The 45,931-nt window shown below is 41.2% G+C and carries 44 protein-coding genes, 2 tRNA genes and 1 pseudogene; 16 read left to right on the top strand and 31 right to left on the bottom strand.

The window, feature by feature from the left end; translation table 11 throughout:
* Positions 1-317: 317 nt before the first annotated feature.
* On the top strand, positions 318-527 hold the full coding sequence (locus GNF10_RS10445) for a molybdopterin-binding protein (protein ID WP_012407186.1): 210 nt from the start codon (positions 318-320) through the stop codon (positions 525-527).
* Between the two features lie 205 nt (positions 528-732).
* On the opposite strand, the gene GNF10_RS10450 is transcribed toward GNF10_RS10445, so the two are convergent.
* The 13 genes from GNF10_RS10450 to GNF10_RS10510 form a co-directional block, all read right to left on the bottom strand.
* Positions 733-984, bottom strand: a complete 252-nt coding sequence (locus tag GNF10_RS10450) for a FeoA family protein (RefSeq protein ID WP_185592748.1) — start codon at positions 982-984, stop codon at positions 733-735.
* A gap of 104 nt (positions 985-1,088) precedes the next feature.
* On the bottom strand, positions 1,089-1,388 hold the full coding sequence (locus GNF10_RS10455; RefSeq protein WP_185580871.1) for a 2Fe-2S iron-sulfur cluster-binding protein: 300 nt from the start codon (positions 1,386-1,388) through the stop codon (positions 1,089-1,091).
* Between the two features lie 224 nt (positions 1,389-1,612).
* Positions 1,613-1,984 (bottom strand): iron-sulfur cluster assembly accessory protein, encoded by a 372-nt coding sequence (locus tag GNF10_RS10460; protein ID WP_179071798.1) that lies wholly within the window; start codon positions 1,982-1,984, stop codon positions 1,613-1,615.
* Positions 1,985-2,092: 108 nt separating this feature from the next.
* On the bottom strand, positions 2,093-2,890 hold the full coding sequence (locus GNF10_RS10465) for a HesA/MoeB/ThiF family protein (protein WP_185580870.1): 798 nt from the start codon (positions 2,888-2,890) through the stop codon (positions 2,093-2,095).
* Between the two features lie 10 nt (positions 2,891-2,900).
* Positions 2,901-3,218, bottom strand: coding sequence for a nitrogenase-stabilizing/protective protein NifW (nifW, locus tag GNF10_RS10470; protein ID WP_185580869.1), 318 nt, complete (start codon positions 3,216-3,218; stop codon positions 2,901-2,903).
* A complete protein-coding gene (locus GNF10_RS10475; RefSeq protein WP_185580868.1) occupies positions 3,215-3,415 on the bottom strand; it encodes a CCE_0567 family metalloprotein in 201 nt (66 codons plus the stop codon). Before GNF10_RS10475 ends, nifW begins: the two co-directional genes overlap by 4 nt.
* A gap of 107 nt (positions 3,416-3,522) precedes the next feature.
* Positions 3,523-3,999 (bottom strand): NifX-associated nitrogen fixation protein, encoded by a 477-nt coding sequence (locus tag GNF10_RS10480; RefSeq protein WP_185580867.1) that lies wholly within the window; start codon positions 3,997-3,999, stop codon positions 3,523-3,525.
* Entirely contained in the window at positions 3,996-4,409 is a 414-nt protein-coding gene (gene nifX / locus GNF10_RS10485; RefSeq protein WP_185580866.1) for a nitrogen fixation protein NifX, read from the bottom strand. The genes GNF10_RS10480 and nifX overlap by 4 nt, the downstream gene beginning before the upstream one ends.
* 235 nt (positions 4,410-4,644) lie before the next feature.
* On the bottom strand, positions 4,645-5,982 hold the full coding sequence (gene nifN / locus GNF10_RS10490) for a nitrogenase iron-molybdenum cofactor biosynthesis protein NifN (protein ID WP_185580865.1): 1,338 nt from the start codon (positions 5,980-5,982) through the stop codon (positions 4,645-4,647).
* Positions 5,982-7,364, bottom strand: coding sequence for a nitrogenase iron-molybdenum cofactor biosynthesis protein NifE (nifE, locus tag GNF10_RS10495; protein WP_114083659.1), 1,383 nt, complete (start codon positions 7,362-7,364; stop codon positions 5,982-5,984). Before nifE ends, nifN begins: the two co-directional genes overlap by 1 nt.
* A gap of 99 nt (positions 7,365-7,463) precedes the next feature.
* A complete protein-coding gene (locus tag GNF10_RS10500; RefSeq protein WP_185580864.1) occupies positions 7,464-7,811 on the bottom strand; it encodes a Mo-dependent nitrogenase C-terminal domain-containing protein in 348 nt (115 codons plus the stop codon).
* Positions 7,812-8,006: 195 nt separating this feature from the next.
* Complete coding sequence (gene nifK / locus GNF10_RS10505; RefSeq protein ID WP_185580863.1) at positions 8,007-9,542, bottom strand: nitrogenase molybdenum-iron protein subunit beta; 1,536 nt, start codon at positions 9,540-9,542, stop codon at positions 8,007-8,009.
* 208 nt (positions 9,543-9,750) lie between these two features.
* Positions 9,751-9,855: a nitrogenase molybdenum-iron protein subunit alpha gene (locus tag GNF10_RS10510; RefSeq protein WP_084227069.1), complete on the bottom strand. Its 105-nt coding sequence runs from the start codon at positions 9,853-9,855 to the stop codon at positions 9,751-9,753.
* 393 nt (positions 9,856-10,248) lie between these two features.
* On the opposite strand from GNF10_RS10510, the gene GNF10_RS10515 reads away from it, so the two are divergent.
* The 3 genes from GNF10_RS10515 to GNF10_RS10525 all read left to right on the top strand — a co-directional run bounded on the left by GNF10_RS10515 (position 10,249) and on the right by GNF10_RS10525 (position 13,340).
* Positions 10,249-11,550 carry a site-specific integrase gene (locus GNF10_RS10515; protein ID WP_185580862.1) on the top strand — a complete coding sequence of 434 codons (1,302 nt, stop codon included), beginning with the start codon at positions 10,249-10,251 and terminating at the stop codon, positions 11,548-11,550.
* Positions 11,551-11,708: 158 nt separating this feature from the next.
* Positions 11,709-12,365, top strand: coding sequence for a hypothetical protein (locus tag GNF10_RS10520; RefSeq protein WP_260446042.1), 657 nt, complete (start codon positions 11,709-11,711; stop codon positions 12,363-12,365).
* 138 nt (positions 12,366-12,503) lie between these two features.
* The gene (locus tag GNF10_RS10525; protein WP_185584868.1) at positions 12,504-13,340 is read left to right on the top strand and encodes a hypothetical protein; all 837 of its coding nucleotides are present in this window, start codon (positions 12,504-12,506) and stop codon (positions 13,338-13,340) included.
* A 240-nt stretch (positions 13,341-13,580) separates the two neighbouring features.
* Here GNF10_RS10525 and GNF10_RS10530 read toward each other — a convergent pair whose 3' ends face one another.
* The gene (locus GNF10_RS10530; protein ID WP_185584867.1) at positions 13,581-14,183 is read right to left on the bottom strand and encodes a hypothetical protein; all 603 of its coding nucleotides are present in this window, start codon (positions 14,181-14,183) and stop codon (positions 13,581-13,583) included.
* A gap of 49 nt (positions 14,184-14,232) precedes the next feature.
* On the opposite strand from GNF10_RS10530, the pseudogene GNF10_RS10535 reads away from it, so the two are divergent.
* Positions 14,233-14,334, top strand: a pseudogene (locus GNF10_RS10535) (element excision factor XisI family protein); the annotation flags it as partial.
* 65 nt (positions 14,335-14,399) lie between these two features.
* Here GNF10_RS10535 and GNF10_RS10540 read toward each other — a convergent pair.
* The gene (locus GNF10_RS10540) at positions 14,400-14,939 is read right to left on the bottom strand and encodes a DUF2267 domain-containing protein (protein ID WP_185584866.1); all 540 of its coding nucleotides are present in this window, start codon (positions 14,937-14,939) and stop codon (positions 14,400-14,402) included.
* 296 nt (positions 14,940-15,235) lie between these two features.
* On the opposite strand from GNF10_RS10540, the gene GNF10_RS10545 reads away from it, so the two are divergent.
* Complete coding sequence (locus tag GNF10_RS10545) at positions 15,236-16,033, top strand: dienelactone hydrolase family protein (protein ID WP_185584865.1); 798 nt, start codon at positions 15,236-15,238, stop codon at positions 16,031-16,033.
* A gap of 279 nt (positions 16,034-16,312) precedes the next feature.
* Here GNF10_RS10545 and GNF10_RS10550 read toward each other — a convergent pair whose 3' ends face one another.
* Both GNF10_RS10550 and GNF10_RS10555 read right to left on the bottom strand, forming a co-directional pair.
* On the bottom strand, positions 16,313-16,960 hold the full coding sequence (locus tag GNF10_RS10550) for a class I SAM-dependent methyltransferase (RefSeq protein ID WP_185584864.1): 648 nt from the start codon (positions 16,958-16,960) through the stop codon (positions 16,313-16,315).
* A gap of 119 nt (positions 16,961-17,079) precedes the next feature.
* The gene (locus tag GNF10_RS10555) at positions 17,080-19,275 is read right to left on the bottom strand and encodes an ATP-binding protein (RefSeq protein ID WP_185584863.1); all 2,196 of its coding nucleotides are present in this window, start codon (positions 19,273-19,275) and stop codon (positions 17,080-17,082) included.
* 418 nt (positions 19,276-19,693) lie between these two features.
* Here GNF10_RS10555 and GNF10_RS10560 point away from each other — a divergent pair, with 418 nt between their 5' ends.
* Positions 19,694-20,881: a calcium-binding protein gene (locus GNF10_RS10560; RefSeq protein WP_185582299.1), complete on the top strand. Its 1,188-nt coding sequence runs from the start codon at positions 19,694-19,696 to the stop codon at positions 20,879-20,881.
* Between the two features lie 450 nt (positions 20,882-21,331).
* Positions 21,332-22,216, top strand: coding sequence for a glycoside hydrolase family 75 protein (locus tag GNF10_RS10565; protein WP_185582300.1), 885 nt, complete (start codon positions 21,332-21,334; stop codon positions 22,214-22,216).
* Here the strand turns inward: GNF10_RS10565 and GNF10_RS10570 are convergent.
* From GNF10_RS10570 to GNF10_RS10585, 4 genes are all read right to left on the bottom strand, one after another.
* Positions 22,211-22,513: a pentapeptide repeat-containing protein gene (locus GNF10_RS10570; RefSeq protein ID WP_185582301.1), complete on the bottom strand. Its 303-nt coding sequence runs from the start codon at positions 22,511-22,513 to the stop codon at positions 22,211-22,213. The genes GNF10_RS10565 and GNF10_RS10570 overlap by 6 nt on opposite strands.
* A 140-nt stretch (positions 22,514-22,653) precedes the next feature.
* Positions 22,654-23,076 (bottom strand): hypothetical protein, encoded by a 423-nt coding sequence (locus GNF10_RS10575; RefSeq protein ID WP_185582302.1) that lies wholly within the window; start codon positions 23,074-23,076, stop codon positions 22,654-22,656.
* A gap of 519 nt (positions 23,077-23,595) precedes the next feature.
* A complete protein-coding gene (locus tag GNF10_RS10580; RefSeq protein WP_185582303.1) occupies positions 23,596-24,552 on the bottom strand; it encodes an orange carotenoid protein N-terminal domain-containing protein in 957 nt (318 codons plus the stop codon).
* Positions 24,553-25,149: 597 nt separating this feature from the next.
* Entirely contained in the window at positions 25,150-25,815 is a 666-nt protein-coding gene (locus GNF10_RS10585) for a TraX family protein (protein ID WP_185586219.1), read from the bottom strand.
* 166 nt (positions 25,816-25,981) lie between these two features.
* Here GNF10_RS10585 and GNF10_RS10590 point away from each other — a divergent pair, with 166 nt between their 5' ends.
* From GNF10_RS10590 to ppk2, 7 genes are all read left to right on the top strand, one after another.
* Complete coding sequence (locus GNF10_RS10590) at positions 25,982-26,560, top strand: hypothetical protein (RefSeq protein ID WP_185586218.1); 579 nt, start codon at positions 25,982-25,984, stop codon at positions 26,558-26,560.
* Positions 26,561-26,747: 187 nt separating this feature from the next.
* Positions 26,748-26,823: transfer RNA gene (locus GNF10_RS10595), tRNA-Met, on the top strand.
* Positions 26,823-26,899, top strand: a tRNA-Ile gene (locus tag GNF10_RS10600). Before GNF10_RS10595 ends, GNF10_RS10600 begins: the two co-directional genes overlap by 1 nt.
* 602 nt (positions 26,900-27,501) lie before the next feature.
* The gene (locus GNF10_RS10605; protein ID WP_185586217.1) at positions 27,502-29,028 is read left to right on the top strand and encodes a slipin family protein; all 1,527 of its coding nucleotides are present in this window, start codon (positions 27,502-27,504) and stop codon (positions 29,026-29,028) included.
* Positions 29,029-29,242: 214 nt separating this feature from the next.
* Complete coding sequence (locus GNF10_RS10610) at positions 29,243-30,190, top strand: DNA adenine methylase (RefSeq protein WP_185586216.1); 948 nt, start codon at positions 29,243-29,245, stop codon at positions 30,188-30,190.
* A 46-nt stretch (positions 30,191-30,236) separates the two neighbouring features.
* Positions 30,237-30,896, top strand: coding sequence for an HNH endonuclease (locus GNF10_RS10615; RefSeq protein WP_311774147.1), 660 nt, complete (start codon positions 30,237-30,239; stop codon positions 30,894-30,896).
* A 107-nt stretch (positions 30,897-31,003) separates the two neighbouring features.
* The gene (gene ppk2, locus GNF10_RS10620) at positions 31,004-31,963 is read left to right on the top strand and encodes a polyphosphate kinase 2 (protein ID WP_260445893.1); all 960 of its coding nucleotides are present in this window, start codon (positions 31,004-31,006) and stop codon (positions 31,961-31,963) included.
* 325 nt (positions 31,964-32,288) lie between these two features.
* Here the strand turns inward: ppk2 and GNF10_RS10625 are convergent, their stop codons facing one another.
* The 10 genes from GNF10_RS10625 to GNF10_RS10665 form a co-directional block, all read right to left on the bottom strand.
* A complete protein-coding gene (locus tag GNF10_RS10625) occupies positions 32,289-32,546 on the bottom strand; it encodes a hypothetical protein (protein ID WP_185586214.1) in 258 nt (85 codons plus the stop codon).
* Positions 32,547-33,829: 1,283 nt separating this feature from the next.
* The gene (nifD, locus tag GNF10_RS10630; RefSeq protein WP_260445892.1) at positions 33,830-35,290 is read right to left on the bottom strand and encodes a nitrogenase molybdenum-iron protein alpha chain; all 1,461 of its coding nucleotides are present in this window, start codon (positions 35,288-35,290) and stop codon (positions 33,830-33,832) included.
* Between the two features lie 155 nt (positions 35,291-35,445).
* A complete protein-coding gene (gene nifH, locus GNF10_RS10635; RefSeq protein ID WP_185586213.1) occupies positions 35,446-36,324 on the bottom strand; it encodes a nitrogenase iron protein in 879 nt (292 codons plus the stop codon).
* Positions 36,325-36,671: 347 nt separating this feature from the next.
* Positions 36,672-37,028 carry a group 1 truncated hemoglobin gene (locus GNF10_RS10640; RefSeq protein WP_185586212.1) on the bottom strand — a complete coding sequence of 119 codons (357 nt, stop codon included), beginning with the start codon at positions 37,026-37,028 and terminating at the stop codon, positions 36,672-36,674.
* Positions 37,029-37,251: 223 nt separating this feature from the next.
* Positions 37,252-38,151, bottom strand: a complete 900-nt coding sequence (nifU, locus tag GNF10_RS10645; RefSeq protein ID WP_185586211.1) for a Fe-S cluster assembly protein NifU — start codon at positions 38,149-38,151, stop codon at positions 37,252-37,254.
* Between the two features lie 104 nt (positions 38,152-38,255).
* A complete protein-coding gene (gene nifS / locus GNF10_RS10650) occupies positions 38,256-39,464 on the bottom strand; it encodes a cysteine desulfurase NifS (protein ID WP_185586210.1) in 1,209 nt (402 codons plus the stop codon).
* A gap of 34 nt (positions 39,465-39,498) precedes the next feature.
* Positions 39,499-39,855 carry a 4Fe-4S binding protein gene (locus GNF10_RS10655; RefSeq protein ID WP_185586209.1) on the bottom strand — a complete coding sequence of 119 codons (357 nt, stop codon included), beginning with the start codon at positions 39,853-39,855 and terminating at the stop codon, positions 39,499-39,501.
* Between the two features lie 103 nt (positions 39,856-39,958).
* Entirely contained in the window at positions 39,959-41,410 is a 1,452-nt protein-coding gene (gene nifB, locus GNF10_RS10660) for a nitrogenase cofactor biosynthesis protein NifB (protein WP_185586208.1), read from the bottom strand.
* Positions 41,340-41,588 carry a hypothetical protein gene (locus GNF10_RS37835; protein WP_221644640.1) on the bottom strand — a complete coding sequence of 83 codons (249 nt, stop codon included), beginning with the start codon at positions 41,586-41,588 and terminating at the stop codon, positions 41,340-41,342. The genes nifB and GNF10_RS37835 overlap by 71 nt, the downstream gene beginning before the upstream one ends.
* Before the next feature lie 882 nt (positions 41,589-42,470).
* Positions 42,471-44,081, bottom strand: coding sequence for a sorbosone dehydrogenase family protein (locus tag GNF10_RS10665; RefSeq protein ID WP_260446293.1), 1,611 nt, complete (start codon positions 44,079-44,081; stop codon positions 42,471-42,473).
* An 899-nt stretch (positions 44,082-44,980) separates the two neighbouring features.
* On the opposite strand from GNF10_RS10665, the gene GNF10_RS10670 reads away from it, so the two are divergent.
* Positions 44,981-45,892, top strand: coding sequence for a hypothetical protein (locus tag GNF10_RS10670; RefSeq protein WP_260445888.1), 912 nt, complete (start codon positions 44,981-44,983; stop codon positions 45,890-45,892).
* Positions 45,893-45,931: the final 39 nt, after the last annotated feature.

The raw sequence follows: 45,931 nt of genomic DNA on the forward strand, positions 1-45,931 counted from the left end.
GGATATATCTAAAAAAAATATTTAAAAACAATTAAAGTACAGTATTTTTTACAATCTAATTTCATTATCTAGACTAATAGCAAATAGACTTTTGCGTAAGTTCAAGTTCTCCTAGCTTTAACAACGGTCTTAAGCCCATTGTCTTGCTAAAATTTGATACCATTTTTCCATTAAATGCTGTTTTTAATAAAAACGAATTATGATCTTGAGATTTACTTTATATATCTAAGACTTATTAAGAAATTTAAAACATTTTCTTTTTTTAAGCCAAATTTGCTAACTTATTTAAGTCCTGATAAGTAAAACACAGACGAAACATGGAAATTAGCGCTCGTAATTCTCTCAAAGGTACTGTAAAAAAAGTTGTGCCTGGTACAGTTAACACTGAGGTAATTTTAGAAATTGCACCAGGAGTAGAGTTAGTGTCAATAATCACAAAATCATCAGCAGAAAAGCTGGGACTTGCAGAAGGCAAGGAGGCTTATGCCGTGATTAAATCATCAGATGTGATAGTTGCTGTTGAGTAAAAATAGGCAATTTGCCTTTTATTGCAAGCGCCTCTATCACTAATATCGAATTGCATTTATATTTTTCAATTTAATGACCTCACTCCTTGAATTAATTAATACAGGAGTGAGGTCAATTTAATTCGTAATTTGTAATTACTATGTATGGTCTTAATTACGAAACCAAAAATTTCTATTCAAGGGAATATTATATATTTTAATTAGTTTAATTATCAATAATGCGTACATAAATAGCTTGGATCATTTCTGTATCTAGTGCTAAAGATGTGTTTTCTATTTTAATAATAAATGATGGAAACTTTTGTTCTAAAATGATAGCATTTCCTGGTGTTATCCCTGTTGATATTAGTCTGTTTAAGATTGTTTCATCCTGAGTTTTACAGAAGGTGACGATTCCTCGCTCTCCTGTTCTCAATAATTCTAATGAACAGCCAGTTACACTAAAGGGGGTAAACATTTCAATTATAAATTAATAATTTTGAAGGGAAGAAGGAAGTATATTTTCATCCTTCATCCTTCATGCTTTATTTGGTCGCCAAAGACGGCAACCAAAGTAATACTTTATACGAGGTACGCTTCTTGATGAGTCTTAATTGTGCAATTAGAACGAGGATAAGTTACACAAAGTAGAGCGTATCCTTTAGAAACCTGATCGTCATCCAGAAAGTTTTGATCTTCTTGATTAACTTCACCTTCAACAACCTTACCTACACAGCTAGAGCAAGATCCTGCATGACATGAGAAGGGCAATTCAATACCATTTTCTTCTGCTGCTTCTAAGATGGTGGTGTCTTCTTCAACTTCAATTGTGGTGTCGAGGTCTTCTTTTTTGTTGATTAATCTAACTTGATAGGAAGCCATTTTCCGATTCTCCTCAAACGTTATACAGTTGGTTTAATTTCCGAATTTTTTGAGCAACCTATCCTACTTTTGCTCCCCTCTTTCTTACGGAGATACAAAGTTTAGTTGGCTTCTATATAGGGATAAGGAATGCAACACGAACTAGAAGCTATCTCAAGAGCATTGAAATGCGAAGTGCTTCTATGGGAAGCCTCTACAATTGACTTAGCGCTAACGGAATGATGTTAGCTGCAAGGTACACCAGTAGGTGTGCCATCGTCTGTTTTAAAGGACTTTCCACAACCGCAGGTATCAGTTGCATTGGGGTTGATGAATTTAAAACCGCTTTCCATCACTCCCTCAACGAAGTCAACGATAACTCCGTCTAATAACGGCGCACTTTTGGCATCAACGTAAACTACCACTTTGCCTTGGTGACTTACCAAATCATCTGGTTGAGGTTTGCTGGTGATATCGATTGCATATTCATAACCACTGCAACCACCATCTTTTACAGAGATGCGAACACCTTTAGTTGTGCCATCAGCGTCGGGTGCTGAACCTTTGAGGAATGCTCGCAGATGGAATTCTGCTTTTTCTGATAAGATAACGGCCATTAAGTCTCCTGATTTGTAGCGATTAGTTGTTCTGATTTCAGGTGTAGGGTTGTTATTTGTCAGTTGTCATTTGTCCTTTGTTATTCACCAATGACCAATGACTAATGACTAATGACTATTGACTGTGGGTTCCATCGAATTGGATTGCGCGTGTCTCCAAGGCGCACTATTGCCGCATACTGGACAAGAGCGATCGCGGTGAGAACGGCGTTTAGCAAATTCCATCCGATTTAGGTCGATTGTCAGCAATTGCGACAATAGAGGCTGACTAAACCCGGTGATCAGCTTGATCGCTTCCAGTGCTGTTAGACAAGCTAGGGTTCCAGAAACAGCGCCTAGAACTGAAAAGCCGCGCTGATCCCACTCAGGCTTTTCTGGAAACAGACAAGATAAACAAGGAGTCACACCAGGAATAATCGTTGTCAGGTAAGCCTCCATCCCATTCATTGCGGCTTCCACCATTGGCTTGCGCGATCGCACACAGGCTTCATTTAACAAATTGCGCTCTGTAAAATTGTGGGCGCAATCAAGAGCCATATCAGCCGACTGCACTAACGAATCTACATTTTCCGGGGTGATGTAATCATGAACAGCTTCCACTTGGACATCAGGATTAATCGCATCCAAAGTTTCTTTAGCTTTAAATACCCTTGGCTTACCTACCCAATCATCAGTCATGAGAACCTGACGATTCATATCATCTTGCCGCAAGTCACCACCCCGGACTAAGATTAGCCGCCCAACGCCCGCTACTGCTAAGTAAAGCGCCGCCGTACCGCCTAATCCCCCCACACCTGTAACCAAAACTGTCGCTGACTTCAAGCGTTTCTGTGCTGCTTCGCCAAAGTTCGGAAGCATCATTTGGCGACGATAGCGTTCTAATTCGGTAGGCGTTAGGTTAACCAATTTATACCTCCTAATCAGAAGTGATTTCTGTCAGTGTGACTACATTTTTCGGCTTGTCGTTAAACACTTTGAACAGCTTTTGTTCATAAGCTGTCGATTCGGTAAATAACTGATAAGCTTTTTGCAAAGCCAAAGAATATTGATTTAATTTCTCTTCTTGACTCAAGCCAGGAGAATTATCATCAATTTCCTGTATATGTTGAGAAAACTTTTTCAGAATATGTAGACGATGCACATTCACAACTTCTAAGTCGTAGGGCATATTAAAGAATTGAAAAAATTCTTCTGCATCTACGAGCTTCTTGAATTCATCAATTGTTCCAGTCATTTGGCATTCTCCAATTGTTTCAGATGTTGCTTAAGTTCATCTAACTGGCGATAGATTTCATAAGTTGCGGCGGCAACATCCATAAGTTGTGTGTAATCTGTTGGCAGACCTTCAGCTAAATCATGCAGATCCATTTTCATTTGACCTGCTTTGCTGTTGAGCCGTCTGATTTGTCCTTGTAGTTCCTCAATTGTCATTTGTCATTTGTCCTTTGTCCTCGTCTGTTGTCATTAGTCATTTGTCTTTTACTAATGACCAATACTTCGGCTTCGCTCAGTACAAATGACCAATGACCAATGACTAATTAAATTTTGCCAACTTCAGGAAAGCGTTTCGCCAAATCAAGACCTTTTTTGACGTAATTTTCTCCCTCTTCTGCTAATTTCTCTATTGAGTCAAAGCCAAAGCGTTGAGCATCTCGCAAAGTTTTCACAGCTAGCAAGAGACGACCAGAAAAAACTAGCGCCCAGCCAAATCCTTCATGGCTCAAATCAACTACAACCTGAGATATCAAACCTGTTTCTTGTTCAATCCCAGCCGCTACAGCCCGAAAAAATGCCATAATTCGTGCTTGAGTTACCGGATCAACTTCGCCCTCAACGGAAATTTCCCGTTTCTTTTGTTTGGTGACAATAAAGGGTTTAAGAATTAACTCATCCGACCAAGTACGATAAACTCCATAACTGTCTTGACCACGGATTTGTTTGATTAATACCTTAAGGAAAGGTGAGTTCAAGACTTCAGTTGTAGCAGTTCCGTTAACACTATTATTTGTGGTCATACTGTTGCTTCGTCTTCAATTTCATCAGCAAAGTTTGTGGTTTTTGGCTGTAAAGCTTTACGCAACCAAGGTGGAGGATTACCTTTGAGGGTTTTTACTAGCTTGTTTAGCACTTCACTAATTTCTTCTTCTTCCGATCGCGCCTTCACTGGGGTGACACCTTTCTTGATTAACCGAGCGGCGGCGCTACCACCAATTGCTGTTACGTAAATAATCGTACAGTCGCCTATTGACTCAAGCTTTGGGGTGATTTTGTCTTCATTTCCATCTTCTTTGAGTTCGCCTTCAAAGGTGAGGGTTTCTACGAAGTGATATCCCTCGTCGGAAATTTCGTAAACATCAATCATTTTTGCCCATCCGAAGTGGGCATTAATATGAACTCGGTCGCTCGTCGTGAAGGCTATTTTCATTGTAATTCTCCTCTCTAAAGTTTTGAATTTTGAAGCAATACGGTTCAGTTAGTAATATTTAGCCTCGGAAGATCCCCCCAACCCACGCCAGTCGCTCATGGGGGAAACCCCCAAGACCGCGCTGGCTCCCCTTAAAAAGGGGGGCTAATTTAAGGCTTGCTCTATTCCTTCCTTTTTAAGGAGGGTTAGGGAGGATCAATTCTTAACTGAACTGTTGTGAATTTCAAGTGTGAATTCAAAACTCAGCGCTCACAGTTCCGAACTCTTGGAACTGCTTAACTCTCGCTTCTTCTGCTTCTAAAAACAGGTTGCCGATGCCAAATAAAAGCTCCATCGTGCCTCGATAGCCAACTTTAGTAAATTGACCATTACCTAAGCGGTCATAAATGGGCAATCCTAGACGATAAAGAGGAATCGAGAGCCGTTTTGCGATCGCACCCACATTCGAGTTACCAATCAGCAAATCAGAACCACCCGCTAGACTCTCAAAGTCTTCCAAGTCGCCGATAGTGATACTTTTAACCGGGAGTTTTTCTAAGAGGTGCGATCGCGTGGTTGTCACCACAGCATGAATTTGCGCTCCCATCGATTGCAGGAAATGCACTGTTGACCACAACAAATCTGGTTCCAGTGCTAAGGAAACTCGTTTTGCACCGAAGTAAAAGTGGGTGTCTAGCATCGCATCTTGCAACTGACGACGTTGGCGGCGGTATTTTTCAGGTACGCTGTTACCGCTCAGAATCGCCAATGCTTGGATAAATTCATCTACTGGTTCCAATCCCGTCAGTTCGCCAAACACTTCGTAAGGTGTGCCAAAGCGTTCTTCGAGAATCTTTGCAGCCCCCCGCATACTTTCACCTAATGCCAGGGTAAAGGCAGAACTACCTACTTCTCGTAGCTGTTTTAAGGTAGTTCCACTGACTGTAACCGCACTGTAACTATCCTCTAAATGTCCATCTAGAGAAGCGCCAAGGTCAGGTACAAAGATCGGCACTAGTCCAAAGGACGTAATTATCTCTTTGATTTCCTGTACATCCCCAGGCGTGAAGGCAGAACCTGCCAAAATCGTGACTTGTTCGGTTCTGAGTCCACCCGCGCGAGGAATTTCCTTAACGATGCTTTCTACAGCAACAGCAAAACCATCTTGCAACGCACCTTTAAAATCTGGGGTAGGTGCAAAAACGATCGCTAAATCATTCAATTCGGGATGGCGATCGCGGATTTCCTTAAGAAAACCTTCAATGTCATCGCCTCTAGTTTCCGTTAACCCAGTACTACATAAACCAATAATTTCTGGGTTAGCCTTTTCTACCAGAGTCAGAATTGCTTGCTCCACATTCTCTTCACCACCCAAGATAGTAGTGACTTCCGTCATCGCTGTGGTAGCAAGGGGAATCGCTTCCCGGAAATGCCGCACCAGGACAACTTTAGCGAAAGCAGTACAACCTTGAGAACCGTGGAATAAGGGCATTGTCCCTTTCAATCCCAAAAAGGCTAAGGTTGCGCCCAAAGCTTGACTTTGCTTGAGGGGATTAACTGTCAGTGCTTTGTTAGAAGCGGTAACGATCGCCATTAAACTTCCTCCTCTTCTTCCCAAGGAGCGGGTTTGCGTATTTGTTCCCAAATCGGGCTATACAGAGCTTCGTACAGTTCCCGCGCCATCTCAATCATTCCCACATAACCTGCATAAGGATGGTGACGTTCTTGGTTAATGTCAAGGAAAGGAATTCGAGCTTTCAAAGCTGTGTATTGGTTACGTCCACCAGCAATCAGCATATCTGCGCGAGTGTCTTTAACCAGTTGTAGCAATTCTTGAGCGTTGCCTTTCTCCAGCATGATGCCATCGTTGCCAATCAACTTCTTGATTTTGGCTTTATCTTCTTCAGTACTTTTCCGAGTACTGGTAGCAACAACTTCAATGCCTAAGTCTCTAGCAGCCGAAATAATCGACCAACTCTTAACACCACCAGTATACAAAACAACCCGCTTACCTTTGAGTCGAGCGCGATAAGGAGCAAGTGCCAAATCTAAAGCAGCCGTTTCTTCTGCAATTAGCTTTTCTGTCCGCTCTTGTAAATCAGCGTCGCCTAATTTAGCGGCGATATTTCGCAGACAGCGATTCATATCATCGATGCCGTAGAAAGACTCTTCAATGTAAGGGATGTTGTAACGCTCCTCCATCTTTCTCGCCATATTGAGCAACGCTCGTGAGCAGATCATGACGTTGAGCTTGGCGCGGTGGGCATAGCGAATTTCATTGTAGCGAGCATCGCCCGTAATTTTAGACAAAATACGGATGCCTAATTTTTCTAGCAGTGGTGTTACTCCCCACATTTCACCGGCGATGTTATATTCACCGATTAAGTTAATATCATAGGGCGTTGTATGTTCCGGTTCTGCTGTTCCGACAACATATTCTAATAAAGATTCACCACCAAAACGGTTGCCGAGATTTTTACTGCCAATGAATCCGGGTGCAATGACGGGAACAACAGGAGTACCAATTTTCTCAGCCGCAGCTTTGCAGACAGCATCAATATCATCACCAATTAAAGCTGTAACACAAGTGGCGTAGACGAATACTGCTGCTGGTTGGTAGCGCTCGTGAAGTTCCAAAATTGCTTTGTAAAGCTTCTTTTCGCCACCGAAGATGACATCGTTTTCACCCAAGTCAGTAGTAAAGCCCATTTTGTAGAGTTGAGGGCCAGACGACAGACTACCACGACTGCCCCAGGAATTACCAGCACAGGCGATCGGCCCGTGGACTAGATGCGCTGCATCTGCGATCGGCACTAAAGCAATCATTGCACCATCAAAGGCACAGCCCCCTTGAGCCGCGCCAGGTTGTGCCTGTTGAGCGCATGATTTGTTTTTCTTTTCCGCTTGTTTGTGCTGATTATGCTCGCATCCTGTCTCAGTCAGCAGCTCGTTGATTTTGCCTTGGGTGCTTTTCATCTCTCTTCTCTTAATTGTTAATTGTCCTTTGTCATTTGTCATTTGTCCTTTGAATAACTAACAACTAATGACTAATGACCAATGCCCCATGCCCAATAATTAGCAAATGTATTTTGTGACATCTTCTCCACATACATCAGCGAGGTAAGATAGAGCGCGGAAACGCAATCCTACAAATTCGTCATATAAAGGATTGAGTTTACATAGTGGTGGGATATCAATACACTTACCAAATAATTTAATTTGTCGCTCAAAGGGACAACAACAAGGAATTGTTTGGCAAACTAGATGAGCGAAGCGATTATTTTTAACCTGAATTCCATCCACTACACGCCGCAACGGATTAAGAAGATTGTGGAACCATCCTGGTTTTTTCTGATTAGGTGGATGGTAATTAGGATGAGGATGAGTGTGAGTGTGTTCGTGAGTGTGATTGATGGTTTCCATTTATCAATTCCTTGGGTAAATGCTATCAAGAAAAAGGGGAGTTGGGGATTGGGAATTGGGGATTGGGCATGGGGCATTGGGCATTGGACATTGGGTATTTTCCCAGTCCCTATTCCCTATTCCCTATTCCCTATTCCCTACTCCCTACTCCCCTTCTTTACCCTTTAATTAACACGTTGTGTTTCTACGCAATTTCTAACGAATCAAGTCGTAGGAAATATCTGTCTTAGAAGGAATGTTGGTGTTGCGATCGATTTCTTCAAACAGGGTGTTTACAGTCCAGTTGAGGAGGTTGATCACACCTTGATAACCAATGGTGGCATAGCGGTGTAGGTGGTGGCGATCCATGATGGGGTAGCCGATTCTCACGAGGGGAATCTTGGTGTCGCGCCACAGGTACTTACCGTATGTGTTACCAACTAAGAAGTCTACTGGTTCTGTGAACAACAATGAACGCATGTGCCACAAGTCCTTACCAGGCCAAACAGTTGCATGTTGACCGAAGGGGCTAGAAGCAAGCAATTCTTTGATTTCTGCTTCAAATACTTCGTTGCTGTTGTGAACCAAGATATGCACAGGTTCAGCACCCATTTCTAGCATAAAGCCAACTACGCTGTATACTAAATCTGGTTCGCCGTAGATAGCGAAGCGCTTGCCGTGAATCCATGAGTGGGAATCAGTCATGGCATCAACTGCCCGACCGCGTTCGATTTCCAATTCTTGAGGAATGGGGATACCGCTCAATTCGCTGAGTTTCATCAAGAACTCATCAGTACCCTTAATGCCCCAAGGACGGGAAACTGAGGTTGGTTGCTTCCATTCTTTTTCGATGTATTCGCGGGTTTTGGGTGTAGAGTGTGCTTGCAGTGCGATCGTAGCTTTCGCATTGATTGAATCTGCTGCATCTTCTAGCTTTGTTCCACCTGGGTACATATCGAATTCACCTGTGTTTGGTGAATCCAGGTAGTCGCTGTTGTCGGCTAGAATTGTGTAGTCAAAGCCGAACAAAGAAGCAATCCGCTTGATTTCGCGGTTGTTGCCTACATAGGTGTCAAAACCTGGGATGAAGTTGATTTTACCATTGCTGGTTTCTTTCTTATGACCTGCGGTCAAGTTAGAAAGAATTCCCTTCATCATGTTGTCGTAACCAGTGATGTGGGAACCGACAAAGCTAGGGGTGTGAGCGTAAGGTACTGGGAAATCTTGAGGAACTGAACCAGCACTCTTAGCGTTGTTGATGAAAGCTTGTAAGTCATCACCAATTACTTCTGCCATACAGGTGGTGCAGACAGCGATCATCTTAGGCTTGTAGAGAGTGTAAGAGTTCGCCAAGCCGTCAATCATGTTTTGCAGACCACCAAACACGGCTGCATCTTCAGTCATTGAAGAAGATACACCAGAGAATGGCTCTTTGTAGTGACGGGTTAAGTGGGTGCGGAAGTAAGCAACGCAACCTTGAGAACCTTGAACGAAAGGTAGAGTACCTTCAAAACCAACAGCAGCAAAGATTGCTCCTAGTGGTTGGCAGCCTTTAGCAGGGTTAACGGTTAAAGCTTCACGAGCGAAGTTCTTTTCACGATAATCCCAACCCTTTGTCCACTCTGCAACCCGTGTTACTTCTTCGGGGTCGTGACCGTTTTCAAACTGCTTTTTGTTTTCAAATAGCTGTTGGTACTCAGGTTGGTGGAATAACTCGACGTGATCTTGAATTTTTTCTGGATTCTGAGGCATTTCTTCTGGACTCCAAGCTTACTGAATTCTTTTACTGATTGAGAAATAAGGATTTGAGGCGGGGCTGGGAGATGGGAATATGATTCAAAATTCAAAAAGCAAAAATCAAAAGAAATTTTTAATTTTTCAGTTTTGAATTTTGGATTCCCAACTCCCCCCTGGGGTTTTAGCCCCAGGTTATCCTTACTTATCGCTCTCTCCCATTTCTCTAGACGGCAGCCTTAGCTTTAGCTTCAGCCTTCTTAGCCTGAGCTTTTTCATTCCAAGGAGCGCCAATTAATGACCAAGTTGGGCTGTTGAGTGCCAAGTCCATATCACGAGCGAAGATAGCGAAGCCGTCATAACCGTGATAAGGGCCGGAGTAATCCTTTTGGTGGTTTAATTTTTTTCAACTGTCTAATGTTTGCAGTAAGCAATGTCTCTGCTAAACATTGTTTTCTGGGAACACATTTATTTTTAGCCTAAATATAGGCTAAAAACACAGCATAATCAGGTTCAGGACTTACGCATCATCTAAATGTTGTCCTGAGCCGGGGCGTTGCTGAATAAAGGGATGATTCTTGTAGGGTGGGCATCCTGCCCGCCTGGAAATACAAGGGACGGGCAAGATGCCCATCCCACAAAACCAGCGAAATTATCCCGCAAATATGCAACACTGCCCGGTGTTTATGTTTATCTCTGCAATCACAGCAACAAAGAGCGCACGATGAGAACGAAAGTACTATTGGAATTAGAGAAAGTTAATCTGCGTTTGAAGTCTGCAAAGGCAAAGGTGACAATTAGAGAATCGAATGGAAGTCTGCAATTACGAGCGACGTTGCCAATTAAACCGGGAGACAAAGACAGCAACAGTACTGGGAGAAAGCAATACAATCTCAGCTTGAATATTCCCGCTAACTTGGATGGACTCAAGACGGCTGAGGAAGAAGCCTATGAATTAGGAAAATTAATCGCGCGTAAAACGTTTGAATGGAATGATAAATATTTAGGAAATGAGGCAATTAAAAAAGAATTTAAAACTATAGGAGAATTACTCGAACAATTTGAGAATGAGTATTTTAAAACTCATAAACGCACAACGAAAAGCGAACATACTTTTTTTTATTACTTTTCCCGCACAAAGAGATTTACTAATCCCCAAGATTTGGCAACTGCTGAAAATCTGATAAGTTCAATTGAACAAATCGATAAAGAATGGGCTAAATATAATGCAGCTAGAGCGATCGCAGCATTTTGTGTGACATTCAATATCGAAATTGATTTATCGAAATATTCCAAGATGCCTGAGAATAATTCCCGAAATATACCTACAGATGCGGAAATAGCTGAGGGAATTCTCAAGTTTGAAGATTATCTTAATAGTAGAGGTAATCAAGTTAATCAAAACGTTCAAGATAGCTGGCAACTTTGGCGGTGGGCTTATGGAATGTTAGCAGTTTTTGGTTTACGTCCAAGGGAACTTTTTATTAATCCTGATATTGATTGGTGGTTGAGTAAAGAAAATACAGATTTGACATGGAAAGTTGATAAAGATTGTAAAACTGGTGAGAGAGAAGCATTACCATTATATAGGCAATGGATTGAGGATTTTGATCTGAGAAATCCTCAATATTTAGAGATGTTGAGAAGTGCGATCGCTAAAAAAGATAACACCAATCATGCAGATATAACGGCGTTAACACAGCGAGTTAGTTGGTGGTTCCGCAAAATAGGATTAGATTTTAAGCCTTATGATTTACGCCATGCCTGGGCAATTCGGGCGCATATTTTGGGGATACCAATTAAAGCGGCGGCAGATAATTTGGGTCATAGTGTGCAGGTTCACACCCAAACTTATCAGCGTTGGTTTTCGCTAGATATGCGGAAGCTGGCAATTAATCAGGCGTTGAGTAAGAGGAATGAAGTTGAGTTGGTTAGAGAGGAGAATGCTAAGTTGAGGATGGAGAATGAAAAGTTGAGGCTTGAAATTGAGAAGTTGAAAATGGAGTTAGTTTATAAACGTAGTTGAATTTGCCAAGAAAATTGATTTAGTGCGTCGCGCTACCCAACAATACACTCTACTTGTACTTTTAACTTACCATAGCAAATTCTAGCAAGTAATTATATGGTAATTTTGTGTATAATAAATTTCCATATATTCAGATGTATCAGTGTATGACCAAACTCATGAACGCTGACGAAAATGTGCCGAACGAGTTTTATATCTTCGTCAATGAATTAAATCCGTTAACATATCACAATTTCAATTTCACAGGTGTCTTCTCATCGGGAGCTTTTGGAAGCCTGGATATTAACCCAGAGTTTTTTTCTAAGTACCAAAAAGGTAGTGCTAACTACCTTCCGTATGAGCCTTGCGAGATGGATAGCATGGCTCTCTCCCCTTACTTTCTGACTGCGATCAATGACTATCGCGTTGAGTACGATGCTGAAATATTTCGGAAGCACTACTACCAGTTCTTCCCCTCACGTTTTTCTGCAATCTACGCGTTTGGGAACATTGAGTCTTGCCAAGCAGTAAATACTAAATACGGCTGGCCTCTCGATTCTGTGAAGCGGTTTCGGCTGATTGACAACCCTCTAAATAGAGTTGTACGCGTAAACATGGAGCATGTTTCATTGTTGCGCCATGCGTATCGTGTATCAGTACTTCAAGACATAGACAGTTTATGGAGAGGATATTGGTCGGGATTTGGGAATATTGTTCTGGAGTTACCGACCATAGGGTTTCAGCGTAAGCAGTACGAATCTGGTCTGATCTGGGAGTACCTTATAGAAGGGTGTGTACAACACTTGGATTACCCACATAACAATGCAATTCAATAATAAGAGCATCCTCAATGTAGGGTGCATTGTCGCAAAGTGCAACGCAGCATGATCTCAAATATCCCAAATATCCGATCAAAGCTGAACCTGACCATCACCACCCTAATCTAACGAGTAAATCTTTTGCTGAACAAAATCATGAATACTCACAAAATAAAATTTAAGGGTGACAAGAAAGGGTACTGTAATATTTGTGGTAAATATTCTCAACTGACACGAGATCATATTCCTCCACAAGGCTGTGTCAAACCAACACTTGTCGAGTTAAGAACTTTAACACAACACATTTCGGAATCAAGTAAAAATTCAACCGATTCTCAAAGTGGGCTAAATATACTCTCTATTTGCGGTGACTGTAACAATAACTTGCTTGGCGCACAATATGATCCAGAATTGATTGAGCTATCTAAAAAGGTGGCTGGAATGGTGAGGATTCAGCAAGAACTGGGGCTATCTTTGCCAGAAAAAATAAATTTAAGTGTAAAACCTCAAAAATTAATTAGATCTCTCATTGGTCATATCTTAGCTGGAAAGTTGCCAATTATAGGAAAGCCTCCTATATCTGCACCTTTTCCAGATGCTTTGAGAAACTATTTTTTGGATCAGTCTAGCAACATACCAGATAATCTTGATATCTACTATTGGATTTATCCATCAAATAAACAAATAGTTATTAATTCACTTGCAATTGGATCATCTCTCGGAGAGGGATTCATTTCTGGTAGCTGCTTGCTCAAGTTTTTTCCCCTGGCTTTTTGGGTGGTTTGGAACCAGCCAACTTCGTTTCCAATAAATTTACCAAAGATCCCCCAAAGTCAAGTTAAAGACTTAGATGAAACCTGCGAAATAATGATTGACTTGCGACAGATACCACGTCTTAACTACCCAGAGGTTCCTGGTGAAGGCAGATATATCATGTACTGCGATCACTCAACCTTTTTAGCACAACCGAAAAAAACAAAAGGATTCGGGTAGTGCGATCACATCCTTAATAGAGTGCGTTATCGCAAATTCCAATGCACCTTCATCATATCAGCAGGCGATCGCGCGATATTCATCCAAGCTGTAGCGGCGCGAGATGGCAGAAATCATAGGTCGTAAGCGTTGGCGTAGCCCGCCGGTAGGCATCGCATTGGCTATCAAACAACAATATTATTTTGTCACAGATTTGCTTGTAAGGTGATATCATGCTGCAATACGATGCCAACGCATCTATCAACTATTTTGAACCATCCAAACTAAAAATCCGAGAATTTGTTCTACAGGCGGAAGGGGATAATCTGTTAAGTCGATAGTGACAAGATTATCCTCTAGCTTTAAGAATCGCCATTGTGTACCACTGCTAATAGAACCATAGATTACGGCAACTGGACGATTTTTGGCGGCATTGAATCTTTGTGCGGCAACCATTTCTGCAATACATTGTCCAAACCCTGTTCTTAAATCAGCTTTTTTTGCTTCCAAAATTACAATTGCAGGTGCTTCAATTTCTAGCACTTCCGGCGAACGACTTAAAAGAAAATCACACATTCCATTAAGTCCAACTGCCTCATCAACTGTAAAATCTTCTCCAGAGAATAAGCTAATTTGGCGATTTAATATTCGTCTAACTTCTAATAATACTGGGTAAATAATTCCTTCTGAACGTGCTTTTTCACTTGCTGAAGAAGTAATTGGCAGACTTTCTTCAAGATATGCCGTCAGTGTAGCAGATACTTCAATTGGTTCAATGGCAGGAATAAAACGCCCACCTTCTTGCGTTTTTAACCCGAAAGCTTCTTTAACTTTACTGATAGTTGTAAACTGACTATAAGGCATAATTGGTAGAAATCATAGGTCATAAGCGTTCGCATAGCCCCCGGAGGCGATCGCAGATCAACTTGTGAGCGAGGGAGTGCCTAAGCAAGATATTGTGATAGCATATCATGCACCTCATGTAAGGCAGTATACAGAGTTTGCTGTAGGCTAAACCTATTTAAAAAGCCTGTTTGCGATCGCTACCCACAAACAGACTTAACTTTTTTATACTTCTAATTAAGCTTGATCCCAAAGCTGACGTACATAATCAGGGAGTGCGCCAGCAATTTCCTGAATCCGCTCTGGGGAAAGTTCGTCTTTGGTAGCAGAAAATACCGCTTTAACTGCCTGTTCTGCCTCGACTGATCCTGGAACCCCTCCTTCATTCGCAACCCGCGTTAGAAAGAGCTTGGAATCAATTCCAATAGGAGCCGGGCCTCTTAAAGGTTGACGGATGCGACTTAAAAATCTCACAACCGGATTGGTGTCTTTCCAGAGTTCAGCCACTTCAAACTGGAGTGCTTTTTCATCTGTAGGTATAGCTTCTGTATGCAGTTCTGACTCAACGCGATCGATTGTGTCTGTGGTCATTAAGTCACGCATGACGCGATACACAACTTCGGTAAAGTCTCTTGCGTCATACAAATCCGCAAATCCGCTTCGAACCATGACTTTCTCAAGAAAGGAGTGATGTTCATCAGCGATCGCAGTTCGAGTATCTTCAATCTCTGTTGGGTCAACTTCTGGAATATTTGTTCTAAAACTTTGATCTGGCATTGTTTTTTCTTCTGGTTATTAATTTTGAGTCTTTATGCTTACTTTATGTAAGGTCGCACAAATCAAAAACTCTTGTAATCTTCCAGAAGTTTGAGATGACATCTATTCAAAAGTTAGAAATTTTTCTAATCTGCATTTAGATACATAGCACTGTTATGTCTCTACAAGGGTTCTGGATAACGCATATTTAATTTAACCCGATGCTTATTAAGTAGAGCAATCCTTGTAGACATCGCCCATCGGTGTCGAAAAACAGTCAGAATAAATGAGTTGGTATAAAAGCAGCCGAAACAAATATGGTAGAAACAACAAACATCGAAATTAACACTGCAAAAGTCAAAGTACCCAACGATGACTTAGAAATCGATGCTTACTTAGCTCAACCAGCACAAAAGGGAACCTTTGGCGCAGTTATAGTTTTTCCAGAAATTTTTGGAATCAATAGTAATATTCGAGATATCACCGAATTAATCGCTAAACAAGGTTATGTAGCAATAGCCCCTGCGATGTATCAACGTATTGCTCCCGGTTTTGAAGCTGATTTTAGCGCTGAAGATGTTGGGTTTAGTCCAGAAAGCTATAGGCTGGGGTTGGAATACTATCAACAAGTAAAGTATCAAGATATCTTAAGTGATATTCAAGCTGCGATCACCTACCTTAAAACTTTACCCAATGTCAAAGATGATGCAATTGGTGTTATTGGTTTTTGTTTTGGCGGTCATGTTGCTTACATTGCTGCGACTTTCCCTGATATCAAAGCAACAGCTTCGTTTTACGGTGGCGGAATTACCACTTCTAGTTATGGCGAAGACACTCCAACTATTAATCGCACATCGGAAATTCAAGGTACTATTTATGCCTTTTTTGGTACAAGAGATACATTAATTTCCCAGGAAGAAAACGAGCAAATTGAGGCAGAATTAAAGAAACATCAAATCAATCATCGTGTATTTCGATACGATGCCGGACATGGATTCTTTGCCGGATTCTTCAAAGACAAGTACCCATTTATGGAACAACACCCAAGTTACAATCCTGAAGCTGCTCCTGATGCTTGGCAACATGTTCTAGAACTGTTTCAAAATCACTTGTAAAACCGTCTATTGATAAAGTAAATATTAGGTAGTGGCGTGGCAAGGCTAAAATGTTGCAAAAAAATTGTAGGTTGGGGAGCTACTGCGTTGTGCGGGTTTCCCGCGTTGTAGCAAGTGGCGTTGGAGGCTTTGTGTAACCCAACATATATCAGGATGTTGGGTTGCGCTCCGCTCCACCCAACCTACATCTACGTCTAATGCACTATTTTAAGCTTGCCATGTCACTACAGTTTAAGGTTTACTACAAAACAAAATTACAAAACTGCAATAGTGTTGTCCTTAACTTTTTAAGTTTTTAAGCAGTAATTGACAACCACATAAAAATGGGTTGGGATTTTCGATGCGATCGTCTACAAGCACTTCAACGGGAAGCTTGCTGTTATAAATCAATTTGTCATAATCCATCAACGCATCCCACTTAATTTTGCCAGTCGGGAAGCCTACTTGTGAAGCACCATCAGCTATTAACTCTTGCCATTTCTGAATCTCTGGATCTTGGGATTTGCAGTAATCGAGAATGGCAATAAATGCCCCAGGCTTGGTAACTCGTAAGATTTCTTGAAGAGCAAGAACTGGATCGTTAACGACACAGAAGGTAAATCCCGATGCTGCTGCATCAAAGCTATTATCAGGAAAATCAAGGTTGCAGAGATCCGATACCTTGAAGGTGATATCTGCGGATACGCGTTTTTTACGTGCTTCATCCATCATCTTCTCAGAGAGATCAACACCCACAACATTTACCCCTTCTGGGTAAGCTGAAAGATTAAGACCTGTTCCTACCGCAGCATCCAGCACGGTTTGTCCTGGCTGAAGCTGCAAAGAAGCAATTAAGGGTTCACGTTCAATGTGCCAATAACGCTTCATAATTGCGTCATAATCTACCGCCCCGCGATCGTAGGTTTCAATTACTTGATTTATCTGCATAGGTTCCTTAACAAATAGAATTACTGGTTTTAACTGCCTATTTAACGTATAATAATGTGGGTTTGTAAAGCTTGAGTACCGTAATAGTGACTAGATGAATTGGTAATTCCAAATTAGTGCTAAACCACTTCATTAACGTTTAGCTGGAGAGGAATCTGAATGATAAACTCGGTTCCTTCACCAGAATTTGAGAAGCACTCCAGTTTGCCGCCATGTTTTTCTGTGATGATTTGGTAGCTGATGGACATACCCATTCCGGTTCCTTTACCAATGGGTTTGGTAGTAAAAAAAGGATCGAATATTCGTTGCTGAAATTCTTTAGATATACCGATTCCGTTATCAGCGATCGCTATTTCTAACCACGTTGAATTAATTACAGATGTGCGAATCTTAATTCGACTAGGATTTTCCTCAATCTCCTGATATGTACGCTTAATATTATTTTCTTCTAACGCATCAACCGCATTTACTAAAATATTCATAAACACCTGGTTGAGTTGTCCGGCATAGCATTCTACTAGAGGTATAGTGCCGTAGTCTTTAATCACCTCAATTTCAGGTTGTTCTGGTTTAGCTTTGAGGCGGTGCTGCAAAATCATCAAAGTACTGTCGATGCCTTCATGAATATCAACACTTTTGAATTCCGCTTCATCAATGCGGGAGAAATTTCGCAACGACAGTACAATTTGGCGAATGCGATCGGTGCCTACTTTCATGGAAGACAACATTTTTGGTAAATCTTCCTGCAAAAACTCTAGTTCGATGTCTTCGGCAACGGTTTGAATTTCAGCCGCAGGGTTGGGATCGTGCTGCTGATACAATTGCACAAACGCTAATAAATCCTGGGTATATTCCTGCACATAGACGAGGTTGCCATGAATAAAGTTGACTGGATTATTAATTTCGTGTGCGACTCCAGCAACTAGTTGTCCCAGACTAGACATTTTTTCACTTTGAATAACTTGAGATTGAGTGCGCTGCAATTCCTCTAATGTATTTTTGAGTTCAGTAGTACGTTCTTCTACCCGATCTTCTAGTTTTTCTTTACTTTTCTCTAAAGCGGTAAACGATTCATGTAGTTGCTCTGCCATGTAGTTGAAAGAGTTAGACAGGGTATTAAGCTCTTGAATAACGCCAGTTTCTACTGTCTGAGCTAAATTGCCAGATGCCATTGCCTTACTTGCCCAATTTAGGCGCAGAATCGGGCGTACAATCCAATGGGAGGTAAATACGCCCATCACAGAGGCAACGACTAATGCACCAAAACAAAGTGCGATCGTGATGCCCGTATTGGCGTTAATTTGCGCCATAAATGCGTTTTCTGGCACACTCACTACCATCAGCCAATCCAAGCCGTACTTGTCACGCCAAGGTGCAACATCGACAAAATGCCGTTTTCCTTGTACCTCAAGTTGAAAATCTGTGTCTTGGGTGATAGATTCAAACCCAGAGGTTTGGAGGCGTTTGGCAATGTTCTGTATTACTGGGTCAGAACTGTCGATCGCTCGTAATCGCCGGATATCTTGATTGACGAGGACAAAAGGCTTTTCTGTACCAGAACTGGCAATTAATGTGCCATCCCGTTCTAAAAGGAATACCTGCCCAGACTTACTAATATCCAAACTGCGTAAAAAATCGCTGAGTTTTGACAGATGGATATCGCAGGCAATCATGCCTAGTAAGCGATTTTGCGAATCATAAATGGGACGACTGGCAGAAGCAGCTATGTAAGGGCCAGTAGGATAATTTCCAGTTACAATCTTTGCCCAAATAGGTTTACCAGCAGCGATGGGTTGAGTATACCAAGATTCCTTGAAGTTGTTCCAATCCCACCGAGCATTAATTTGAGTTCGATTACCTTGATTATCTGTGGCATAAGTGGAAGTATTATTGGGAGGCTTGGCAGTCCAATCATCAATGGTGATGGTCTTACCGTCATAACGAGCGGCTCCAAGACCCTCACCTGTCGTTAGCCCGATACCAATATAAGTCAGGTCAGAGGCGTGCATCTGATCCCAGAAATACTTACCAACGGTTTGGCGATCGCGTACATCTAATATTCCCCTGCGGATCGCATCTGCATTGATCTGATTAAGGGTTTGTGGAATGGCAAGATAAGACTTCAAATGTTCATCCACTACCTCACTTGTGCGATCTATCAACTGTTCTGCTAGGTCGTTAACTGCCCTTTGTCCATTTTTAAACGACAAATAACCCACTAAACTAACCGCTGCAAAAATTTGGATCAGGAAGGGAACAACAAGAACAATCTGTAAGGGGAACGCTTTACCTTTGCGGGGATAGGGAATCTTCATTGTTGGAAGCTGAAAGTTATGCTAATTTGATTTGCTTCTATAGTTCCCAATATGTCCACATACTCACCTTTATTTAGTTTTTTAGTCTAGTCATAAGTAGCTACAGGGTATATTGTCACAAAGCGCAACCCACCATAATATCAAATATTCCAAAGTTCTCACAAAAGCTGAACCTCACCACCAGCCCAATCTAACGGCTAAATATTGTCCTGGATCAATTTCAAACTTGATTGGCGATCGCAGTTACAAGCATAGTACCTATACATTGCTTGTTTTTTATAGGCTTTTTTATTTATTTAAACCAAATTATAAAAGAATTTTGAAATTAACCGGATTCTATTGATTTATCTAGAAAAATAGCTCAGATACGTAACTTTCTGGTTTCACTGAACTGTATTGAGCTATAAAGAAAATTTTTATGACAACGCAAGTTTTTCGCGGCATTACCTACACAGAGCAAGTCATTGAAGAGAGTAATAAAAAAGTTTCTGGTACTGCTAATCCAGACTGGTTTATTGTAGAAGGCAACAACAATGTTGTAAATACACGAGATGGCAATGATGTTGTTTTACTAGCAAGAGAAATAGACTTAATCTATCTATCTACTACTTTTAATGGGGAGGTATTGCAAACTAGTTCTCTGTCCTCTAATCCTGATGGAATTAGTGCGATCGTTGATACTGGAGCAGGAGATGATTATGTCAGTTTGGGATCTGGTAATTACAAAATTAATTTAGGCAGTGGAAATAACTTTTTAGACGATTACGGTGGAAACTATTTATTCGATGCTGATGGTAGTAATATTATTGGCTTAGGGACAACTCCAAAAGTGATTGCCTCAGCCGGAGCAGGTGACGATATTTTCTATTTAGGTGGATTTGCTAACCGAACCATTGATGCAGGAAAAGGTAATAACTTAATTCTTTTGGGAGCCGGAGATGCCAACATTAAAACAGGCTCAGGAAATGATGTTATAACCAGTGAACTTTCAATAGCAACTTATATTTTTTTCGCCACTGGTTTGCCATTGTATAAACAAACTATAAATGCTGGAGATGGTGACAATCAGATTGCTGTTGCTCCCTATGGCGAAACCACAGTTAAAACCGGCTGTGGCGAGGATTTTATTCTTGCTTATGGAATCCCTGGCTCAAGTGATACAAAGATTTTTACAGGTGATGGCAATGACACAGTTATTACAATTGATACGAACAGCACTATTAAGTTTGGCTCAGGCGATGATTTAATTTTTGCTGGTTCAGGTGATGATACTATCCTTGTAGGAAATGGAAATGATTTAGTAAATCTGCGAGGAGGAACGGTTTCTCTGCCTGACCCTTTAAGTAAGGATACAAACCTGTTTGGTTCATCTGTTGAGGTAATAGGTGGGGGAAATGATAAAGTCTACTTGGGTCAAGGAAGAGATACAGTAATTCTGGGAAGTAGCGGCTTTGCAACTATCTATGGCTTTGATTGCAACGATCGCTTAGATGTCACCGGGTTAAACGCTAGCTTTACCCAGATAGGACATGACACACTGATTAATTCATCTGGTAGTTCTTTGGGAGTTCTCAAAGGATATACAGGTTCAGTGCATTTAGCGTAATTGTGAATGCGATCGCTTAACTCTATTAAGACTTATACCAATTTAATGTGAAGTTGCATATATCTTGATCCCCCTAAATCCCCCTTAAAAAGGGGGACTTTGAGAGATGTTTTTCCGGTTCCCCCCTTATTAAGGGGGCTAGGGGGGATCGAATTATATGCAGCTTCATAAAAAATTGGTATTACACACTAAAAACTTAAAACCTAAATCCCCCTCGCCCTTTAGAAAGAAGGAGTTGGGGGATTTTTTTATATGTAATATTATGTAACGTATCAATCCATGCGATCGCCTTGGTTTTTATGATCTGATTGATATCACTCTACAACCCCTGTACCTCATCCTCATTCAAATAGAAATCGCCATAACCTAAGTACACCTATCGTAGACATTACTAAACTTGCTTTTTAAAATGTAGTTTCCTAAGTTCAATTTTTAAATTTGGAGTAATTTATGCAACAATTTAAAGTAACATCAGATAGTTTAAATATACGTTCAGCACCGATTGTTGGCGATACCAATCTAATTGGGGTTCTTCCAAAATCAAAAATTGTATCTAAAATCGAAAATTTGGATGATAACAAGTGGTTAAAGGTTGCAACTATTCTTGAAGGCAAAATTTTAGAAGGTTTTGTATCTCAAAAATTTCTTAGTCCAATCACAAGCTTTTCTATTAATACTATTATTAAAATTGGTGGAGTTCCTATTCAACAGGCAGATGGAGAATCCACCATTTTTTATGAAGCAGGTATGAGCATTAATGCTGATGGTGCGCCTAATGCTTATCACCCAGCAGATACAGGAATTGATTTTTTGGCAAATGCTGGTAATCCAGGTAACTGGTGGGCAATAGTTGTCAATAAAGATGGTAATCCATTTATTCAAGGCACTACAGATCCATATCCTGGATACTATATTTCTACAACTGCATTATCCGATTCTGGATTTGTTAAACAAGATCCACGCAGATATGTTGATTCAACCAAGATCCCATATATTGTTCTTCCGGGAAATAGTGATTTTAAAAAGCTTACAGGCATTAAACTAGGGGATTTCGCAGTTGTTTACAACACTAATAACGAAAAACTTGCTTTTGCAATTTATGCTGATATTGGGCCTAAGAACCAGATAGGAGAGGGTTCAATAGCCTTGTCTCAGACTCTTGGAAACGATCCATTAGTGCGCTCAAGAGTCAGACAAGGGATTCCCAAGGGCATTGTTTATATTGTTTTTCCAGGTTCTGGGAATGGACAGCCAAGAATAACTTCAGAAATAGAAGCTGAAACTAAACGGCTTTTTGAAATATGGGGTGGAATAGAACGGATAAAGTCTCTATAAAAGTGTACCTGATGGAAAATCTGAGGTGCGATCGCTAAAGAAGATAATTAACACTTGATTTGCAATCATGCTGAAGCCAAATAAAACCAGTGGAAAAACTACGATAGCAGCAACCAAAAGACTCACTTGGCGGTAGCTCTGTCCGGTTGTAATATTTTGAAAGTTTGCTCCAATTAAAGTTGCTTTTGTAAAATCGCACCCCCGCAAGTCTGAGCCACTAAAATCTGCGCCAGCCAAGTCTTGCCCTTTGAAAGAGCAATTTTGCAAGTTCTGGTTGGTGTAGTTCAGGCTAGTCATAAATGGTTACAGTGCGATCGCACTTACTTAAGAGATTCGAAAACCCGGTTTCTTCGCCGTAAAGTGCAACGCACCATAATATCGCTTTACATCTATGCAATTATTTGGGCTTGACAATATTTTGAGTAATAATGCACATCCTAAATTGTCGCTGCTGTCTTTCCATTCTTGCCCTCCACACTGGCAACAAATGAAGGTTGCTCATTACTGGCAGTTAGCGACTCGCCTCGCAATCCCTTATGACGCTGGCTTTTAGGGACTCCTCCCGCCATACCGTATTCCACACTGCTTTTGCCATACCGAGTCCCAACTGCCATTAACATGTGTTCTGTCATATCTCCCAACTTGTCTTCTGTCTCCAGCATTTCACGGTACAATTTATCCAAGCTGGAAAGGGCACTGTTATAGGCATTTTCTTTAGTTCGCATCATTTCGATCAGGGTTGAGAAGGCAGGTAAAGTGAGTCCATTGCCTAAATCTAAACTTGGATCAATTGAGTTTATGCTAGCTGCACGACGCACTGCTCTTTCTAACACTGCGGAAGTTCTTTTTCTCCGAGCCATGATCTACACCTTATAATACAGTACGGTTAATATTCTTTACCTTAAAGAACTTCCGTATTGATCAGCCTGAGAGAATTCCGGCAAATCTGCAATACTTTTTGCTACACAGAGATAATTACAGCAGATTACGCGAACTACTTAAATGAGAAAGCAAACTGGGGTTTGAATAAGTAAAAGCTGCTTTTGCTTGCGGAAAACACCAAAATGAGAAAGCAAACTGGGGTTTGAATAAGTAAAAGCTGCTTTTGCTTGCGGAAAACACCGAAATGAGAAAGCAAACTGGGGTTTGAATAAGTAAAAGCTGCTTTTGCTAACTAAATTTGACTTTATCTATATTTTTGGGCTGCAATGGCTAGTTTCGATCGTTGTGATGGTAGTGCGATCGCAAAACATAGTGCCTAAAGGGAGCAATCCAAACAACTGCAAGAAATTGCTAAAACATGACTAAAGCTCGGTTTTAGGTGAACCGAGCATGGATTGAAATTTTATTTGATGATCTTGTACTAAGGCAAAGAAATATTACTTGCGAGTTAGGTTAAGCAGTTCCTTGGGAGAAGCAAGTAAGTCAATAGCCACGAAGTAAATTTGACCTTGAGGATCGAGTAAAAATCGCCAAGCAATGTTCATCCCAACATTACCTCCAAACCAAGGAGTTTCGACTGTACCAGTAACTTTATGCTGTGTATAACCATCTTCGATAGTTTCCGAAACGCCTTTAGTTGGCTTCATCACTAACCCTTGTCCCTCATCTCGTAAGTAGGCAGTGATTGCTTCTCGACCAACAATTGGTTTTTGGAAAGGTGGTTGCAACGCACCATTGTTAGCAAATAAAGCAACAGCAGCTTCAAAGTTATCTGCATTCATAGCTTCAATGTATTTCAGCACTGTTGGTTCTGTAACTCCCTCAATAGTAAATTGGGGACTTAAGGATGTACGTGGGAACTTAAAGTTTATTTGTGCCTGTTTTTTATCAGCCAGAGACGGATCAAACCCCATATTTACTACAGTGTTGCGTAGTACAGTAATTTGCTGACTCTGATCGATTTTCTGAACAGCTTCTAGCACTGCTTTAACTTGAGGTGACATTTGATAGCCAACTGGCATAGGAGCGACGATACCCTCTTTCATCCACTCTCCTAACTGCCACCAAAATCCTAGCTTGGCGTTGACACCAAAATATGCATAAGAACGGCTGATAGAAGTGTCAGCATTACTTGCTAAATCTCTCATTAATTGCGTTTGTTCTTCATGAGACATCCGCTTAATATCGTTGAATATACCTTCCATTAATTGGAGATTTGCTTTTCCAGGAGCCGCTGGAGTAATTGTACGACCTAGTTCAGCGTAGGCATACCAGAGAAATGCTAATTGATCGTCAATGTTGAGTTCAGCAAACATTGCTGTAGTGGCTGGAACAGCATCTGCCACTTGAGTGCTAGAGAAAATATTGCGTGCAGACTCGATAGTATAATTCATGCTTGTTACCTTAAAGATTGACCTGTTGAATAGTTACTTTCGGCTACATTTTGTAGCTTGGAAGATAAATCTAGGGCTTTTTTTTGAATGACACAATTATCCCTAGATATCTAAATGCAAATTATTATGATTCGCTACTCTGGCATCATAGCTGGTAAACGTTAACAAAAGACTAAGATTTATCTAATGAATATCATTGAATTAAATATATATACTATTATTTTTTAAGTTTATATGTTTTTAATCTTTTTTGAGGGAAATATATCTCTCTAAAGAAAGATATTAATGATTTAGGATTGCTATAGCATCTATAGCAATCCTAAATCATTGGCGAAAATCCCTCTTTATTTTTTCTGCGTTCTCTACGCCACTCTGGTAGCCAAGCGCAACCCAAAAAAGCCCCGAAAATGTTGGGTTTCGTTCCTCAAATGCCACTTGCTTCTCCCTTGGCGCTAGCCTCTCACGAATGGGAGAAGGGGAGACGCGTAAGGGACACATATTTGATATTTGAAAAAATTAAGTACAAATCAAAGAGGTTTGTTGACTATTGCCTCTTACTCAAATAATTATGGCTACGCCACGCTGCGCGAAGAAAAATCAAAGCGGATTGATATATCTGGAATGTATTAGATAATTTATGATACCTAAAATAATTAAATGAGCCGGGTAGAACAGATAAAACCATCTAGCTCGTGAACCTTGTTTACCATTGAATTGAAAAACAATGAATCCTGCAAAAATTGCCCAATATTGAAATATATTACGGATAAATAAAGTTCCTAAAATAAACTCAAATATGCACCAGCAGAGCAACCATACACTAGGCTTAAGTTTGTCTGTTAGAGACATCAAGAAAATTACTCCAATCCCATAAGCTCCATATTCAACACCCAAACTCTCGGCAACTGCTGCACTCAATCCAATAATTATTACTTGCTGCCATAATTCCGAATAACGCCTTATTAAGCGCAACATCACAAGTCCAAGAACAAGCGTGTAGAGAATATTAAGTGATAAACTCTGAAAAACAACACTATAAATAGGCTGAGATATAATTGCTGTAATTAATAGTCTGCTCCCATAGCGGTATACATTTTGGGTGTGTTTTTCGCCTTTAGCCAGAAGCCATGCAAACAGGGGAAAACTCAATCGTCCAATAAAGTGCAAAATTCTGAACTCAGGCATTAGTAAATAGCACACATGATCCATAACCATGAACACTGCGGCTAAGATTTTAATGCTAAAAGCTGAAACTTTAATCACAACGTTACATTTACCTTGGATTCCTTGATATAAAATCCCTAAAATATTATGAATTTAATATAATAGTTATTCAAAATCCTAGCAATTTGATAACATTAACAAAAAGGGCAATGTCTACGATGGGCTATTCCACATTGCTCTCTTTAGCAGGAAATGCAGAAACCCTATGGCAAAGCGTAAAAAAAGCAATCTTCAGTGGATAAAAGAAACGCTTGAACTAAAACCTGACCATCGTTGGGAATCTCCATCAGGTTACAAAATATTTGTAGCAGATAGAGGCGCTGTTCGCTTCAATGTTCCCCAGGATTGGATTCTTGAGCCACAAGACAAATCTTTCAAATTCCTCGATAAAAAACCGCCTAACGATGATTGCTGTCTAGAAGTATCTTTCAATCGTCTCCCACCCAATGACTGGAGCCAGTTTCCACTAAAATCTACATTAAAAAAAGTGATGGAAGACGACAGCCGCAAAATCATTGCTAGGGGAGAAATTGTTACCATCAAGCGCCAAACCGCTAGAATTGTCTGGACAGAGATGAAGTTCATTGATGTTCAAGAAGAACCACGTGAAGCTTTTTCTCGGACTTGCATTGGTTTGGGGTCGAATGTTCAATGCTTAATTACATTCGATTATTGGGCAGATCAAGCAGAACAATTAATACCCGTTTGGGATGAAGCGATGCGTAGTCTCACACTAGGGTTGTATATTCGTGACCCCATGACTGGTTTAGCTTTCCCAGACTGAGTTACAAGAATGAATTGAGGCGATATTTACGATGGGCGTAGTTGTAGCACCTCACAATTTCTATATGCTAAATTTGGAGCGGAATAGTAATAAGCTTACAAAGCTATAGTTTAGGTTCTATAAGCCTAACTGGTGCGCCAATCTCTGATATAAGCGTATGCCGCCGAGTGCTTTAAACTATACCATCGTTTGATTAGCTCAGTTGGTAGAGCGATCGACTCATAATCGATGCGTCACAGGTTCAAATCCTGTATCAAACCCCAGGAAGTTAGCTCAACTGGTTAGAGCAATCGACTCATAATCGATGTGTTGTAGGTTCAATTCCTATACTTTCACCCAACCCTGTCCGGGTCAAAAGACACTACCCTGTAAAGGTAGCCAATATGGTACGAATCTTAACAGATTCGAGACCCCTCATTTTCTCAACTCTGCGGTGCAAGTGTTCTACTATCGGTCATTATTCGTAAGGATGATGTTCGCTAGCCACAGTCAAGGAGCAAGCGCAACTGCATTTCTCCCTAACTTGAGTATGTCCCTTCGTTTTCTACATCTAGTTTTTCTTCGAGATTCTACATTGGCAAGCGAACGGTATATTTGAGCGCTGTTCTCTTTTTGTAGATTGCCATTGAGCAGTCGAAGAAAAGCAACAGCAATCTTAATCCAGCTTTGGAGAAGCTTTTGCCCACACCTAAACTGTCAACACTTGCACTTGCAGAGTACAAAAATTTTTTGTAGCTTAAAGTAATACAAGTAGCTAAAATTAATCCTTTAGGCTTTTTCTCCAAGGTTGCAACCTCCAAGAACTCTAGTATTTAAGCTGTAAGAAAATGGGTGGTATTTGAGTTCAAGGAAGGTTATAAATGTCTTGAGCAAATCTTCTTAGCTAGTTGGAATCGCCTAGCTTACTTAAGCTATCACACAAATTATTTATGCAAATCACTATGTGGGAAACGTTTTATATCAAACCTAACGAAATCGGCATCTTATATCACCGCAGTGACTTCAAGAAAATTTTGCAGCCCGGTACACACACATATTTTGGTCGCCATTGGCAACTAAAAATTCATGACCTCAATCAGCCCCTAGCTCAAATTGAAAACCTAGAACTGTTGTTGCGAAATCATGAAGCCGAACTACAAGAACATTTATTGATTATCAGAACTACATTCAATCAAGTTGCATTAGTCCGCTACGGTCAGAATTGGGCAAGCGTTGCACCAAATAAATTGATTGCCTTTTGGCGTGGTTTTATTGAGGTCGAGTCTCATCTCTTCAATTTGGAAGAAAGCTGGGAATTACCTAGTTACTTTGTACAGCAATTGCGCTCAGTTGCGTTGAATGGAGTGAAGAAGTTCCAAATCTCAGAGTCGGAGATTGGTTTACTATATCTGCAAAATAATTTTGTGCGACCTCTAGAACCAGGAGAGTATGCTTTTTGGTCGGTAGATAGAGATGTTACCGTCCGAACTCTCAGCCGGATTATCCCTAACCCAGACTTTCCCCTGGAAGATGTACTCATTGAAAAACATCCCGATTTTATTGCTGCCTACTGTCAAACCGTGCAATTACAGACTTCGCAAGTTGCAATTGTGCGATATCGAGGGAAAGTGATTTCTATTTTGCCACCTACCAGCCGCAAGTTATTTTGGCAGGGTGTTGCAGTGGAGATTCTCGACATCAACGCAGATGCTCAGTTACAGCCTCACTTAGTAGCTGAATTGGTTGAAGGTTCAACAGAAGTTAAATTGCTCAGTCGCAACTGTTTGCATATTTGCCAAGTTCCCGCGCAACACGTTGGACTAGTATACATTAATCAAGAGTTTCAAGGATTGCGATCGCCAGGGGTACATGCTTGGTGGTTATTTGGCCGCTCTTTTCAAACCGAAACCATCGACTTGAGACTCCAAAATATGGAAGTATCCGGTCAAGATATCCTCTCAAAGGATAAAGTACCTCTGCGCTTGAATTTAACTGCTGGCTTCCGCATCCAAGACCCATTGAGAGCAAAAAACGGATTGTCAGATATTTCCGGGTTCTTATACAAAGAATTACAGTTTGCTTTGCGTGGTGCAGTTGGCGAACGCAACTTAGATGCTTTATTAGAAGATAAAGGTGCAATTGATAGAAGTATCTCTGAATACATCCGTCAGAAAGCCGCAGACTATGGAATTGAAGTAGATTCTGTAGGTGTCAAAGATATTATTTTACCTGGTGAGATTAAGGCTATCTTGAGCAAAGTAGTGGAGGCAGAAAAAACTGCTCAAGCAAATGTAGTCAGACGTAGAGAAGAAACTGCTGCTACCCGCAGTATGCTAAACACTGCCAAAGTGATGGAGGATAACCCCGTCGCATTGCGTCTAAAAGAACTCGAAGTATTAGAGCGTATTGCAGAGAAAATCGATCGCATTCAAGTTAACGGCAGCTTAGATAGTATTTTAACAGACTTGATTCGGATGAATCCGCAATGATTTAGTTATTACAAGCGATCGCGTAAACCAAGTGTTGAGTTATCTAGCATTAATTACCGCGTTTGTTAGATGTGCCGATTTATTATTTGCAATCGCTTTTCGCTATTGGCTATTTCAAACACAATGAAAGCGCAGCTTTTGTTAGCATAATAATTTTGCTTCAATTGTTCTATTCCCGTGATAAAGTTATTAAATAATTTGTTCTTTATTTGAGATGACTAGTCTCCCGCATCCAATTCAATATCAAGGTAGTAAGAGAAATCTAGCTTCAGACATTCTCAGATTTCTACCAAATACAGTGGAAAGGCTGGTAGAGCCATTTTCAGGAACTGCTGCAATTAGTATCGCAGCATCTTCTAAAGGGATTTCTCAAAAATTTTGGATTAACGATCTAAATAAACCTTTAGTTGAACTAGTGGAATTGATTGTAGAGAAACCAGACGAAATATCAAATGCGTATGCAGAGATATGGAATGAACAGCAAGAGGATTCTGTAAAACATTTTTATGAAGCTAGAGATAAATTTAATAAAAGTAACAATCCAAAAGTTTTTCTATATTTGTTGGCTAGATGTGTAAAAGGCGCTGTACGGTATAACTCTAAAGGGTTGTTTAATCAAAGTCCTGATAAAAGGCGAAAGGGAACCCAACCTGAGAAAATGAGGAAAAATATAGAAGGAGTTTCTAGGCTTCTGAAAGGTAAATGTAGATTTACATACTTGGATTATAGAGATGTTCTAGCTGAAGTTAGGAATAGTGATTTTGTCTATATAGATCCCCCATATCAAGGTGTATGCGGTAATAAAGATTCAAGATATTCTTCTGGTATTAATTTTGATAATTTTGTTTTAGCTCTCAAAGAGTTAAATCAAAAAGGAACCTCGTTTGTAGTTAGTTATGATGGCAAACGAGGAAATAAAATCTTCGGTAACGGATTACCTGAAGAATTAGGACTAAAGAAAATTGAAATTGAAGTCGGGCGATCGTCCCAAGCAACATTATTAGGTAGACAAGAAATTACAGTAGAGTCTTTGTACTTATCTCCAAGTTTATTGCGCGATCGCAACTTAGATTTGGAGAGCTATATTATCAAGGCACATAAACAAATTCCTCTTTTGAAACGGCATGGACAGTTCTCAACAGCAGCCTCTTTTACCCGATGATTTCATACAACTTTGTCGCTTAGTAACCGCCAAAAGGCCAAAAGCTGTGATCGATCATATCTTGCAATATGGTTTTGTCACAACAGAAGAGTTGAAACAAAGGTACGGCTACAATCATCCTCCTAGAGCAGCTAGAGATGTTCGAGAACATGGAATTCCTTTAGAAACCTTCCGCGTTACAGGAAGTGATGGCAGAAGAATAGCCGCTTATAGATTTGGAGATATCAGCAAGGCTAGATTTTCTAGGCTATCGGGTAGAACGGGCTTGTCCAAGCAGTTGAAAGATGAATTGATCGATAAATATGGCTGTAAATGCTTCATCTACTTAGAGAAAGTTGATAAGCGCGAATTGCAAATTGATCACCGCGTTCCTTTTGAAGTTGATGGAGAGCCAGAGCTAGAAGCTGAAAGCTTTATGTTACTTTGTGGTTCTGCTAATCGAGCAAAATCTTGGTCATGTGAGCATTGTGAAAATTGGAAAACTATAAAAGACAAATCTATTTGCTTATCATGCTACTGGGCGTATCCAGAAAGCTACACGCATGTTGCGATGCAACAAGTTAGGAGGATAGACCTTATGTGGCAAGGGGATAATATTGAAAGTTATGAAAAATTAAAACAACAAACAGTAAGATTAAACAAAGAAATACCTGAATTTATTAAAGATATTATTGAACGAGAAATTAGGCAAAATAATGACAGCTAATACTATTTTCATTTCAAAGCCTCACTAATAGATAGCAGGTGAAATAGGAGCAGAATAGAAAGAGAAAAATGCTTATCTAAGTTATACTTCATAGATAAACTTTAATTATGCCGAATCAATGGCATGGAGTCAGTGCGATGTCAATTGATGAAGTTGAAAACCAACAAAATCAAAATAATGGTCTAGTTCAACCCTCTACAGACTTAATAGAAAAGCTAGTAAAGGCAAAAGACAAGAAAAAAGCTAAAAAATCCAAACGGATTTTTGATGGTAGCACAGAAGCTTTTGCCAAGAAAATTCCTAAAAAGACTTTTGACACTGAACTAGAGAAACTCCAGATTGAGCTAGTCAAAATGCAATACTGGATTAAGCACACTGGCTATCGGGTTGTCGTTATATTTGAAGGGCGCGATGCTGCCGGCAAAGGAGGAGTAATTAAACGCATTGCCGATCCACTTAATCCTCGTGGCTGTCGTGTAGTTGCTCTGGGAACTCCTTCTGATCGCGAGAAAACTCAGTGGTATTTTCAGAGGTATGTGCAACATCTTCCGACAGCAGGCGAAATTGTCCTCTTCGATCGCAGTTGGTACAATCGAGCTGGAGTTGAACGGGTGATGGATTTTTGCACCGAAGCAGAATATCAAGAATTCATGCAATCTTGCCCGGAATTTGAACGAATGCTGGTGCGATCGGGCATTGTTTTAATCAAGTACTGGTTCTCCGTCAGCGATGAAGAACAAGAGAAACGCTTTCTTTCTCGCAGTCACGATCCAGCAAGGCGCTGGAAACTTAGCCCAATGGATTTGGAATCACGCGATCGCTGGGTAGAATACTCCAAAGCAAAAGATACCATGTTTGCTTACACGAATATTCCCGAAGCCCCCTGGTTTACAATTGAAGCAGATGATAAAAGACGGGCGCGGCTCAACTGCATTCATCATTTGTTGAGCAAAGTTCCTTACGAAGACATGACACCGCCTCCCTTAGAGCTTCCGTCTAGACCTGTGGCTGAGGATTATGTTCGCGCTCCTCGTAATGAGCAATTTTTTGTGCCTCAAGTGTATTGAGCTACAACTTCTCGCTAATAATTGAATATAGCAAATGTTATCTATCGGTGTTGCTTAGGCGTAGCCCGTCGTAGACATCGCCTATAGCTCTTCTCCAAACCAATTTTGATTCTGGGGATAGTGCTGTCGAAAATTAGTCAATTACATACCTTTGGAGCAATTGCTTTGAAAACAATACTAAGTACAGAACGCCGAAAGTGACAGAAGTTGATTGAAGTTTATCGAGCCTTATGATTTTGATGCTATTGAAGGTACGATTTAAGCCCTAAGTATGAGAGTTAGTGACAAATTGCTGAAATCAAAGTTCAGGCAAGTGAAGCATAGACTAATTAAATTCGGGCATTTGGAACTTGGGCAGTTGGAACTGCGGCATTTGGAACTCGGGCAGTTGGAATTCAAATTGAGGCAGCTGGAATTCAAATTGAGGAAGTTGGAACTGCGGCACTTGGAACTGCGACACTTGAAATTGAGGCACTGAAGCCAACGATGCCCCTCCCATCACCCATTCCATTTCTGCATCACAGAGTTCTTCAAATTCAACTTGGTTGAAAGTTAGCTGTGCATTGTTTTTTATTTTTGCCATAAGTTTCCTTCTAGGGTTAAAAAACACAATACATCAATATTGTATCTCGAATGGGGTTAGTAGCGGGTCTTCCTAATTTTGCAAAGTTGTATTACAAAATGTGGGTTCGTGGGAGTTGCCAATCCATCTAGTTGATAATACAGGTTCAGTATTGAACGATCGCAATCGCCACTCAGAGCGATATCTAAATTCTGTGCATTATTCTGTACATCGCACATATCATCTACATATATGCAGTGCTATGTTGTCAAGTTGGGGAATCGATCCAAGGGACTACTTCTTATGAATATCACACATAATCTTTAAAGGCGATCGCACTATCTCGTAAATTAGTTTTATTAACTACACTACCATCAGGATTTCAGCAAAATAACCGGATTGTTAATTGAGGATTGCATGGTTTTATGCGACACCGAACAGCTCGTCGTAGACATCGCAACAACAGTCTACTTCTTGTCCATCTCACACACAATCTCTAGTATACTATTATATCAATTCTGAATTCTGACTCCTTTTTATGCACTGGTAATTGATATGAGCGACTTAAATTCTGCATATTGTTGTATGTACTGTATACCAAGAATAACTTTGTATTTCAGTACTGATAAGTATGACGGTATTTGTCAAAATTGTATTAATCTACTTGCTATTTAAGTAGTATTTAGAAGTAAGTTCTACAAACACAGTTTTTCTCTCTTCAAAGATGGCTATTTTAATCACCAAAGATTCACTCTTAAATTAAACCAGCAAGGAGAAGTAATTGATCAAGAATATGATTATTGTCGTGAAGGTGTTAATACGTGGTGGGATACTTGGATAAATGATGAACTACCACAACAATTAGCATCTCGTGCTAGGAAGTGGTACGAAGAATTTAAGCCCAAGAGGTATCAAGCTATCAGTGATGAAATTTATGTTTTAAGATTTTGGAGTGAGAAATCATTGGTAGATATATCAGTAAGCTCTCCTAATTATTGGAGAACGGAAGATGCTTCTGAGTTGCATAAATTTTCGGAAATATGGAATACTTTAATGGAGCAAGGAGTGGAAGATGTTGAACTAAAAAAAATCAGCTAATATGCTGATGTCGTACATACAGCAGTACAACAATTGCATTGCAGCGCATTTAATCTAAAAAATCATCATTTAAAATAGTCCTTTTTTTTACAGTTTTTCTTTGAGCAAAATGCTTTTCAAATCTAAAAACCACACTCCATAAGAGTTATACTGTCTCAAGCATCAAAACAGATTGTTCTTAGATAACGCTGCAACTGGTATTTAGGCTAGAAATAGGCTCTTTTTTCTCTCGCCACGAAAAAACCTTGTATTATATGATGTTGAGGAGCGTTGGCGCGTAGCCCGCCGTAGGCATCGCTAGGTTCGGAGTAATCCCAAGAGTGCATTTGACGGAAAGGAAGACCCATCTTTTGGAAGACGTACTTCTCTTTCACACCAGAAGCAACTAGGTCAGGCTTCAGCGCTTTGATAAATTCCTCAAATTCGTAAGCGGTAACGTCGTCATAAACGATGGTGCCGTTTTCGATGTAGTGAGTGGTACGTTTGTAATCGTCATTATGAGCGAACTCATAACCTGTACCAATCATCTTCATGCCCAAGTCTAGGAAAGCTGGGACAACGTGGCGAGGACGTAGACCACCAACCATGATGGCTACAGTTTTACCATCCAAGCGGGGGCGATACTTAGCAATTACCGCATCCATTGTGGGCTGATATTTGGCGATAACTTTCTCAGCGTTTGCTTGGATTGTTTCGTCAAACTTGGAAGCGATTTCCCGTAAAGATTCAGCAATCTTGGTGGGGCCGAAGAAGTTGTATTCCAACCAGGGTATACCATAAGCTTCTTCCATGTGACGGCTGATGTAGTTCATCGACCGATAACAGTGGATGAGGTTCATCTTCACATTGGGGGTCATCAACATTTCGTTGATGGTGCCATCACCAGACCACTGAGCGACTACGCGCAAGCCGATTTCTTCTAACAGGATGCGGCTAGCCCAAGCATCTCCACCGATGTTGTAGTCACCAATGATGGCTACATCATAAGGAGTACCTTCAAACTTGAGTGTACCGTCTTTCTTAGCTTGGTCGGATCTGGTGAAAACCCAGTCACGAACCATGTCGTTAGCAATGTGGTGTCCCAAAGATTGGGAAACACCCCGGAAGCCTTCGCAACGCACAGGTACAACTGGCTTGCCAATTTCTTTCGATGTCTTCCGAGCAACTGCTTCGATGTCATCCCCGATTAGACCGATGGGGCATTCTGATTGAATGGAAACACCACGGTTGAGGGGGAAAAGTACATCAAGTTCTTGGATGAGCTTGACAAGTTTCTTGTCACCGCCGAAAACGATATCTCTTTCTTGGAAGTCGGAGGTGAAGTGCATGGTACCAAAGGTATCAATACCTGTGGTTCCAATGTAGTAGTTACGACGACCAGACCAAGACCAGTAACCGCAACCTACAGGCCCGTGGCTGATGTGGATCATGTCCTTAATAGGGCCCCAAACCACACCTTTAGAACCGGCGTAAGCACAACCACGAGCGGTCATTACCCCAGGAAGGGATTTGATGTTAGATTTAACGCCGCAATCGGACTTACCTTCTTCGTATACACTTAAGTGCTTTTCGCGCTTTTTAGCAGCTTTGTCTGGGTAAGCACTGAGAACTTCTTTAATTAGTTCTTTTCTTTCTTCGATGATGTTTTGATTTTCTGGAGGTGTCATATTTAGCCTCTGTGACTCGTAAGGATCGGGGCATAGGGGGACTAGGAGTCCCCTCTAAGATTAGGGGAGAGATGCAAGAGAGAGAGGAAAAGGTAAGATATGGAACTCTTCCTTTTTCCTTGTGCTAAATCGTTATTTTTTAGCGGCTACTTAGACTAAGCGTGAGTCTGACCAACTAACTTGGCAGCATTTTCTTCGCTTTCGAGAATACCAAATTCAATCAACAATTCTTCTAGTTCTTCCATTTCGATGGGTGTAGGAATAGACAGGTTTGTGTTGTTGATGATCTTGGTAGCCAATGTGCGATATTCGTTAGCTTGGTTGCTTTCTGGTGCGTACTCGTTAACAGTCATGCGGCGCAATTCTGCGTGTTGAACAATGTTGTCACGGGGTACGTAGTGAATCATTTGGGTGTTCAACCGTTTTGCCAAGGTTTCGATCAATTCGATTTCTCGGTCTGTGTTACGGCTGTTACAAATCAAACCACCCAAACGCACGCCACCGGTGTGAGCATACTTAAGAACACCACGAGCGATGTTGTTAGCAGCGTACATCGCCATCATTTCACCAGATGTAACGATGTAGATTTCTTGTGCCTTACCTTCGCGGATAGGCATTGCGAAACCACCACACACAACGTCACCTAATACGTCGTAAGATACGAAGTCTAGGTCTTGGTAAGCACCATTTTCTTCTAAGAAGTTGATGGCGGTGATGATACCACGACCGGCGCAACCTACACCGGGTTCTGGCCCACCAGATTCTACGCAACGAACGTTACGGAAACCGGTTAACATTACTTCTTCGATTTCGATATCTTCTACTGCACCACGTTCTGCGGCGAGGTGAAGAACGGTTGTTTGAGCTTTGCTGTGCAGCATCAAACGGGTGGAGTCAGCTTTAGGGTCGCAACCGACGATGAGGATGCGTTGACCCATTTCTGCCATAGCTGCTAAGGTGTTTTGAGAGGTGGTAGATTTACCGATACCGCCTTTACCGTAGAAAGCTATCTGTCTAATCTTTTCTTCTGTCATTGTTCGTGTTTCCCTGCAATTGGTTGGTTGGTGGGTCTGTGCGTTTGTCAGTTGCGTTCACGCCAGTTGAGCGACAGTAGTGAGCGCGTGTAGAGCATCGTTGGTAGCGTTGGCATAAATGCCTGCTGGGGGCGATCGCTCCACAGCCAAAATTATTGACAGTAAGTTCATCGATCTTCCTCGTTAAAATTTTTTTCTTTTGGTTTTTTGTCCTTTGTCCTTTGCCATTTTTTGACAAAGAACAAAGAAAAATACGCAATTTACAAATACGTCATAATGTGTTTCAGCTTGCAAGATTCGATAGGACTTGATGTTGTTATTTGTCAACAATCAATGCATAAGTCCTATTACTTGTTCAAAATAGCGCCCTTCATATTTGTGACGCGATCTAGTGCAGCTTTGGTGTTTTCTGCTGACACTCCACGCACAGCCATTGCTTCGCCGAGATGCTTGGCGATCGCATCGAAGTGTTGTTGCTGTAGATTCATTCCAGCGTGGGTTTTGTCCATTGGACGACCGCCGTATTGCTTAGGCCCTTCAAATATTTGACCTAAGAAAGCAACTAGATGATTGCGTTGCTTTGCCATATCTGTACCAGCAAAAAATGTGTTGAGAGTGCTGTCTGTGGCAATGCGTTTGTGGAGTTCATCTACTACTTGTTCAATAGCTGGTTGTCCACCAATGTTGTCGTACAATGTGCTCATATCCTGTTCCTTTGAAGCGAGTTGGATGATGAAATTTGCAAGTAGGCGCTTAATCTATGAAGCCTATATGCTGTTAGCCGTCATAGCTAATTTAGCTATCGGTTGTCGGTAGGATTGAAGCATTGATGTGGAGACAATTATATGGTTCAAATCCTACTTTCTGTTCCTGGCTGAATGCATATTAGAGCGTATTTGTAGAATACGTTAAGTCCTACAGCCATTCCTAAACTGCTTCGACTACAAGGCTCTTGCTGACACGATCTTGTAATCTGGCTTCGATCGCAATTTTCAGAGTTGCTGTACTACTAGAACAGGAACCGCAAGCACCTTGCAGGACAACTTTAACGCGATCGCCTTCTACATCATAGAGTTCTACATCTCCCCCATCTGCAATGAGTACGGGTCTGACTTCTTCATCGAGAACCTTTTGAATTAGAGCAATCTTTTGGACGTTTGTTAGCGATCGCTCTTTAGACGTAACAATTTCTGTGGCAACTTTTACGCCGTAATTGTTGAGAGCAGGTGTGGCGTATTCCTGTTGAACTGATCTAATAATATCATCAATGTTCGCCAGACAGGAACCGCATCCGCCACCAGCTTTTACATAATTTGTTACTTGTTCAGCATCCGTGAGATGATTTTCTAGAATCACGCGACGGATTTTAGATTCGCTGATGCCAAAGCAACTGCAAACTAACGCGCCTTCATCATCATCATCGTGGGTAGCGAGAGGTATGCCACGATAATTATAGATAGCGGCTTCTAGCGCTTCTTGTCCCATGACAGAGCAATGCATCTTTGCTTCTGGCAAACCACCCAGGTAATCTGCAATGTCTTTATTGGACACTTTTAAAGCTTCATCTAAGGTTAAACCTTTGACCATTTCGGTTAATGCACTAGAAGATGCGATCGCACTAGTACAACCAAAGGTTTGAAACCGAGCATCTAGAATCTTATCAGATTCTACTTCCACTTTCAGGTGCAATCTCAGAGCATCACCGCAAGCAATGCTGCCGATTTCGCCCGTTGCAACCTTAACTCCAACTTCGCCCGTTTCTTCAATTTCTCCCTGATTTTTGGGATCGTAAAACAGTTCTAATACTTTATCGGTGTAATCCCACATATTAAGTTCCGAGTGCTGAGTAGTAAGTGCTGAGTGAGGTTAGGGGACAGGTGACAGGTGATAGGGAACAGATTATTCCCTGTAACCTGTAACCTATTCCCTAATTAACGATGCGCCAGTGCTTGTTCTTGTCCTTGCAACCAACCTGCATCATCATTTTTGAAGGGTGAGAGGGCGCGTAAACGTTCTACAATACTGGGCATTACCTCTATTACTTGATCGATTTCGGCTTCTGTGGTGTAGCGACAAAGACTGAAGCGAATTGAACCGTGCAAAGTTGTGTAGGGTAAGCCCATTGCCCGCAGGACGTGGGAGGGTTCTAGAGAACCGGAGGTACAAGCAGAACCGGATGATGCACAGATACCGTATTTGTTCAATAACAGTAGAATTGCTTCACCTTCAATATACTTGAAGCCGATATTGGTTGTGTTTGGCAATCTCTGCGTAACGTCGCCGTTAACGACACAATCGGGAATTGTAGCTAGTAAAGTTTGTTCGAGGCGATCGCGCAGTTTTCTTTCTCTTGCGATCGCTTCTTCTAAGTGTAACAGTTCTAGTTCCGCAGCTTTGCCCAAGGCGATAATTGCTGGAACATTCTCTGTTCCCGCTCTGCGTCCGCGTTCTTGGTGTCCCCCAAGAATAAAGGGACGGAACCGAACTCCGCGCCGGATATACAAAGCACCAATTCCTTTTGGCCCGTGTAGCTTGTGACCAGACAGAGTTAACATATCTACGGTGCTAGTCTTCATATTCAAGGGGATTTTTCCCACTGCTTGCACCGCATCTACATGGAAGATAGCTCCATACTCTTTGACACGCAACCCAATTTGCTCAATCGGGAAAATCGTCCCAGTTTCATTATTAGCATACATAATTGTCACCAGGGCGGTGTTACCCGTCAAGGAAGCTTCTAGTTCATCTAGATCCAGCTGTCCTTGATTATTTACTGATAAATAGGTAACACTATAACCTTGGGTTTCTAATTGTTTGCAGACATTGAGTACTGCTGGATGTTCAACTTGGGTAGTGACGATGTGGCGCTTTTCAGGTTGCGCCAACAGTGCGGCTCGAATCGCCGCGTTATCTCCCTCAGTACCGCAACTTGTGTAGACAATTTCTGACTCATCGGCTCCCAGCATAGCTGCAAGTTGTTCTCTTGCTGTTCTCACTGCTTTACCGACTTGCCCACCAAAGGTATGCATACTAGAGGGATTGCCGTAATAATCTGTGAGGTAAGGTAGCATTACCTCTATAACTTGTGGGTCTACCTTAGTGGTAGCATTATTATCAAGATAGATGCAGTTATTTTGCATTGTTGTCTTCAATTACAAATTAGGAATTATTTAATTAAGCTTCAGAACCCATTGTTTGGGATTGACGCTTTTGCAACTGCTCAGAGTATTTCTGAGAATAGGTTTTAAACCAACGTTCCCAGTAATCTTGTTTATTTGTTAATTTAGCAACTACATGATTGTAATTGGTAAACCAGCCTTCCCAATAATCACTAGGCTGCTTAACGCAACCGTCGCAAGTGGGACAACCAGCTTTACACTGAGGCACGGTATGAATACTACCAATACAGTTTGTACAAAGTTCAGGGTCAATCCAGTGCTGTCCATCAACCACTTTAATTGCATTTGTCGGACATACCGTTAGACAGAGATTGCAGGAAATACACTGGCTAGTAAGAATTTTGTAAGCCATGATTTATTCTCCTTTTGGGGAATGGGGCATTAGAGTCAGGGGAGAGGTTACAGGTGACAGGTGATAGGTAATAATCTCTCCCCTGTCCCCTGTAACCTATTCCCTATTCGTTATTCCCTAATTCCTTAACGTATTGCTCGTAGAACTCTAAAGCAACCTTTTCAATTACGTCGTAAGCTTCAATAGTCTTGATTCCAGCTTCTTGCAATTTTTCTTGAGGACAGTTACCAATCTTGGAGACTAAAACTGCTTTGCAATCTGCGATCGCTTTCATAATATGCTCAAAGGAAGCTTCTTCGCCGTATCCACCTTGGCAGTATTGGTCAATTTTGCGATGACCAACAAAGCGAACTTCATTACCACCCACTTCGTAAATTTGGAATTCTTTCGCATGACCGAAGTGTTGGTTAACTAATCCGCCGCCTTTGGTTGCTACTGCAACTAAAACTTTCGGACTATTGGCAATTTTCTTACCAGCTAGCGCCTTATCTTTGGCTACTTTAAGTTCTTCTTTAAACTTCTCAATTCCTTCGTGAACAGTAGCGCGTTGTTCCATGTCATATTCGGGAGCCATTTCCAAGAATTTCTCTTTGGAAAACTCTTGGCTGCGGTCTTCTCCCAACAATCCGACTGCATCGGCACGGCACTGGCGACAGTGACGCATCATTTTCATGTTACCAGAGCAGTTGTCTTGAACTTCTTTGAGTTCTTTGGGTGTGGGGCCGCGTTGACCGATTAAACCGAAGTGTGTGCCATGTTCTGGTGCAGAAATCAATGGCATGATGTTGTGCAAGAATGCACCTTTCTCACGGATGACTCGATTCACTTCAACCAAGTGATGGTCATTAATTCCGGGAATCATCACGGAGTTGACTTTGCACAAGATGTCAGCATCTTTTAGGGCTTGCAATCCTTCCATCTGTCTTTCGTGGAGGATTTTTGCACCTTCAAGACCTCTATAACGCTTGCGTCTGTAGTGAACCCAAGGATAAATCTTAGCACCGATCTCTGGATCTACCATGTTAATGGTGATCGTCACGTGATCTATATTTAATTGTTTAATGCGATCGATGTAGTCTGGCAGCATTAAACCATTAGTTGATAAACACAGCTTGATGTCTGGTGCTTGGGCTGCAATCAACTCAAATGTGCGGAAGGTTTTTTCTGGGTTCGCCAATGGGTCGCCAGGGCCGGCAATTCCCACAACTGTCATTTGGGGAATCTTACCACCAATGACCAAAGCTTTATGTGCAGCTTCTTCTGGTGTTAGCAATTCGCTAACTACTCCAGGACGGCTTTCGTTAGCGCAATCATATTTGCGGTTGCAATAGTTGCATTGAATGTTGCAAGCTGGTGCAACTGCAACGTGCATCCGGGCGTAGTGGTGATGAGCGTCTTCGCTGTAGCAGGGATGTTTAGCAATACGTTCTTGGAGCTTTTCATCCCTTTCCACGGTGGTGCTGCTGTTGCTGTCGCAGCCGCAATCACCGGATTTTGCTTGGGTTGGCGATTCCGTAGCGTTGGAGTTGAGGAGTCGTGTAGACGTTGATGTCATTGAGTTTCGCAAAAAGGTCGGTGGACTCGGCTGCCACTGTGGGAGATGCTGTTACTACTCTTTCATGCCCAGAATTGAAGTCGCGTCTTCCACACTGCCTGCAAACCCTTGGGTGAGGGCGACTTGTTTTCAAGTCAGGCAGGCGATAGATATCTGATGTTCGGCTGGTGTGTGTCAACGTTCGGTTCTTGGGTAGAATTTGTGCTTACAGCCGCGACTTCTCTTCACTTCAGGCATGGTGCTATATCATCCCTCCACTCACTTTTCGCTTTGTTTTGTTTCAGAGCGTTAAGTGATTGGCGATAAAAGATTTATATCAGCCGTCTTGAAGCTAGGCGATATGTCTATCTAGGATAGAATTTATTGGATTTATTACTTTTGTACTCAAATACTAAAAAACCTAATTCTTCAAGCATTACAAGAATTAAAAAAGTTTTTTTCAGGTAGGGGTTCTAGTATTTTTTGGTTGGGGTTCTAGTGTTTATAGATAGGGGTTCAGGATTTCTTTGTACTCAGTCAAAACCCAATCCCAGCAAGGAATTTAATCTACTTGTAACTGGGTTTGGGTTATTTAAATGTGTACTCAGACTGCCCTCAGATTCCGTCAAAAGCATTAAATGCCAAGGGTTTGAGGGTGAAAAACTGGAGTAGTCTACATCGTTCTACTCCAGAAACGTGCGAAATTCAATTCTGTATCTAACATATCATTTTTTTCAGGGTAAAAATGCAATTCATATTTATTTAATTTTTGCTTTGACAATGATATTCAATTGTGGTTGTAAGCCTTGTTTAATAAGCGATATGAGGTAATGAAAATAGGTGTGTTGCTGCATATCATTTTCAAAAAACTTAACTTTTTACTTCTTTTCTTTGATGACTGCAATGAGGAGATGGGTAGGAAACTGTCGAATTTTGTGTTTAAGAGAAACAACAAACTATAATCTAACATGATTGAGCGATCGCAATGAATTTTCTGAATTGCTCATTACAAACCTTAGCAAAAAACTTAAACCCCTTCCCGCGTCGGGAAGGGGAAAAATTTAAAATCAGGCGAGTGGTACTACTTGACCTCTATAAACGAGATCATGTTATCGAAGTCAGCCCCAACGGATTTATAATCACCAGCGCTAAACTCACGGCATCGACCACCAGTTTCATGTTGGCAGACACGTACTACAGTTCCTGATGGTACACTTAACGAGCTTATAGCGTCGTTTCCCACAACCTTTAAGCCACCTTGGTTGGCTTTGTATACTCCTGGAGTTGTAGGAAAAGACTGGGAAGAACCAGCAAAATTACCATCTCTGTAGACCTTAACCACCTTTGCTGAAACCACTGCTGACGGCGTGTAGGAGAGCTTGTAGATAGTGCCGCTATAATCATCTGAAATTAACAAATTACCTTGTTGGTCGACTACCATATCTACGGGTCGCCCCCAGATTTCTTGTGTTGCCGGAACTAGCCAACCGTTGACTAAATCCATCTCCTGCTCTGGAGCCTTTTTGCTATTGTTCCAGGGAAAGTAAGCTATTTTGTAGCCCGTTTTCTTCTGTCGATTCCATGAACCATGCAGCCCCGTCACTGCCCCATTTGAGTACTGGCTGGGAAAGTTCGTATTTTGTAGGAATGTTAGTCCCAAGGGAGCGGAATGGGCTTGGATACCCTTGCTAATCCTGTCCATTGCATTGCAATTAACCTTGCCATTAGCATTGAACTGATAGTCGCGGTCAAAGGGCATATCGTTCACGCCATTTGAAGTGTCAGGATTGGGGTTGCAAAATGGCCAACCGTAGTTACCGCCATCTCGGACTCGCGTAAACTCCTCTGGTGGGTGGTCGTCCACGTAGGAAGGGATAATCTTACCGTAATTGCCACTGCCATCGTTGAAGGGATAGGCGATGTTATCTCGATTATTAACAACTACCCAAAGGTCATTTGTGTTAGGCAAGAATGCTAATCCTTCGGCATTGCGTAAGCCTTGGGCAAACAGCCGCCGATTGCTTCCATCTGCGTTGTACTGGTAAACTGCACCACGCACTGGGTTACTAACAGTATCTTCCTTGCAGGCATTGCAAGTAGAGGCAATGGACACATACAGTTTGTGATTAGCATCAAGGGCGATGTTTTTCAGTTCGTGACCATAAGCGCCTTTGAGTTCCGATGTGCTGCTGTCTGGTAAACCAGTTACAACAATTTGACGATTTTTTGCGGTTAAGTCTCCAGAGTTGTAGATAAAGCGGTTAATTTGATGAGTTTCAGAGATATAAACGTATGTGGTGTTGTTAATCTTATGAAACACAATGTCGTGTGGCTTGCGTAGACCCGTTACGAAGTCAGAAATAATTGGGTCTTTGCTGCCATTTGGCCGGACAATTAATACTTTATTCCCACTGGGTTGTGATACTAGAAGATCCCCATTGGGAGCAACTGCCATAAAGCGAGCTTTGTTAATGCGAGCATAAACAGCGATGGAGAAGTTGGGGGGTACTTTCAAGTAACGGTTAATATTGAAGGGTGCATAGTTCATGCTACTAGGCACTTTCAGCTTGGTTTCAACAGACGCAGCAGGCGGTTGGCCCAACGCTGCGGGGGAAAAAACCTCTAAGGATATTAAACTAGCAACTGAAGGGATTAAACTAACTAGCGACGCAGATAATATGCGTCTGAGCATTGGTATTTGGTTTAGGGAAAACATAACCATTCTTAACTTTTCTCTAGCCTGGTAGGGATGTATCTGACACGTAACTCTCGGCTAGCCGATTTTTCCGAGAGTCAGAACAAACATTACTCAGGGTACTTGTTTTTGAAAACACTTTGTTAAATATCTTTATGTAGTACATATACCGCTATTTTTTCTAACTCTGCAAAGATGGGTGAACCAAGAATTGCAAAGAAAGGCATAGCGATCGCTCTTTTCAACTAAAATAGTCTTCAACACCAACGTAATTATCACCATTGCGCCTAGCACAAGAGCTTGCACAGAGGGTATTACAGCGTTATTTCCCTATCAATAAGCCAAATTGGTATTTGAACAACCATAAGCGCTCAAAACTTGGTTTTTCTCAAAGAATTGATTGAACCTGGTAAAATGCGTTTGGTAATTGAGCGCACATATCTCTTGGTATAATTAGCGGCATCTCATGGTTATAGCTAGAGTAAATGTGCAGGAAAATTGCGTAGGCGCAGTTAGCAATTGATCTAAAAAACCAAGTCGAAACCTAATCCCCTTCCCGGCGCGGGAAGGGAGAAAATTCAAAGTCTCTCTCCATTTAGGCTACGGTGTACACACATCTTTCTAGAAAACCAAAATCGTCGTATATCCCCCTAAATCCCCCTTAAGAAGGGGGACTTTGAGAGCTTTTTGCCCCCCTTTTTAAGGGGGGTTGGGGGGATCAAAAGCTTGTGGCGCAACTCTAGAAGACTTGTGTGTACACCGTAGCCTTTTAGGAGAGACATTTAGAGAGAGGTTCTTAGATACCTGTGATATTTCGGCAATAACCCTGAAATCTGGAAACATTACTCAAGTTAGTGTATATACTCGTAGTCAAAATCTCAACAGAAGCGAGTATTATGCTGGACTGGTTAGCTATTTGGGGTGTAACTCAGGCCGCCGGGTTGATTTTTAAACCCATTCTGGAAGACTTAGCCAAGGATGCTGCTAAAGATTGGGCTAAAGATTTATTAAAAAGCATCCCTGGCAAGATTTTAACGAAACTTAAGAAAGAAGACATAGAAATTGCTGCTGGTAAAGCGTTAAAGGAATTTTTGCAACTCATGCAGCAGCAGTTAAAGGTTCGTTGCAAACTTGCTGAAACTGAGATTAAAGACTACACCAAAGACATCCAGAAATTTATCAGCGATAAGTCGGTTACAGAAATTCTTGGTCAGGCTTTTGATATTAATTGTGAATCTCTAGACGCTAAAACCCTAGAAGATAGTTGGAATAGGCTGCAATTAAAACCTCTGCCATCTAAGTTTAACTGGCAATCAATTACAGAACAGTATTTAACACAAGTCCAAGAACTCCTTTTAGATTCAAAAGAATTACACCATATTCTAGAATTACAAAATTTGTCTGATATTGAAATAAATACAAAAGAAATTGCTGGTGTTATTGTAGATTTTAATTTAGTTAAATATCAAGAAGGAATCCGCGAACGCTATGGCAATCTCAAATTAGATAGCTTAGATACAAGCGGCTATGCCTATAACGAACTGAAATTATGGCGGATTTTTACTGCTCAAAATGTCCGGGAAACTCATCAAGTTTTAGCACAAGTTCACGAACTGCCTAAAGAACATCTTAGACGGCTGCGAGAAAGTGACCAAGTAGAAGCAGAGGTGGAATTAGAAGAATTAGAACGCCACAAACGGGTTTATTTTGAACAGCCGATCCGTTCAGTTTTAGATGTTGTCAATAAAAAGCAAGACTATAAATATATTGCAGGGCAAACGCATCTAAATATTGATGAGGATAGATAAAAGTAGAAAGCACCAGAAGCTAGACCCCATAGTACTTTT

This window comes from Nostoc sp. UCD121 (assembly GCF_014222285.1).
GTDB lineage: Bacteria > Cyanobacteriota > Cyanobacteriia > Cyanobacteriales > Nostocaceae > Nostoc.

Bases quoted from the DNA above. Each gene is read 5' to 3' on its own strand.
- GNF10_RS10445 (WP_012407186.1), top strand. From the start codon at position 318: ATGGAAATTAGCGCTCGTAATTCTCTCAAAGGTACTGTAAAAAAAGTT.
- GNF10_RS10450 (WP_185592748.1), bottom strand. From the start codon at position 984: ATGTTTACCCCCTTTAGTGTAACTGGCTGTTCATTAGAATTATTGAGA.
- GNF10_RS10455 (WP_185580871.1), bottom strand. From the start codon at position 1,388: ATGGCTTCCTATCAAGTTAGATTAATCAACAAAAAAGAAGACCTCGAC.
- GNF10_RS10460 (WP_179071798.1), bottom strand. From the start codon at position 1,984: ATGGCCGTTATCTTATCAGAAAAAGCAGAATTCCATCTGCGAGCATTC.
- nifW (WP_185580869.1), bottom strand. From the start codon at position 3,218: ATGACTGGAACAATTGATGAATTCAAGAAGCTCGTAGATGCAGAAGAA.
- GNF10_RS10475 (WP_185580868.1), bottom strand. From the start codon at position 3,415: ATGACAATTGAGGAACTACAAGGACAAATCAGACGGCTCAACAGCAAA.
- GNF10_RS10480 (WP_185580867.1), bottom strand. From the start codon at position 3,999: ATGACCACAAATAATAGTGTTAACGGAACTGCTACAACTGAAGTCTTG.
- nifX (WP_185580866.1), bottom strand. From the start codon at position 4,409: ATGAAAATAGCCTTCACGACGAGCGACCGAGTTCATATTAATGCCCAC.
- nifN (WP_185580865.1), bottom strand. From the start codon at position 5,982: ATGGCGATCGTTACCGCTTCTAACAAAGCACTGACAGTTAATCCCCTC.
- nifE (WP_114083659.1), bottom strand. From the start codon at position 7,364: ATGAAAAGCACCCAAGGCAAAATCAACGAGCTGCTGACTGAGACAGGA.
- GNF10_RS10500 (WP_185580864.1), bottom strand. From the start codon at position 7,811: ATGGAAACCATCAATCACACTCACGAACACACTCACACTCATCCTCAT.
- nifK (WP_185580863.1), bottom strand. From the start codon at position 9,542: ATGCCTCAGAATCCAGAAAAAATTCAAGATCACGTCGAGTTATTCCAC.
- GNF10_RS10510 (WP_084227069.1), bottom strand. From the start codon at position 9,855: ATGGACTTGGCACTCAACAGCCCAACTTGGTCATTAATTGGCGCTCCT.
- GNF10_RS10515 (WP_185580862.1), top strand. From the start codon at position 10,249: ATGAGAACGAAAGTACTATTGGAATTAGAGAAAGTTAATCTGCGTTTG.
- GNF10_RS10520 (WP_260446042.1), top strand. From the start codon at position 11,709: ATGAACGCTGACGAAAATGTGCCGAACGAGTTTTATATCTTCGTCAAT.
- GNF10_RS10525 (WP_185584868.1), top strand. From the start codon at position 12,504: ATGAATACTCACAAAATAAAATTTAAGGGTGACAAGAAAGGGTACTGT.
- GNF10_RS10530 (WP_185584867.1), bottom strand. From the start codon at position 14,183: ATGCCTTATAGTCAGTTTACAACTATCAGTAAAGTTAAAGAAGCTTTC.
- GNF10_RS10540 (WP_185584866.1), bottom strand. From the start codon at position 14,939: ATGCCAGATCAAAGTTTTAGAACAAATATTCCAGAAGTTGACCCAACA.
- GNF10_RS10545 (WP_185584865.1), top strand. From the start codon at position 15,236: ATGGTAGAAACAACAAACATCGAAATTAACACTGCAAAAGTCAAAGTA.
- GNF10_RS10550 (WP_185584864.1), bottom strand. From the start codon at position 16,960: ATGCAGATAAATCAAGTAATTGAAACCTACGATCGCGGGGCGGTAGAT.
- GNF10_RS10555 (WP_185584863.1), bottom strand. From the start codon at position 19,275: ATGAAGATTCCCTATCCCCGCAAAGGTAAAGCGTTCCCCTTACAGATT.
- GNF10_RS10560 (WP_185582299.1), top strand. From the start codon at position 19,694: ATGACAACGCAAGTTTTTCGCGGCATTACCTACACAGAGCAAGTCATT.
- GNF10_RS10565 (WP_185582300.1), top strand. From the start codon at position 21,332: ATGCAACAATTTAAAGTAACATCAGATAGTTTAAATATACGTTCAGCA.
- GNF10_RS10570 (WP_185582301.1), bottom strand. From the start codon at position 22,513: ATGACTAGCCTGAACTACACCAACCAGAACTTGCAAAATTGCTCTTTC.
- GNF10_RS10575 (WP_185582302.1), bottom strand. From the start codon at position 23,076: ATGGCTCGGAGAAAAAGAACTTCCGCAGTGTTAGAAAGAGCAGTGCGT.
- GNF10_RS10580 (WP_185582303.1), bottom strand. From the start codon at position 24,552: ATGAATTATACTATCGAGTCTGCACGCAATATTTTCTCTAGCACTCAA.
- GNF10_RS10590 (WP_185586218.1), top strand. From the start codon at position 25,982: ATGGCAAAGCGTAAAAAAAGCAATCTTCAGTGGATAAAAGAAACGCTT.
- GNF10_RS10605 (WP_185586217.1), top strand. From the start codon at position 27,502: ATGTGGGAAACGTTTTATATCAAACCTAACGAAATCGGCATCTTATAT.
- GNF10_RS10610 (WP_185586216.1), top strand. From the start codon at position 29,243: ATGACTAGTCTCCCGCATCCAATTCAATATCAAGGTAGTAAGAGAAAT.
- ppk2 (WP_260445893.1), top strand. From the start codon at position 31,004: ATGCCGAATCAATGGCATGGAGTCAGTGCGATGTCAATTGATGAAGTT.
- GNF10_RS10625 (WP_185586214.1), bottom strand. From the start codon at position 32,546: ATGGCAAAAATAAAAAACAATGCACAGCTAACTTTCAACCAAGTTGAA.
- nifD (WP_260445892.1), bottom strand. From the start codon at position 35,290: ATGACACCTCCAGAAAATCAAAACATCATCGAAGAAAGAAAAGAACTA.
- nifH (WP_185586213.1), bottom strand. From the start codon at position 36,324: ATGACAGAAGAAAAGATTAGACAGATAGCTTTCTACGGTAAAGGCGGT.
- GNF10_RS10640 (WP_185586212.1), bottom strand. From the start codon at position 37,028: ATGAGCACATTGTACGACAACATTGGTGGACAACCAGCTATTGAACAA.
- nifU (WP_185586211.1), bottom strand. From the start codon at position 38,151: ATGTGGGATTACACCGATAAAGTATTAGAACTGTTTTACGATCCCAAA.
- nifS (WP_185586210.1), bottom strand. From the start codon at position 39,464: ATGCAAAATAACTGCATCTATCTTGATAATAATGCTACCACTAAGGTA.
- GNF10_RS10655 (WP_185586209.1), bottom strand. From the start codon at position 39,855: ATGGCTTACAAAATTCTTACTAGCCAGTGTATTTCCTGCAATCTCTGT.
- nifB (WP_185586208.1), bottom strand. From the start codon at position 41,410: ATGACATCAACGTCTACACGACTCCTCAACTCCAACGCTACGGAATCG.
- GNF10_RS10665 (WP_260446293.1), bottom strand. From the start codon at position 44,081: ATGCTCAGACGCATATTATCTGCGTCGCTAGTTAGTTTAATCCCTTCA.
- GNF10_RS10670 (WP_260445888.1), top strand. From the start codon at position 44,981: ATGCTGGACTGGTTAGCTATTTGGGGTGTAACTCAGGCCGCCGGGTTG.